The organism is Streptomyces sp. NPDC041124, from assembly GCF_055592385.1.
Window position 1 is genome coordinate 356,862 of record NZ_JBVIYR010000001.1, and the last position, 54,902, is coordinate 411,763.

Below are 54,902 nucleotides of genomic sequence, written 5' to 3' on the forward strand. Positions count from 1 at the left end.
GTCAGCGAGGTGGTGACGAACGCGGTGCGGTACGCCACGCGGCCGGTGACGCTGCGGCTGCTGCGCACGGACGTGCTGCGCTGCGAGGTCGGCGACGACGTGCCGCAGCTGCCGCGGCTGCGGCAGGCGCGGGCCACGGACGAGGGCGGGCGCGGGCTGTACCTGGTGAACCGGCTGGCCCGGCGCTGGGGGGCGACCCGGCTGAGCACGGGCAAGGTGGTGTGGTTCGAGCTGAACCACGGCTGAGCCGTCGCGTGCGGCGTGCGCACGGCACGAGGGGCGCCCGGTGACCGCACCGGGCGCCCCTCGTGTTCCTCGTCCACCGGGTTCACCGGGTTCACCGGGTCCACCGGTCTACTGATCCCCGCCGAACTGCGGGTCGTCCGGGTCGCCCGGGATGCCGAAGGTCGGCGACCCCGAGGGGGGCGTCTTCGTCGGCGGAGTGGAGGTCGGCGGCTCGGACGTCGGCGGCTCGGACGTCGGCGGCGCGGACGAGGTCTCGGCCGGGGCCTCGGTGGTGGGCTCCTGGGTCGTCGGCTCCTGGCTCGGAGTGGCCGGGGCCGACGTGGTGGCCGACGGCGTGCGGGTCGGCCGGACGGCGGCGCCCTGGTCGGTGTCCAGGTCGAACCTGCTGACCTCGTCCATGACGCCGAAGGTGTACGCGGCCCAGATCTCGGCGGGGAAGCCACCGCCGTTGACGCGGTAGTCGACGCCGCCCGCCTTGTACATCGGCACCTGCGGGTGCGGCTCCTTGTCGTCCTCGCCGAACAGGCCGACCGAGGTGACCAGGTCGGGGGTGAAGCCGGTGAACCAGGCCGACTTGTTGTTGTCGGACGTACCCGTCTTGCCGGCGACCTGCTGGCCGCCCCGCAGCGGGTTCTCCCGCACGGACCGCCTGGCCGTACCGTCGTCGACCACACCGGTGAGTACGGAGGTCACCGTGTCGGCGGCGACACGGCTGATGGCCTGGTCGCCGACCGGGTCGGCGAACTCGACGCTGCGGCTGTTGTGCTCGACCGACTTCACCACGGCGGGGGTGACCTTCTTGCCGTGGTTGGCGAGGGTGGCGTAGACGCCCGCCATCTCCAGCGGGCTTGCGCCCATGCTGCCGAGGGTCTGCGCGGGGACGGCCTCCATGCCCTCGGTGTCCATGCCGAGGTCGCCCGCGACCTTCACGACGTCGGTCATGCCGACGTCGATGCCCATCTGCGCGAAGACCGAGTTGACGGACTTGTTCATCGCCTCCTGGACGGTGACGTCGCCGTAGTCGACGTCGTCCTCGTTGGGGGGCGCGAAGCCGACCTTGCGGTCGCCGTCCCTCACGGGCCGCTTGCTGGTGCCGTCGTAGATCGTGTCGGCCCTGATCGGCACGCCGCCCTGGGTCTCGGCGCCCTGGTCCACGGCCGCGGCGAGGATGACCGGCTTGAAGGTGGAGGCCGGCTGGTAGTCGTCGCGGGTGGCGTTGTTGGTGAAGTGCTTGACGTAGTCCACGCCGCCGTACATCGCCACGACCGCGCCCGTCTTGGGGTCCACGGAGACGGCGCCGGCCTGGACGTCGGCGTCGACGTCGCGCTTCTCCGGGTCGAGCCTGCTGGTCAGCTTGGCCTTGACCGCCTTCTCCAGCGCGGTCTGCTTCTTCTTGTCGATGTTGACCGTGATGGTGTAGCCGCCGAGGTCGAGCAGGGCGTCGGCCTGCTTCATGTCCTCGGCGATGCCCTGCTCGACGAACTGCCGCTTGACCGCGTTGTTGGCCGCCTCGACCACGTAGCCGGTCTGGCCCTCCATCCCGGGGGCCGCCTTCGGCTCCTTGGGGACGGGGAACTCCATGCCCCGGCGGTCGCCCGCGCCCAGCCACTTCTGCTCGACCATGTTGTCCAGGACGTAGTTCCAGCGTTGCTGGACGAGTTTCTTGCCGGTCTCGCCCGCGACCGCCCAGTCGTACTGGCTCGGCGCCTGGAGCAGCGCGGCGAGGTAGGCGCCCTGCTCGACCGTCAGGTCCTCGGCGTCGACGCGGTAGTAGGCCTGTGCGGCGGCCTGGATGCCGTAGGCGCCGCGGCCGTAGTAGCTGGTGTTGATGTAGCCGGCGAGGATGTAGTCCTTGGACTTCTCCCGGTCCAGCTTCAGGGAGATGACCACTTCCTTCATCTTGCGCGTGACGGTCTGTTCCTGCGACAGGTAGTAGTTCTTGACGTACTGCTGGGTGATCGTCGAACCGCCCTGGGCGCCCTTGCCGGAGAGCGTGTTGAACACACCGCGCGCGGTGCCCTTGATGTCGACGCCGGAGTCCTTGTAGAAGGTCTTGTTCTCGGCGGCGACGAAGGCCCGCTGCACGTCCTTGGGGACCCGGGCGAGGTCGACGATCTCCCGGTTGAAGCCGCTGCGGGCCATGACCGAGCCGTCGCTGTACTTGTAGACGTTGCCCTGGGACTCCGCCTCGGCGTTGCCCTCGGGGATGTCGATCATCATGTACAGCACGATGAAGGCGCCCATGCCGAGCAGGCAGAGGCCGAAGAAGGTGCCGACGATCTTCTTCCAGGTGAAGAGCCGGCGTATGCCGGTGCGGCCGGTCGCGCCGGACGAGCTGCGGCCCCTGGGGGCCGCACGGCGCCCGCCGCGCTGTCGTGCGCGTCTTTCTTCCGCTCGTCCCATACGCCCGTTCCGCTCCGCTTCGTTCATGTGTGCTCGACCGCCACACAGGTTCGCCGCTCAGGTCAGCTCAGAAAACTAACACCGGGAGCTATGACAAAGGGCTGCTGATCCGGTCGTTACGGACGTGACAATCAGCACCCGCCTCAAAGGAACCGACGTCCGAGAGGCGCCCGAGGTTGCCGCGATGAGGTAAAGTGATATCACTTAGATAAATCGGCGCTAGCCGCGGGACGTCCGCACGCGGGCGCCCGGAGAAACGGGGGATCACCCATGTCCACTCACGACCCGCAGGTCACGGCCGATGTGCCGGAGATGCCGGCCCCGCGCGTGCGGGAGGTCCCGGCGCACAGCATCGGCGGCGGACTCGCACTGGTCCTCGGACTGGTCGGGCTGCTCATCGGCACGGCGCTGATCGTCACCGCCACGGCGGTCGCCGCGACCGGCGCCAAGGCCGTCCTGATCACCGGCGGCGTCCTGATAGCGATCGCCGCGTTCCTCGCGATGTGCGGACTGAACATGGTGGCGCCGGGCGAGGCCCGGGTGGTGCAGCTCTTCGGCCGCTACCGGGGCACGATCCGCGAGGACGGCCTGCGCTGGGTGAACCCCTTCACCACGCGCACCAAGATCTCCACGCGGGTGCGCAACCACGAGACCGCCGTACTGAAGGTGAACGACGCCTACGGCAACCCCATCGAACTGGCCGCGGTCGTGGTGTGGCGGGTCGAGGACACCGCGCAGGCCACCTTCGAGGTCGACGACTACGTCGAGTTCGTCTCCACGCAGACCGAGGCGGCCGTGCGGCACATCGCCATCGAGTACCCCTACGACGCCCACGAGGAGGACGGCCTGTCGCTGCGCGGCAACGCCGAGGAGATCACCGAGAAGCTCGCCGTCGAACTGCGCGCCCGGGTGGACGCGGCCGGCGTGCAGATCATCGAGTCCCGCTTCACCCACCTCGCCTACGCGCCGGAGATCGCCTCGGCGATGCTCCAGCGGCAGCAGGCCGGTGCGGTCGTGGCGGCCCGGCAGCAGATCGTGGAGGGCGCCGTGGGCATGGTCGAGTCGGCCCTGGCCCGGATCCAGGAGCAGGGCATCGTGGAGCTCGATCCGGAGCGGAAGGCGGCGATGGTGTCCAACCTGATGGTGGTGCTGTGCGGCGACCGCTCGGCGCAGCCGGTCCTCAACGCCGGGACGCTCTACCAGTGACGGCCCCGTCCGGGGGCCCGGCCCCCCAGGGCCGGCCGCAGCGCAAGCAGGTGCTGCTGCGGCTGGACCCGTCGGTGTACGAGGCGCTGGCGCGCTGGGCGAACGACGAGCTGCGCTCGGCCAACGCGCAGATCGAGTTCCTGCTGCGGCGGGCCCTCGCCGAGGCGGGTCGGCTGCCCGGCGAGGCCGGGCCCCTGCCCCGCCGCGGGCGTCCCCCCGGGGGATCCGCCTCCGGACCCCCGTCGGCCTGAACGGCCGCACCGGCCCCGGTGGCAGAACCGTGACAATCGGCCCCCACCTGGGGGATCGCACACCCCGCAGCGCTCTGCACACTCGGTGTATACACCGTGCGTATACACACTGTGTAGAGTGCTCGGCATGTCCATCGGTCACACCCTCCTGGGACTCCTGGAGTCCGGCCCGCGTCACGGTTACGACCTGAAGCGGGCCTTCGACGAGAAGTTCGGTCACGACCGGCCGCTGCACTACGGCCAGGTCTACTCGACGATGTCCCGCCTGCTGAAGAACGGGCTCGTCGAAGTCGACGGCATCGAGGCCGGCGGCGGCCCCGAGCGCAAGCGGTACGCGATCACCGAAGCCGGCATCACCGATGTCGAGCGCTGGCTCGCCACTCCGGAGAAGCCGGAGCCGTACCTCCAGTCGACCCTCTACACCAAGGTCGTCCTGGCGCTGCTCACCAGCCGCGACGCCGCCGACGTCCTCGACACGCAGCGCTCGGAGCATCTGCGCAGCATGCGCATCCTCACCGACCGCAAGCGCAGGGGCGACCTCGCCGACCAGCTCATCTGCGACCACGCCCTCTTCCACCTCGAGGCCGACCTGCGCTGGCTGGAGCTGACCGCGGCGCGTCTCGACAAGCTCAGTGAGGCGGTGGCCCGATGACCACGACCCCTCCCCCCGGTTCCCTGCTCGTCGCCCGGGACCTGCGCAAGGTCTACGGCCCGACGACCGCGCTCGACGGCGCCGGCTTCTCCATCCACCCCGGCGAGGTCGTCGCCGTGATGGGCCCCTCCGGTTCGGGCAAGTCGACGCTGCTGCACTGCCTCGCCGGGATCGTCACCCCCGACTCCGGCTCGATCACCTACGACGGGCGTGAGCTGACCGCCATGAGCGACTCCGAGCGCAGCGCGCTCCGGCGCTCGGAGTTCGGCTTCGTCTTCCAGTTCGGGCAACTCGTGCCGGAGCTCACCTGCGTGGAGAACGTCGCCCTGCCGATGCGGCTGAACGGCACGCCCCGCAAGGAGGCCGAGCGGGCCGCGCTGACCTGGATGGAGCGCCTGGAGGTCGACGACGTCCGCACGAAGCGGCCCGGCGAGGTGTCCGGCGGTCAGGGGCAGCGGGTCGCCGTGGCGCGGGCCCTGGTCACCGGCCCGCGGCTGCTGTTCGCCGACGAGCCGACCGGAGCGCTGGACTCCCTCAACGGCGAGCGGGTGATGGAGCTGCTCACCGACGCCGCCCGGTCAGCGAACGCCGCCGTCGTCCTCGTCACGCACGAGGCGCGGGTGGCCGCGTACTCCGACCGCGAGATCGTCGTGCGCGACGGCAAGTCCCGGGACATGGAGCGCGTCGTATGAGTGCCGCTCAGTGGGCGCGGGACCTCGGCATGGGGCTGCGCTTCGCCTTCGCCGGGGGACGCGAGGGCTGGACCCGGGCCCTGCTCACCGCGGTCGGTGTCGGACTGGGCGTGGCGCTGCTGCTGCTCACCACCGCCCTGCCCGCCGCGCTGGCGGAGCGGGACCGGCGGGAGGACGCCCGCCTCAACTACACCTACGGCGAGCAGATCCAGCGGGCCGACGACACCCTGATGACCGCGGACACCGACACGGAGTTCGACGGCCGGGACATCCGCGGCCGGCTGCTGGAGCCGGAGGGCGACAAGGCCCCGCTGCCGCCCGGCCTGCGGGAGTTCCCCGCCCCGGGCGACATGCTGGTCTCGCCCGCGCTGAAGGAACTCCTCGACTCCGGCGACGGCGCGCTGCTGCGGGAACGGCTGCCGTACGACATCGTGGGGACGATCGGCGAGCAGGGACTGATCGGCTCGCAGGAACTCGCCTACTACGCGGGCGCCCAGGGCCTCGCGGACCGGGCCGGCGACGGGCTGGTGGGCCGCATCGACTCCTTCGGGGACCCCAACCCCACCGAGGAGGAGATGGACCCGGTCCTCATGCTGTTGATCCTGGTCGTCTTCGTGGTGCTGCTGATGCCGGTCGCCGTGTTCGTCGCCGCGGCCGTGCGCTTCGGCGGCGAGCGGCGCGACCGCAGGCTGGCCGCGCTGCGGCTGGTGGGCTCCGACGGCGGCATGACCCGGCGGATCGCCGCGGGCGAGGCGCTCGGCGGGGCTCTGCTGGGGCTGGTGTTCGGCACCGGGTTCTTCCTGGCGGGGCGTGAGTTCGCGGCATCCGTCGAGGTGTTCCGGATCAGCGTCTTCCCGAGCTACCTGAACCCCTCGCCGCTGCTGGCGCTGCTGGTCGCGGTGGCCGTCCCGGCGGCCGCGGTGCTGGTGACCCTGCTGGCGCTGCGCGGGGTGGTCATCGAGCCGCTGGGCGTGGTGCGCACCGCGCGGCCGGCCCGCCGCCGGCTGTGGTGGCGGCTGCTGTTCCCGCTGGCCGGCGTCATCATGCTCGTCCCCATGCTCGGCCAGGGCAAGGAGAACGGGGAGTTCAACGGATACCTGGTCACCGGCGGTGTCATCTGCCTGCTCGTCGGCGTCACCGCGCTGCTGCCGTGGTTCGTGGAGACGGTCGTCGCCCGGCTCGGCTCGGGCAGCGTGTCCTGGCAGCTGGCCGTGCGCCGGCTCCAGCTGAGCAGCGGCACGGCGGCCCGCATGGTCAACGGCATCGCCGTGGCCGTCGCCGGCGCGATCGCCCTGCAGATGCTGTTCGCCGGGGTGGAGGCCGACTACACCAAGGAGACCGGCTACGACGTGTCGCTGGCGCAGATGCAGGTCCGGGTGCCGGAGGGCACCGAGATCGCCGCGGCCACGACGAAGCTGGAGGAGACCGAGGGCGTCCGCAAGGTCTACCCGCTGTCCGAGGGGTACTTCGCCGACCGCCCGTACACCGAGGAACCGCAGCGCAGTGCCCAGCTGACCGTAGGCGACTGCGCGACCCTGCGCGAGGTGGCGAAGCTGCCCTCGTGCGCGGACGGCGACGTGTTCGCGGTGCGGGGCGGCGAGCACGACACCGACACGCCGTCGCTGAGCAGGCCGGGCCAGAAGCTGTACGCGGAGGTGACGTCCTCCGGCGAGGAGATGAAGGAGGTCGCGTGGACCGTCCCCGGGGCGCTGAAGCAGGCCGACTCCGTCGAGGACCCGACCGGGACGAAGCGCGGCGGTTTCCTGCTGACCCGGGGGGCGATGCCCGACGACCTGGCCGAAGCGGTCAGCGGCCAGCTGTACCTGGCGATCGACGACTCGGTGCCGCACGCCCGTGAGCACGTGCGCAACACGGCGGCCGCGATCGACCCGCTGTCCGATCCGATGACGTGGTCCGCGACCGAGCGGACCGAGCGCTTCGACTCCATCCGCACGGGCCTGTTCGTCGGCGCCGCCGCCGTCCTGGCGCTGATCGGGGCGAGCCTGCTGGTCTCCCAGCTGGAGCAGTTGCGCGAACGCCGCAAGCTGCTGGCCGCGCTGGTCGCCTTCGGCACCCGGCGGCGCACGCTGAGCCTGTCGGTGCTGTGGCAGACGGCCGTCCCGATCGGTCTGGGACTGCTGCTGGCCGCGGTCGTGGGCATCACCCTGGGCGCGGTGCTGCTGCGGATGACCGCCACACCGGTCGGTGTGGACTGGCCGAGCGTCCTGCAGATGACCGGCATCGGCGCGGGTGTCGTCCTCGTGGTGACCCTGCTGAGCCTGCCCCCGCTGCTGCGCATGATGCGCCCGGACGGGCTGCGCACGGAGTAGGACCGGTGCGGGCCGCGGCGGTCAGCCCTCCACGGTCCGCACCGGCAGGTCCCGCAAGGCCTCCCGCAGCGCCGCCGCGAGCTGCTCGTACTCCGCCGCCCTCGCCGCGCCCGTGCGCATGGCGAGGGCGATGCGCCGGGCGGGGGCCGGGTCGGTGAAGCAGCCGGTGAGCAGACGGCTGGAGCGGGCGGTCTCGACCTCGACGGCGGTGCGTGGCAGCAGCGTCACCCCGAGGCCGCCCGCCACCAGCTGGACCAGCGTGGACAGTCCGGCGGCCGTGGTGGTCGCCGCGACCCCCGCGCGGCCGGCCTCGCGGCAGATCTCCAGGGCCTGGTCACGCAGGCAGTGCCCCTCGTCCAGCAGGAGCAGGTTCAGCTCGCGCAGCACCTCGCGGGGTATGCCCCGCCGTCCGCCGAGCCAGTGCCCGGGCGGGGTGACCAGCACGAAGTCCTCGTCGAACAGGGGAAGTTCCGTCACTCCCGGTGCGCCGAGGGGCACGGCGAGCAGCAGCAGGTCCAGCCGGCCGCGGGCCAGCCCGTCCAGCAGACTGGCGGTCTGCTCCTCGTGCACCTGGAGGTCGAGCCGCGGGTAGCGGTCGTGCACCAGCCGCAGCACGGTGGGCAGCACGTACGGCGCCACCGTGGGGATCACCCCGAGGCGCAGCACCCCGGTGAAGGGCGCCCGCAGCGCGTCGGCCTCCTCCAGCAACACGCCGACCTCCGCCAGTACGGCCTTGGCGCGGGGGGCGAGCCGCTCACCGGCCGGAGAGAGCAGCACCCTGCGCGTCGTACGCTCGACGAGGGTGACGCCGAGGGTCTCCTCCAGCGCGGCCACGGCGCCCGACAGCGCGGGCTGGCTCGTCCCGGTGGCCGCCGCGGCGTCCCGGAAGTGCAGATGCTCCGCCACCGCGGCGAACGCCCGGAGTTGGGCCAGGCTCGGCTGCCTGCGCCTGTTACCCACAGTCACTGATAGCCTCCTCCGATCGACACGACCGAGTGTAGCTATTTCACGAATCAATCCAGCCTGTGCCAACATCAACAAGGTCCAACCCATGGGAAATGCCCGCGATCCGGGCGTTTCCTCGCTGCAAGGAGGGCCTGTGCTCACTGTCGGTGACAAGTTCCCCGAGTTCGAACTGACCGCCTGCGTCTCGCTGGAGAAGGGCAAGGAGTTCGAGACGATCAACCACAAGACCCATGAGGGCAAGTGGAAGGTCGTGTTCGCGTGGCCCAAGGACTTCACCTTCGTGTGCCCGACCGAGATCGCCGCGTTCGGCAAGCTGAACGAGGAGTTCGCCGACCGGGACGCCCAGGTCCTCGGCTTCTCCGGTGACTCGGAGTTCGTCCACCACGCCTGGCGCAAGGACCACGACGACCTGCGCGACCTGCCGTTCCCCATGATGGCGGACTCCAAGCACGAGCTGATGCGCGACCTCGGCATCGAGGGCGAGGACGGCTTCGCCAAGCGCGCGGTGTTCATCGTGGACCAGAACAACGAGATCCAGTTCTCCATGGTGACCGCCGGCTCCGTGGGCCGGAACCCGAAGGAGGTCCTGCGGGTGCTGGACGCCCTGCAGACCGACGAGCTCTGCCCGTGCAACTGGTCCAAGGGCGAGGAGACCCTGGACCCGGTCGCGCTGCTGGCCGGGGAGTGACCTGACATGTCCCTCGACTCCCTGAAGTCCCGCATACCGGACTACGCCAAGGACCTGAAGCTCAACCTCGGTTCGGTCATCGGCAACTCGGACCTTCCGGCCCAGCAGCTGTGGGGCACGGTGCTGTCGACGGCGATCGCCTCGCGCTCGCCGATCGTGCTGCGCGAACTGGAGCCGGAGGCGAAGGCGAACCTGTCGCCGGAGGCGTACACGGCCGCGAAGGCCGCTGCCGCGGTGATGGCGATGAACAACGTCTTCTACCGCACGCGTCATCTGCTGTCGGACCACGAGTACGGCAACCTGCGTGCCGGTCTGCGGATGAACGTCATCGGCAACCCGGGTGTCGACAAGGTCGACTTCGAGTTCTGGTCCTTCGCGGTGTCCGCGATCAACGGCTGCGGCATGTGCCTCGACTCCCACGAGCAGGTGCTGCGCAAGGCCGGGCTGGAGCGCGAGGCGGTCCAGGAGGCGTTCAAGATCGCGGCGGTGATCCAGGCGGTGGCGGCGACGCTGGACGCGGAAGCGGCCCTGACGGCGCAGTAACCCCCACCCTCCCCGGGCCCGTCCACACCCCAGTGGGCGGGCCCTTCCCCGTCCCCGGACATCCGCGCCCCACTCTCCGCTTGCGCCGACGGCCGCCCAGCCCCGCTGCGGCACTAGGACTCGGGCGGGTCGTCCGGGTGGGGTGCCGGGGGCGGTGACGGTGCGGCAGGCGGCGGGGCGTCCGGCGCGGACATCGCCGTGGCGCCACGCGGCCGGGGCGAGCGCAGCACCGCCGCCTCGTGGGAGAACGCCCGGAGGTAGCCGACGACGGTGTTGGTGACCGCGACCAGCGGCACCGCGACCACCGCGCCCCCGATGCCCGCGATCATGCCACCGGAGGCGACCGCCAGCACCACCGCCAGCGGATGGACCCGCACCGCGCGGCCCAGGATGAACGGCTGGAGGATGTGCCCCTCGATCTGCTGCACCGCCAGCACCACCGCCAGCGTCATCACGCCCGTGAACACGCCCTGGGTGACCAGCGCGACGACCACCGCCAGCGCCCCGGACACCACCGCGCCGACGAGCGGGATGAAGGAGAACAGGAAGATGAAGACGGCGAGGGGCACCGCCATCGGCACATCGAGGAAGTAGATGCCGAGGCCGATGAAGATCGCGTCGATCAGAGCCACTATCACCGTGCCGCGCACGTACGCCGTCAGCGTCCGCCACGCCACCGGCCCGGCACCGGCGACACCCGGACGGGCCGCGGCCGGAACCAGCTTGAGCGACCACTCCCAGATCCGCTTGCCGTCGTAGAGCAGGAACAGCGTCGAGAAGACGGCCAGCAGTATGCCGGTGAGCGCCTCGACGACGACGGTCACGCCCTCCAGGCCGGCCGACGTGATCTGCTCGGTGTTGGCGCCGACCGCCTCCCGCAGGTTCTTGGCGATCTCGTTGATCTGCTTGTCGGTGACGTGGAAGGGGCTGTTGAGCAGCCAGTTGCGCAGTTCGTCGATGCCGTCCTGGATCTGGTCGGAGAGGTGGTCGATGTTCTCCATGACCTGCCAGGTCACGAACCAGCCGATGAGGCCGATGACGACGAACCCGAACAGCGCGGTCAGCGCGGTGGCCGGCCCGCGCGGCACGCCGACCCGGGTCAGCCGTGCCACGGTCGGCTGGAGCAGCGCGGTGATCAGCAGCGAGGCCACGAACGCCAGGACGACGAGCTGTACGGCGCTGATGACCCGCATGAGCACCCAGACGGTGCCGGCCAGCACCAGCAGCCGCCAGCCGGCCTCGGCGGCGACCCGTACCCCCCAGGGAACGGCCTGCGCCGGGTCGGGCCGCACGGCGACGGCCGCGGGGGCGGCGTACTCGGCGGGCGGTGGCGACCGGTCGGGGTCCGGGCCGTCTTCCCGCGGGGTGGGTTCGTCGTCGGGCCGGAGGTCCCGCGCCACCTCGGCACGGCGCTCCTCCAGCCGCTTGCTGACCTCGGTCAGCCGTGCTCCGGCCCGGCCGAGCCATCCTGGCACTCGCGACATGATCCGTCCTCTTCCCCCGTTTCACCCCACCACTCCCCTGGGGGAGTCGTCGGTCAGACCGTACAGGGCGACAGCCCCGCACCGTAGGACGGTGCGGGGCTGTCGCGGGGTCGAGCGGGACGGTGGCGGCCGGCTCGCGGTACTCCTAGTACCAGTGGTTGGCCTGCCAGAAGTTCCAGGCGCCGCAGGGGCTGCCGTAGCGGTCGTTCATGTAGCCGAGTCCCCACTTGATCTGGGTGGCGGGGTTCGTGGCCCAGTCGGCTCCGGCCGAGGCCATCTTGGAACCCGGGAGGGCCTGCACCAGACCGTAGGCGTCGGAGGTGGGGTTGTCGGCCCGGTAGTTCCAGCTCGACTCGCGCTGCACGATGTTGCTGAAGCACTGGAACTGGTCCGCGGGCACGATCTGCCGCGCCATCGACTGCACCTGGGCGACCGTGTAGGACGCCTGGACCGGGAAGCTGGACGCGTCGCGGGTCGCGGAGCGGCTGGCGGCGGCCTTGGCCTCCGCACGCTCCTTGGCCTCCTGCTCCGCCTTCTCGGCCGCTTCCTTCTTCTTCGCGACCGCGGTCTCGGCGGCGGCCTTGCGGGCGGCCTCCTCGGCGTCCTTCTTGGCGCTCGCGTCCGCGGCGATGGCCATCGTTTCGGCCTGCTGCGTCAGGGACGCGGTCTGCACCTGGGCCTGCTGGCCCGCGGGGATGTCCGCGAGCAGCGTGGTGCCGCTTGCCGTCGCCTCCGCGTCGTTGTTCTGCGCGGTACTGCCCGAGGCAACGCCGACGACGCTTCCGACAGCGGTGACCGCCGTGGCCGAAGCCACTGCGAATCCCCGGACCGAGATCCGGCTCACACGGTTTCCTTCCAGCATCGACCGCTTCGGTGACCCTCGCGGACGCAATCGTGCCCCTGGCGCTGGCCTCCCCAACTGCGGGTCACGGGAGGCACGGGCCCGGTGGGCAACTCCTCGCGAGGAGCGCCACGTGGTGCACGGGCGGCATACGACGACGCTATGGAGTTGGAACTGTGGTGCTGCACCTCCCCCACTGCCCAAAGGCGTGGGTGGTACCCCCATGGGGTGCAGGTGTGTCGTATGCGGGGCCTGACAGGAATGAGACTCTGCCGTAACCGGACGGCGCGAGGCAATTCTCCGTTGCGTGTGAAAGCTCACATCCCGTTTGGCCCCGGGGATTCTCGGAAAGCCACGCACACGCCGACGCCGCCCGGCTAGGCTCTTCGCCTTTCCGGGCGGCGCCAACTACCGCGTAACCGACACCTGTTGGAATTCCGGGGTCAGATCGGACCGTCCTCTAGCATTTCGGTCACAAGGGCGGCGATCTGGGACCTCTCGGACCGGGTCAGCGTGACGTGCGCGAACAGCGGATGCCCCTTCAGCTTCTCGACGACGGCGACCACACCGTCGTACCGCCCGACCCGCAGGTTGTCCCGCTGGGCGACATCGTGGGTCAGAACGACCCGCGAATTGGCACCGATCCGGGACAGAACGGTCAGCAGGACGTTCCGTTCCAGTGACTGCGCCTCGTCCACGATGACGAAGGCGTCGTGCAGCGAGCGGCCCCGGATGTGGGTGAGCGGCAGGACTTCGAGCATGCCGCGCGCGGTGACCTCCTCGATGACCTCGCGGCTGGTGACGGCCGACAGCGTGTCGAAGACCGCCTGCGCCCAGGGGCTCATCTTCTCCGCCTCGGTACCGGGCAGGTAGCCGAGTTCCTGTCCGCCGACCGCGTACAGCGGACGGAAGACCATCACCTTCTGGTGCTGCCGGCGCTCCAGGACCGCTTCGAGGCCCGCGCACAGCGCCAGCGCCGACTTGCCGGTGCCGGCCCGGCCGCCCATGGACACGATGCCGACGTCGGGGTCGAGGAGCAGGTCGAGCGCGATGCGCTGCTCGGCGCTGCGGCCCTTGATGCCGAACACGTCCCGGTCGCCGCGCACCAGCCGGACGTCGCCGTCGGCGGTGACGCGTCCCAGTGCCTTGCCGCGCTCGGACTGGATGGTCAGGCCGGTGTGCACGGGAAGGCCGGACGCCTCGGGCACGTACACGTGCCCTTCCTCGAAGAGGATGTCCACCTGCTCGCCGGGCAGGGTCAGTTCGGACATTCCGGTCCAGCCGGAGGAGTCCGTGATGGCGAGTTCCGCACGGTACTCCTCGGCGAGGAGTCCGACGGAGGACGCCTTGATCCTGAGCGGGAGGTCCTTCGACACCACGGTGACGTCGAATCCCTCGGCCTGCAGGTTGCGGGCGACCGCGAGGATGCGGGAGTCGTTGTCCCCCAGGCGGTAGCCGCTGGGCAGCACGCCGGGGTCCGAGTGGTTGAGCTCGACCCGCACGGTCCCGCCGAGGTCCCCGGTCGGAATGGGGGCGTCGAGACGGCCGTACCGGACCCGGTAGTCGTCCAGCAGGCGGAGTGCCTGCCGGGCGAAATAGCCGAGTTCGGGATGGTTCCGCTTGGCCTCGAGTTCCGTCACCACGACGATGGGGAGCACGACCTCGTGCTCGTCGAAGCGGTTCAGGGCGCCTGGGTCGGCCAGCAGGACGCTGGTGTCGAGAACATAGGTGCGCCGGTCGGGCTTGTGGCGCTTTGCGCTGGTCACCACGGAAGGACGTACCCCCTCGGATGAGGTCGGGGAGCGACGGAGCGGAGTTGGACCGGTCTACGGCCCTCCTGCACAGGGGGCCGGTAACCGGCCCTCCGCTGCTTCGTCCGTGCCGTGACCGCACGGTCGGGCTGCTGCAAAAGGGCCTCCCGGGCGGACGGCTCCCGTGCCGCCCGCTGAGATCCGACACCCGTGGTTCGGGCGTCGGCCTGCTTGGCTTATTCCCTCATCCGGGACCAGCCATGCCACGGCATATGACGGCGTGCCGGTGAACAGTGTGTGACCAGCGGGGCGGGGCGGCGCCGCGGGGCCCGCTCAGCCGCCGTAGCGCCGGTGGCGGGCGGCGTAGTCGCGCAGCGCCCGCAGGAAGTCGACCTTGCGGAAGGCCGGCCAGAAGACCTCGCAGAAGTAGTACTCCGAATGCGCGGTCTGCCAGAGCATGAAACCGGACAGCCGCTGCTCGCCGCTGGTGCGGATGACGAGGTCGGGGTCCGGCTGGGCGCGGGTGTAGAGGTGACGCCCGATCATGTCGACGTCGACGGCCTCGGCGAGCTCCTCCAGGGAGGTGCCCTTCTCCTGGGCCTCGACGAGCATGGACCGGACGGCGTCGGCGATCTCCTGGCGACCGCCGTACCCGATGGCGACGTTGACCACTATGCCGCTGACGTGCGCGGTGGCCGCCTCGGCCTCCTTGAGGGTGGTCTGCATCCCGGCGGGCAGCAGATCGGGCGTGCCGACGTGGTGGACCCGCCAGCGGCCGTCGGCGGCGAGGCTGCGCACCACGTCCTCGATGATGCCGAGCAGCGGGACGAGTTCCTCCTCGGGCCGGTCGAAGTTGTCCGTCGACAGCAGCCAGAGGGTGACGACCTCGACGTCCGTCTCGCTGCACCAGCCGAGGAACTCCTCGATCTTGTCGGCGCCGGCCCGGTGGCCGTGGACGGTGCTGGAACCCGCGGCCTTCGCCCACCGGCGGTTGCCGTCCATGATGACGCCGATGTGCCCCGGCACCTGAGCGGTGTCCAGGTGGCCTTCCACCCGGCGTGCGTACAGCCTGACCAGCAGGCCGCGCAGCTTGTCGCGCAGGTTCACGTGATCGTCAGCCCCTCCGTACGGATCGGACAGGCGTGGCACCCCGCCGCGTCGCGCGGCAAGCGGCCCGGTCTCGGCCGCGGGCGGTCCCTGCCCGTATGGCGGTCCCCGAAGGCGAAGCGTACCCCCGCCGGGGCGGGGGTCCCCAAAGTCCGGGGTGGTGCGTTTGTCGGCTCTACGACGCGTACGGCGGTGGTGTGCCGGTCATGTGCCGGCGCCGGAACCACTGCCGGGCGGTTCCCTGGCTGAGCAGCACGATGATCGCGACGGCGGTGCCGAGCGGCACGATCCCCAGCGGGACGCCCTGGGCGGCCGCACTGAGCGCGAACAGGATCTGCACCGAGGCCAGCACGATGGAGGCGACGCGCACGCCGTTGCCCGCCTTGCGGTACTGGAACGCCAGGATGAACAGCACCAGCGCCATCAGGTACGTGCTGAAGAACCGTCCCGCCTCCTCGGGCCCCACGGTGGCGGCCGTCACGACAGTGAGCAGCACGCCGATCCCGAACGTCGCGAAGATCACGATCTGCGCGGCGCGTACGGAGCCGGGCATGGTCACGGGCTGGAACGGGTCGTGGGGGTACGGCGGAGGGCCACCCGCCCAGCCCTGCGGCTGGGCACCGGGGTGCGGGTAGGCGCCGGGCTGGGGGTGGGCACCGGGCTGACCGTAGGGCTGGGGCTGCTGCCCGTACGCCTGGGGCTGCTGCCCGTAGGGCCCGTACCCGGCGGGGGGACCGTACGCGCCGGGCTGCCCGGGGGGCTGCTGCTGCGGTGTCGGCTGCTCGTTCGACATGCCTGGACTCTAGCCAGACGCCCTCGGGGGAGGTCACGCCCGGGGCGGCATGAAAAAACGGGCCGGTCCGTGGGGGGGAGACGGACCGGCCCGAGGGGGGGTTTCCACCATAACCCTTCGTGAGTGATGTCGCGCGCATTGACGGGCCACAACTACTCTCCGGAGCCATCCGGCGACGCCCCAGGGGTCCGGAAGGGGGCCCTCCGCGGGTCCCGGTCGGCCGAAACCCGGCCACATCCTGGGGAAATCCGAGAATTGAGGGGACTGTGTGCAGGTTGTGGCGGCGACACGCCACCCCCGAACCGCTCTTCCGGCCATCCCCCTGACGGGTGACCCCTGAGGGCAGCGTCCGCTTGACCCCCGCGGAGGATTCCAAGCTTGGGAGCGCGGGTGATCGGGCACCGCGCAGCCCCCTCCACCGCGCGGTACCGCACCGCGCAGCTTTGCTTACGCGAATCACCTGGGTCCGAAGGTACGCGAGGGGACGGCCAGGAGGCCAGCCAGGACCGATAACGATGCGGAAACCGGTCCCGTCATGCCCGCGGCTTGCGCAACTCGAAGAGGTGACGGCTGCTGTGGGCCACGAACGGGCCCTCCGTCACGATCCGTTCATGCAGGGCACGCAGCCGGGGCAGATACGCGTCGACGGTGAAGCCGGGAACCATCCAGATCACCTTGCGCAGGAAGTGCACCACGGCGGCGATGTCGTGGAACTCCATCCGCAGCCGCTCGGCCCGCACGTCGACGGTCTCCAGCCCCGCGGCCTCCGCCGCGTGCCGCTCGCGGTCCGGGTGCCGGGCCTCCGACTGTTCCCGGGGCTGCGGGCCCAGGAAGAACTCGACCACTTCACCGCCGCTGCCGGGCCCGACGTGCTGGGCGAAGTACGTGCCGCCGGGGCGCAGCACCCGCGCGATCTCACCCCAGGGGGTGGTGACGGGATGCCTGCTGACGACCAGGTCGAAGGCCTCGTCGGCGAAGGGCAGCGGCGCGTCCTCGGGGGAGGCGACGACGGCGACACCGCGGGGCCGGAGCAGCGCCGTCGCCCTGGCGGCGTTGGGCGGCCAGCCCTCGGTGGCGACGGTGGGCGCGGGGCGCCGGGCGGCGCGGGCGAGGGCGAAGTCCAGGACCTCGCCCCCGCCGGTCTGGATGTCGAGCGCGGAAGCGGCCTCCCCCAGCCGTCCCGCCAGGGCGAGCGCGTACCCCCAGGAGGGCCGGGCCTCGGTGGCCCGCCCCTCGAACCAGGAGAAGTCCCATCCCTCGGTGGGGACGGCGGCGCCTTCGGCGACGAGCTCCGAGAACGTGGGCGTCTGCTGGTCGGACATGAGCCGACGATGCCCGAGGACGCCCCGTCCTGTCGCCCCTTTATTTCCGTCCGTACCGTCGGCCGGCCACCGGACCGCCGCGGCGACGGCCTCCGCGTCCCCGGCCAACCCGAGGTCCGCCGCGGAGCCGCTCGGGGGCGAGCCGGGGACGGAAGAGCGCGCCGACTGTCGTCATGGGCCCTTCCTCTCCGCACGGCCCGCCTGCCGTCACCCGGATTCGACCGGGCGGTCGGTGACCAGGGCCGTGAGGATCAGGGGGGCGTCGCCGTCGGAGTGGTTGAGGGAGACGGCGGCCCAGCGCGGGGCGGGGCCGGGCAGTGGCCCCCAGAGGGCCAGGTCGCCGGTGCAGTCCTTGGCGAGGAGGGTGCGCAAGGGCTCCCCGGACGGACCTGCGGACTCCGGTCCGAGCAGGGGCAGCGTCCGGTGCGGCCCCCAGCGGGAGTCCAGTTCCGTGACCAGGGCGGTCAGGTTCGCCTCCGCCGCCGTCTCCGCGTCGGTCCAGTCACGGTCGTACACCCCGGTGAGGGCTTCGCTCTCCCAGAGGGGGAACAGCAGGAACCCCTCGCCCCCGGTCGACAGCCATTCCCCGGTGACCGGCTCCCCCTCGTCGGCCGTGGGGCCGGGGCCGGGGAGGGGGGCGGCGAGGGCCGACTCGACGGCGGACACCGCTCGCCGGGTGTCGTAGGGCTCGCCGGCGCGGGCTGTCACAGGGCGGGCCGGTTCATCGGGCGGGGCAAGGGCTCCAGCGCGCCGCTCTTGCGGAGCGTCTCGTACGCCCCGACGACGGCCGAGGTGTCCCCGGGGGAGGCGATGGTCAGGAGGAGGCCCCCGGTGGGGAGTTCGGAGCGCTCGGCGCGCAGGTCGGCGGGGACGCGGGCGGCGCGGCCCGCGGACAGGTAGCCGGTCCAGCCGATGGACGGCGTGCCGACCTTGAAGCCGGCCTCGCTCTTCAGGGCGGCGGTGACGGTCCGGTCGCCGACGTCCCCGAAGTCCGGATCCCACGCCTGGGCCACGGCGGTGAGCAGCGCGGCGTCGGGCAGGACCGCCCCGTCGGGGGCGGTGATCGTCGCGACGAGCGACTGGAGGAGACTGTCCGGTGTTCCGCCCGCGAGACCGGCGATCTCGACCTTCCAGCCGGGGGCGGGGTCGCCGGCGAGCAGCCGCAGCGAGGTCCCGTTCGCCGCCGCCCAGGGGTCCGCCTCCCGGGCCGTGCGCAGCGCGCTCAGCAGCGCGGCCTCGTCCGTCCGGAGCGTCCCGGCGGGCCCGGATGCCGGCGCCGTGCGCCACTGCCCCGCCGTCCGTCCCCCCGGCACCGCTTCCGGGAGCAGCGCGGCGAACCGCTCCAGCGTCGTGCTCCACCGTGCGGCGAGCTCCTCCGCCGACTCCTGCCGGGGGCCCCAGAAGCCCCGCACCACGCGTCGCATGTCCCGTTCCTCTTCTCTCGCCGCTCACCCACGTCCGCTGCCGCGACCACCTTAGGACGCAACTCGGGCCGCCACCCGGTGCGTCCGGCGTCCCGTCAGCCGAACGCCTCCGGCTTCCTCCCGCCGGCGATGTCGGCCTGCTGGGTGTGGACGACTTCGATGTCCAGGCCGGCGTCCTCGAAGGCCTCCCGGGCGGCGTCGGCGACCTCCTTGTTGGAGAAGTGCCACTCGATGTCCTTGCCGTTCGCCGCGCTCACCTGCCGGCGCGCCTCGGTCAGCAGCCGTTCGCTGCCGGAGGGGGTGAGTTCCGTGCGGTCGGAGGTGAGGAAGCTGTCGTAGCCGTTCTTGGCCTCCAGGAAGGTCTGCCGGGAGGAGTCCCAGCCGTCGAACTCGACGTCCGGCACGTCGGGGTCCGGGTGCGGGACGACGTACTCGTACCCGCGCTGGGTGCCGGTGACCTGCTCCTGGTAGCGCAGCCACGACTCGTTGGGCCAGGTCGGAGCGGGGTTGCGGTCACGGCTCGCCCAGAAGCCGTCGCCGCCGTCCGCGTCGCCGTAGGTGCGGCTGCTCAGGTCGTCGGCCCAGTCCGGCGGGTTGTAGTTGCGGGGATCCCTGGTGTCGCCGTGCTCGGGGTCGGGGTACTGCTTCTTCCTGGCCTGCGCGTCCTGGGCACGGGCCGGTTCCTCGGCACGCTTGCGTTCCAGGTAGGCCTGGCGTTCCGCGGCGCGGGCCTCCTCGGCCTGCTGCCTGGCCTCCTCGTCGCAGGTGCCCTCCGCCAGGAGGACGTACGGGCGGTCCGCGAGGGGGCCGGCGGCGAGCACGGTGGTGCCGGAGCCGGGTCCGCCGTTCAGGCCGGGGTGCGGGCTGTCGCCGTACGGGATCCGGGGGGCGGGCGCGGCGATGGTGCAGCCGGTGCGGCGGGCCGTGTCCTCCGCCTCGTCGGCCGCGTCGTCGGCGCGGCGGGCGGCGTCCTCCAGCGCGTCGAGGTCGCCCGCCTCGGCCGCTCGCCGGGCGTCCTGGGCGGCCTCGGTGGCGTCGTCGACGACCTTGCTGAGCCGGCCGAGCGAGCCGATCTTCTCGGCGATCTTCGCTTCGCCGTAGCCGGGGATGAAGAGGGAGCCGACGTTCCAGATGACGGTGGTGACGGCGCGGGTCTCGTTGCCGTTGTCCCACTGCTCGACGACGTCGTCGCCGATGAAGGAGTCGAAGAGGACGGTGCCGCCGGTGCCGAGGGAGGCTCCGCCCCAGTCCCAGATCGCGCCGAGGTAGTCGCCGTCGTCCCACTTCCGGCGGGCGTCCGCGGTGTTGTCCATCCACTCGTCGCCCAGGGAACTGCCATAGTCCATCAGGCCGTTCCAGGTGTCGACGGGGTTGGTCACCACGTCCCAGATGCCGGTGAGGTCACCCCAGACGCCGTCGACGAACAGGCCCGTGCCGACCTGCCCCAGCTGGTCCCCGGCGCACCCGAAGAAGGCGCCGAAACCGGAGAAGCAGCCCTCGTCGCCCTCACCCTCGCCCGCGTCCTCGTCGCCGGCGGTCGGGTCCTCGTACGGCGGTTCGTCGATCTCGTCCGCGGCGGCCACCGGGTCGACGACGGAGGGGTCACCGGGCGGGGCGGCGGGGGTGCCGCCGGTCGGGTCGCCGCCGGTGTCCCCCGTGCCGCCGGCCGTACCGTCCTGGCCGCCCTCGCCGCCGTCTCCGCCCTCGCCGCCGTCCTCGGCGGTGACCTGGCCGTCGTCGCCGCCGCCGGCGCCGGGCGCGGGACAGGCCGCTCCGGTGACCCGGCACACCTGTGCCTGGACCTCGGTGAGGATCTGCCCGCCCAGTCCCGTGACGACGAGGGCGGCGATGATCGCCGCGACGACCGCGATCAGACCGGCGTACTCCACGGACGTCTGGCCGTCGTCCCGGCGCCATCGGATCATCCGGGGCAGGGAGAAGGGCCGGTGCTCGCGCCGCTCGAGTTCGGCGAGGCGGTACCAGTCGCGGCTGTCCCGGCGGGTGAGGAGGAACAGGACGAGGAGGGGGATGAGGAGCTGGATGAGCCCGCGGGCCGACCCGTCGGCGATGTTGGACACCGAGCCCAGGACCAGCCACGCCTGTACGGCGATCAGCCCGGCCCGGATCGCGGCCCCGCCCCGCCAGGTGCGCCGGGCCAGCCACCAGCCGAGCATCCCGGGAGCGGCCGCGTAGCCCACCTGGGCCAGCAAGACGCCGTCCACCGCGTCGACCGACGCGGCGGTGAGCAGCAGGCCCGCACCACCGAGCACGGTGAACGCGAACAGCGCGTGCACGAGCAGCAGAGCACGGGACAGGGGCCGGGGCATGTCCCGCCTCCCACCCCCGTGCGCCGGCGGGGCCGCCGCCCCTCCCCCGATCCAGGCCATGCCCGCCCCCTCCACAACTCCCGCTTTTCGAACCGTGTTTGATTCACGGCTCGGCCCGAGGGTAAGGAGGGGCGGATGTCAGGGCATGGGCCCGTGGGCCCAAAGCAGCACCCAAGCTCGTCCGGGCGCCGCCCGGTCCGCCGACGCCCGCCGCGTCGTCGGTGACACGCACCAGGGTCCGTGCGTCGCGAGCCCGGCCGGGACGGCACAGACCCTCGCCGCCCTGGCGGCACACCTGCGAAAGCACTGACGCCCAAGGGCCTGCCGAAGGTACGTTCACCGGGTCGTCTTCGTGTTGGCTGTGGTGCGTGGTGGCGCGGGTGCGCCGTGAGGAGGTCGGTCGCCGATGGGTCGCTGGCGGGACGGGCACGGGGAGTTGACGGTGCGCGGGGAGCCCGACGACGGGCCGCCGGTCGCGCGTGTCCCGCTGGAGATCGCCACCTCCTACCGGGCCCGCACGACCGGACTGCTGGGGCGGGACTCCCTCGACGGAGCGCTGCTCCTCTCCCCCGCCAACAGTGTCCACACCTTCCGCATGCGGATGCCCATCGACGTCGCCTACCTCGACCGGCGGCTCCGGGTCCTCGCCGTACGCACCATGCCGCCGGGACGGCTCGGACGGCCCCGGCTCCGCGCACGGCATGTGCTCGAGGCGGAGGCGGGGGCCATGGAAGGGTGGGGACTGCGGGTGGGGGCGCGGCTGTCGATCGAACGGGAGGATCCGTGAGTCTGGCCATGCACGGGGTCGCCCTGTACGCGCGGCTCAGGATGAGGCCACGCTCGTCGAGCGTCGCCCGGGCCAGGCGGCGGCTGCGCCAGGCGAAGGCGCCCGCCCGCCCGCCGGCCGCTCTGCTCAGACGTCACGACGTCTCCACCCGGGAGGTGGCGGGGTTCGTGTGCCGGACCGTCGCACCGCGCGGACGGAAGACCTCCCGCGCCGCCGTCCACCTGCACGGCGGGGCCTACGTCAGCGAGATCGCCACACAGCACTGGGCTCTCATCGGCGCGCTCGCCGACGCCGGCGTCCGCGTCGACGTCCCTCTCTACGGCCTCGCTCCCCAGCACACGTACCGGGAGGCGTATCCCTTCGTCACCGAGGTGTACCGGCAGTTGCTGACCGAGACGTCCGCGACCGGGATCACCCTCGTCGGGGACTCCGCCGGAGGCGGCCTGGCCCTGGGCTTCGCCCAGACGCTGCACGCCCTGGGGCTGCCCCAGCCGGCCCGGCTGGTGCTGATAGCCCCGTGGCTGGACCTGACCCTCGGCAACCCGGAGATACCGGCCGTCGCCCGCCACGACCCCTGGCTGTCCCCGGTCGGCCTGGTCGAGCTGGGCCGGGCCTGGGCGGGCGGCGACGACCCGGCCGACCCGCGCCTGAGCCCGGTCAACGGCCCGCTCACCGGCCTCGCGCCCACGCACGTGTACATCGGAACCCGTGACCTGGCCCTTCCCGACGTGCGCCTGCTGGAGCGCCGCGCGACCGCGGAAGGCGCCCGGGTGACGACGACCGTCTGCGAGGGAGCGGTACACGTGTACCCGCTCACGCCCACACCCGAGGGCCGCGCCGCAGCCTCCGGGATCATCGAAGAGATAGCCGGAGGCAGCACATGACCCCGCGTGAACAGCCCGTCGACGAAGAGCTCGTACGGGCCGCGGCCCACGTCGCACGGACCCGCTGTCGGGGCGACAACCACACCATGGCGGCCGCGGCGCGGGCCAAGGACGGGCGTGTCATCACCGCGGTGAACGCCTACCACTTCACGGGCGGCCCCTGCGCCGAACTCGTCCTCATCGGCGCGGCGGCCGCCCAGGGCGTGTACGAGTGGGAGACCGTGGTGGCCGTCGGCGACCGCGACCGCGGGGTGGTGCCACCCTGCGGCCGGTGTCGCCAGGTACTCCTCGACTACTTCCCGGAGGTGCGGGTCATCGTCGGTGACGGTGACGACCTCCGGGCCGTGCCCGTCACCGACCTGCTGCCCGCGACCTACGTCTGGGCCGATCACCAGCTCGACGCCGGGTGATCAGCCCTCCGAGCGCGGGAAGGAGATCTCCACCCGCCGGTTCTTCTTGCGGCCGGCCTCCGTGGAGTTGTCGGCGATCGGGTACTGCTCGCCGTAACCACGCACCTCGTACGTGACGTCGGAGTCGCTCAGCTCCTTCACGAGGACGCCGTGCACGGCATCGGCCCGCTTACGGGACAGGACGTCGCCGTGGGCGGACGACCCCAGGTTGTCCGTGAAGCCGAACACGCGGATCCTCGTCGCGTTCTGCGTCTTGATCTCGTCCGCGATGGCGGCGATGCGGGACTTCGCCTCCCCGCCGAGCTTGGCGCTGTCCTTGCCGAACAGCACCTCGGCCTGCAGGGCGAACTTGACGTCGGAGTTGGTGTCCTCGCGGCGTTCGTCGCCGCTCTGGTCCTCGACGACCTGCTTGATGTCCAGGACCTTCGGCTCGGCGAGAGTGGCGCCGTCCGGGAGCTTGAGGTCGGGGTCGTTGGGGTCGAGCTCGACGGGAGCCGAGGGGGTGGCCTCGGTACCGGGAGGGACGCTGGGGCCGTCGTCGGCATGGGCCACGCCCGGGCTCACGGCCAGGAGAGTGGCGACGGTCGCGATGAGGAGCAGGCGGTTATGAGTCATCCTCTGCCTCACCCAGAGATCTGGATGGTGCCGCTGGCGAAGGTCGGCAGCTGGAAGGTGACTTCGGAGGCCTCCGTGGGCGGGGCGGGGAACTGCATGAAAACGGACAGGCTCTCTCCTGCCTTGACTGTCGAGAACCCCGTAGTGGTCAACGGGCGGCCGTCCGTGTCTCGCAGTACGTAGTACCGCTTCTTTCCCTTCGAATCGACTAGCGTGGCCCCTCCCAGCGACCGTCCGTTCCGAATGATCTCCGTTTCATTTCCGCTCAGGGCAGCCGGGACTACGGTGCTCTTAGCTCCGTCGTTCTTCAACGTGGCATTGACCGTGACGAACCCCCCGGCATCGCGTTGTGCAGACGTAATCTGGAGAAGAAGTCCGTTCGAACCCCTCAGTTCAGCGAGAAGTTCGTCTGCTTGTCCCTCCTGCGCACTGGGGTCGGAACCACGGTCCTTGGTCGCGGACGCCGAGGTTTCCGGCCTCTTGTCGTCATCTCCCCCACCACCGCAGCCAGCCACTCCGAGGGCCAGTCCGGCCGCCATAGTCAGCGCGACCACCCCCCTGCGGGCCTTCGTCGTGAACCGCATACTCATGCCTTCCGCTTCCTTCGTCACTCGTCGTTCGCTGTCAGTCGGCCAGGTGGACGTCGAACAGATCTTCGGGTTTCGGGAGCAGTTCCGCAGGCGCCTTCGGGTCCAACTCCCACTCCTTGCCCTCACAAGTGAGCAGGCCCAGGACACCGGCTGTCGGTAGCTCGAAGTCGCAGCGAGGCTCGATCACCGCAGTGGCCTCTGCACGGGACCTCTTGTTCTCAGTGCCCGGGACGATAGATTCTCCGACTGTCCCGATCGTCACAGCCTGCACCGTGAACGACAAAGGCCCACTGGGCGTGCAGAAAGCGGTCGCGTCGTTCTGCGCGGCAAGCTGATAGGCACGCCAGCACGAGGGACTGATCCCCGGCGCGTAGCCAGCAAAAATCTCCGCCCACACCGTGGGATCGTTGATGTTCTTCGTCAACGCGTCAGCGAGCTTTTCCCGCCTGTCCTGGGCTGCTGCGAGCGCCGCCGCGTCAGCTGCTGTCTGGGCGTCGTTACGGTTTGCCGCGGCCTGGCCGACTGCAAAGTATGCGAACGCGAGGAAGAGCAGGCCCCCCACCACCGTGATGTAAATGGGGAAAGCCTGCCCTGCGTCGCCGTAATTACGGAACAGCCGGATCAGCCGGTGACCTCGGCAATCTGCTCCGTGATCGCGTCGTAGATCGACTGCCCGATGTCCGTCCCCGTGATCGCCAGCACGATGGCCACGACCACCGCGATGATGCCGAGGTACTCCACCGCGGTCTGGCCCTTGTCGTCGCGGGCTGCGCGGGACTGGAGGTAACTGACGGTGGTGTTGATCCAGTTGCTCATGGTGGTCCCCTCCGGCTGACGCGGTGGCGGCCTCGTTGGTGGGGCCGCTTTCGACAGGAGAAACGTACGTCCGGGCGCCCCGTCCGCCAGAGGGTCCCAGGGCCCATTCCCGGGCCCAATCGCGGACCCACCGCTTCCTTGCCCTCGTTGTCACCGGAGTCCCCCCACTCCTCGACCCGAACCCGGTGCCGTGCCGAGCCACTTCGCCGCGGCCTCGGAACGGCTGGTGCTGTGGAGCTTGGCGAAGATGCGGTTGATGTGGTTCTTGACCGTCTTCTCGCTGATGAAGCAGGTGGCGGCGATCTGCTGGTTGTTCATGCCGGATGCGATGAGGTCCATGATCTCCGCCTCCCTCGTGCTGAGTTGAAACCCGGACCTGTCCGGAGCGGCCGGCCGGCCACCTGTCCGTCCAGACGTCGACTGTGCCACATCTGGTTGCAGTCGCGAAAGGTTTTCCGCAGAAGTAGGTGGGTTCGGGATGCGGGGCAGGCCGATCCCGTTGCGCTCATGGGGGGTTGCGTGCGTCGCACCCAGCCCTTCCGGCAGGGGTTGAGCGGGGCCGGGGCCCTGCCGGAGTTGCGAGAGCAACGCACCTGCCGCCGTGGGGGTGAAGTGCGGCCGGCCCTCCTTGATGTCGCGCACCGCCGACACCAGCTGGTCCGCCGTGAACTCGCCGTGCACCAGGTAGCCGCCCGCTCCCCTGCGCAGGGCCTCCTGGACGATCTCTGATTCCCTGCTGTAGGTCAGCATCACGACCGGGGCGATCCCCACCAGGTAGGGGAGCGCGGCGATGCCGTCCACGCCGGGCATGCGGACGTCCAGGAGGACCACGTCGGGGCGGTGGGTGCGGGCGGCCTCGTAGGCTTCCCTGCCGTCCGCCGCCTCCGCGACGACCGTGATGTCCTCGCGGCCGGTGAGGAGGGCGGTCAGGCCGGCGCGGACCACCGGGTTGTCGTCCGCCACGACCACGCGCAGCGAGGCCGGCGGGGGGACGTCCTCGAACGGGTTCGGCGGTGGTGTCGTCATGGCGTGCCCTCCGTCGGAGTTGTCGGCGTCACCGCCGCGAGCGGGAGTTCCAGGCGGACCTCCGTGCCCTGGGCGAGGGTGCCCCGGCCTATGCGGATGCGGGCTCCCACCGAGGCGGCCCGCTCGACCATGCCCACCAGGCCGAAGTGGCCCGCCCTGCGCAGGTTCTCGAGGTTCGTGCCCGGGGGGAGGCCGGAGCCGTCGTCGTAGACGCTGATGCGGAGGAGGTCTCCGTGGACGCCCGCGCGGACGTCGACGCGGGTCGGTCTCGCGTGCCGGTGGGCGTTCTCCAGGGCCTCCTGGGCGATGGTGAGGAGTTGGCGGGCCACCGCCGGGGGGACCGGGGGGACGGTGTCCTCGCCGGTCGGGGCGTACGACGCCGGCAGGCCGGTGCGCTTGCTGAAGTCGCGCGTGCGGGCTGCGAGTTCGACCAGGACGTCGGTGCCCTGGTCCGGGTCCGACTCGCGTCGGAGGTCGGCGAGGAGTTCGCGCGATTCCGCGGCGGCTCGGCGGGCCGAGCGGGCCACCAGCTCCGCCTGTTGCTTCACCAGGCCGGGGGTCATGCTCGGGGCGCCCGCCGTGGCGGCCAGGCCGTCGGCCGCCAGGGCCACTCCGTGGAGGGTCTTGGCGACCGAGTCGTGCATCTCCCGGGCGAGGCGGGCCCGTTCCGCGCTGACCGCCTCCGTCACCGCCAGGCGGGCCTGGATCGTCGTGAGGGCCTGGGTCGCCTGGCCCAGGCGGAGCATCAGCTTGCGGAGGCTGGATCCGACGGCTCCCGCGACCACGCAGAGGCCGGGGAGGAGCAGGGTCTGGGCCAGGTCGGTGTGCGGGTCCTCCAGGGTCGCGTAGACCAGCAGGAGGATCAGGCCCTGGAGGCTGGCGAAGACGGCGGCGCCTCGCCAGCCGTAGACCAGGCCCGCGAGGAGGGGGGTGCAGACGCTGACGTAGGCGAGGGTGGTGTCCGGGCCGGCGGAGACCAGGAGCAGGGCCCCGAAGAGGGTGTCCACGGCCAGGAGGGTGGGGTGGCGCAGGAGGAGGGGGCCGAAGCGTTCCCAGTCGCGGAAGAGGATGTAGGACGCCATGAAGGTGACGACCACGGCGGTCGCGACGAGGCGGGTGCCCCAGCCGGGACCGGCGTTGAGCAGGGCGGCGGGGGCGGCCACGGCGATCATCGCCAGGCGGAAGCCGAACACCTGCCGGCACAGGGCCTGGAGGGCGTTGGCCTGGATCTGCGCGTCGGGCGCGGGGTGCGGCGGGCGCGTCCTGCCTTCGGCCGGGCGGGAGTCCCCGCCCGCATCCCCCGTGCGGGGTCCGCCGTCGGGTACGGGTGGCCCCTGTGGAAGCTCGGTGCCGCCGGCTGCCGCGGGTCCGCGCACCGGCTCCCAGCCCGGTGGCAGCATCGGCGTCACCGACGTCACCGGGACGTCCGGGGCGCCGGTTCGCGCGTAGGGCGGGAGGACCGTGCCCGCCGGCGGGGTGGTGATCTCCGACGGTTCGGCGGGACGGCGGCGCAGCCGCGTGCGTTCTCTCGTCGTGGTCATGGTGAGCCTTGCCTCCGCCCTACTCGCCCGTGAGGGAACCGAAGTCGGTGCCGGAGCCGAGGATCAGGCCGGCGCCGAGGAGGATCATCGTGGCCGGGACCATGAAGGTGGTGATCATCATGGTGGCCTTGGGGACCGCGCGGGCCGCCTTCCTGCGGGCGTTCTGCGCGTCCGTGCGGCGCATGTCCTTGGCCAGCGACACCAGCGTGTCGACGATCGGCGCGCCCAGCTCCTCCCCCTGCTGCAGCGCGGTCACGAACATCGCCACCTGCTCGGAGTCGTTGCGGCGGCGCAGTTCCGCGAACGCCTGCCGGCGGCTCATGCCCAGGTCCATCTGCCGGAGTGTGATGCGCAGTTCGTCAGCCCACGGACCCTCGTACTTCGACGACACCCGGTCCAGTGCCTGCCGGAAGCCCAGGCCCGCGCTGACCACGACCGCCAGGACGTCCAGGAAGTCCGGCAGTGTCCGCTCGATGACGTCCTTGCGGATGCGGATCGCGGACCAGATGCCGACCTCCGTCCAGAACGCGCCGAACGCGAGCAGCAGCAGCGCCACGAAGAGCTGGCCGCGCATGAGGAACACCAGGAAGCCGACGCCGCCCAGGGCGCCGTAGACCGCGCGGCGGGCGGCGTAGCGGTCGATGGTGAGGCCGCCGGGGTTGCCCGCCAGGTCGATCTTGCGGCGGTACTTGGCGACCCGTGCCGGGCCCATGACGCGCAGTACGGCGGGGGCGTAGCGCATGCCCATGCGGTCGACGAGGGAGTCGACGGCGCCGGTGCGGGTGGAGCCGACCTCCAGGGCCAGCATCAGGTCGCCGGGGAGTTTCGCCTCGGCCCGGTACATGCGGATGCCGGCGAAGACGCCCCACACTCCGAGGCCCATCAGCAGGGCGAGCAGAAGTCCCATGTCGGTCAGCCTCCTCTCCGGTCAGACGTCGATGCGGGACAGTCGGCGGATGAGGACGAAGCCGACGGCGTACAGCCCGAAGGCGATGATCACCGCGGCCTGGCCGGCCGGGGAGCCGGTCATGCGCTCGAGGGCGCCGTCCTTCACCCCGTTCATCAGGAACAACGAGCCGACGCCGAGGACAGGAACGGCGTACGACGTCATGCTCACCTGGGAGAGCTGGGTGCGGACCTCGCGCCTGGTCTCCTTGCGTTCCTCCAGGGTCTCGGTCAGGTTCCGGAGGGCGCTCACCACCTGGCCGCCCGCCCGGTTGGACAGCACCAGGGTGGTGACCAGGACGACCAGTTCGCGGGAGGGGAGGCGGTCGGCGAGTTCGCCGAGGGCGTCGTCCATGGACGCGCCGACCGCGAGCTGGTTGGCGACCTTCGCCAGTTCCTCGCCCGCCGGGGCCTCCAGTTCCTCCGCGGCCATGCCGATGGCCGTGCGGAGCGCCAGGCCGGCCTGGGTCGCGTTGGCCAGGATGCGGGCCAGCTCGGGGAGTTGGTTGATGAACTTCTCGATGCGTTTCTGGCGCTGCCAGTTGAGGAACTGCCATGCCACCCAGATGCCGAGCAGTCCGGCGATCGGGCCGAAGAACGGGGCGAGGGTGGCCTGGCCGATCAGCCACAGCCCGGCGACGGTGGCGAGCATGGCGGCGAAGAACTCGCCGGGGGTGATGTCCAGGCCGGTGGCCAGCAGGCGCAGCTCCAGCTTCCTGCCCAGCTTGGTGCGGCGCAGCCGGCGGTCCAGGGTGGGGAAGTGGCGCCGGCGGCCGACGACCGGGATCTGACCCGTGGCCGAGAGGCGGTCCACCAGCGCCTGGCGCTGCGCCCTGCCGGAGGCGTAGGAATGCACCCCGACGACCGCGAGCACACAGGTCAGCAGGGCGATGCCGGTGGTCAGCCTGATCAGGTTCTGCAGATCCATGGGGATGGTTCCTACCTGGCTTCTCGGGTGGCGAGCTGGTCGGCGGAGTGGGCGACGCCGAACGCCTGCGGGACGGGCTGGCTCGCCATGAAGAGGCGGTCGGCGGTGCGGCGGGGCAGGGGGTAGTGCTCGAAGGCGCCGTGGACGCGGCCGTCGGCGGTCATCGGCTGCGCGTGGAAGCGGGCGACCGTGGCCAGCCGGTACGGCTCCGAGCCGTGGCTCTCCAGCAGGGCGATCTCGGTGATGCGGCGGGCGCCGTCGGCGAAGCGGGTGAGCTGGACGATCACGTCGAGGGCGCTGTTGATCTGGTCGTGCAGCGCCACGAAGGGGATCTCCACGTCGGACATGGAGGCGAGGGTCTGCAGGCGCATCAGCGCGTCCTCGGCGCTGTTGGCGTGGACGGTGGCGAGGGAGCCGTCATGGCCGGTGGACATGGCCTGGAGCATGTCGAGCGACTCGCCGCCGCGGACCTCGCCGACGACGATGCGGTCGGGCCGCATGCGCAGGGAGTTGCGGACGAGGTCGCGGATGGTGACCTTGCCCTTGCCCTCGACGTTCGGGGGGCGGGACTCCAGGCGGATGACGTGGGGCTGCTGGAGCTGGAGTTCGGCGGAGTCCTCGATGGTGATGATGCGTTCGCCCTCGGGGATCAGGCCGGAGAGGGCGTTGAGGAGGGTCGTCTTCCCGGTGCCGGTGGCGCCCGACACGATGACGTTGAAGCGGGCCTGCACCAGTCCCGCGAGCAGGTACAGCATCTGCTCGTCGAGCGAGCCGAGGCCGATGAGTTCCTGGAGGGTGAAGGAGCGCGGGAAGCGGCGGATGGTGAGCGTGGCGCCGGTCAGGGACAGCGGCGGGATGATGACGTTGACGCGCTCGCCGGAGGGGAGGCGGGCGTCGACCATGGGGTTGGCCTCGTCGACGCGGCGGTTCACCGTGGAGACGATGCGTTCGATCGTCTGCATGAGCTGGTCGTTGGAGGCGAACCGCAGGGGCAGTTGCTCGACCCGGCCGCCGCGCTCGACGAAGATGGCGTCGGGGCCGTTCACCATGATCTCGGTGATCGACGCGTCCTCCAGCAGCGGTTCCAGGATGCCGAGGCCGAGTGCCTCGTCGACGACGCGGCGGATCAGCTGGGAGCGTTCGACGGTCGACAGGACCGGGCCCTCGCGGCTGATGATGTGGCCCAGGACGCGTTCCAGCCGGGCCCGGCGTTCGGCCGCGGCCAGCGAGCTCATCTCCGCGAGGTCGATCTCCTCCAGGAGCTTGGCCCGGTAGGAGGCGACCAGGTGGCCGTCCTCGCCCCGTCCGCCCGGCTCCTCGGGGGAGTTGATGCGTGCCCGCAGGCTCATGAGTCGCTTGCTCCTCGTTCCGGTGGCTCGTCTTCTGCCGCTCGTCCTGGTCGGTGTTCGTCCTGGTCGGTGTTCGTCCCGGTCGGTGTTCGTCCCGGTCGGTGTTCGTCCTGGTGGTCCGTTCGTCCTGGTCGGTCCGTCCGGTCCTCGCGGCTCCTCGGTCAGCGGTCCTTCGGCATCGTGGCGGTCTTGCGGGCCGGGCCGAAGTCCCAGCCGGGGACGATCGAGGGGATGTCGACCGTGGCGATCACGGTGACCTCCTCGCCGAGCCCCACCGGCACGCAGGCGGTGCCGTCCGCCAGCCAGGAGCTGACGGCTGCCGTGCACGCCCCCTGGGCGCCCCGGTCCAGGGAGGCGCTGCGCGCGCCCGCCCGTGCCGCGGTGCCCGCCTGCTGGGCGGTGTAGGCGATCAGGCCGAGCTGCACAACGGCCATGCCCACGATGAGGAGGATGGGGAGGAAGCCCAGGTACTCCAGTGCCGCCTGCCCGCGGTCGCGGCCGCGGTCCGGCCGGTGGTGGTGGCTCCGTCGGTACGGCATCTCAGTCCTCCTCCTCCTCGACGGCGCCGGCGTGGCCCGTCACGTCGAAGGGGAAGGAGACCGTGCCCGGGAAGAGGAGGGGGACGTCCAGCTTCACGTCGGCGGTGACGAAGCCGCCTCCGGTCGCACAGGTCACGTCCGCTCCCCCCGCCCACGCTCCCGACAGCTTGTCGAGGCCGGCGTTCCGGCAGGCTCCCTGACGAGCCCCGGGGTCGGCCGCCGTCGCCGCCCGTACCGCCTCGTCCGCAGCATTCCCCGCGAGCGTGAAGGTGTATCCCACGAGCACCAGCTGCCACAGCACCACCAGTGTCACCAGGATCGTCGGCGTCATGCCGAGGAACTCGATGGTGACCTGGCCCCGGTCGCGTGCGCGGAGTTGCCGGAGAGTCGTCGTCCGCATGGATCTCATCCCCCGTCGTCCTTCTTCCGCCGGAAGCTCACCGACCCCCGGTCGCCACGCAGCCGGTTGCCCTTCTGGGCGCCCTCGGCGGCCTTGACCAGCCCGAGTTCGCCGGCCAGGCCCCACAGGGCCTGCTTCACCGTGCTCTTGTTCTCCAGTTCGTGGACGCGGCCGGCGTCCACCACCTGCTGGAGTTCCTTGAAGTGGGCGGGGACCGTGGTGGCCGCCACCGTCGTGCCGGTGATCTTCTGGATCAGCGGGGGCTGGATCTCCGTGGCCCGGGTGTGCCGGTTGACGACGATCGTGGTCTCCTCCGCCTTGCGGATCTGCAGCCGGTCCCACATCCGCACCGTCCGCTTCGCGCCCCGTACGGCGATCACGTCGGGCGTGGTGACCAGCAGGGCCCGGTCGGCCATCTCCACGGCCGCCGCGCCGGCCCCGCCGAGCTGGGCGCCGCAGTCGATGACGACGACCTCGTAGCGGGAGCGCAGGGCGCTGATGATCTGGCGGGTGGAGCGGTCGCTGACGTCCTCGCCGCGTTCGCCCTCGGCGGGGGCGAGCAGCAGGGCGAGGCCGGTGTCGTGGCGGAAGACGGCGTCGGCCAGGACGCGCGGGGAGATGTCGCCGACGGCGGCCAGGTCGACGACGGACCGGCGGAACTGGACGTCGAGGTAGGAGGCGACGTCGCCGGTCTGGAGGTCCATGTCGACCAGGGCGGTGGGGCGGCCGGACGCCTGGGCGGCGAGGGCGAGCTGGACGGCGGTGAGGGTGGCGCCCACGCCGCCCTTGGAGCCGCTGACGGTGACGACGGTGCCGCCGACACCGGTGAACACGTCGACACCGACGCCCAGATGGCGGCGGACGCCGACCGACCACTGGGCGACGGCCTGGACGCGGCTGGCGAGTTCCTCGTAGCTGAGCGGGAGGGCGACCAGTCCGCGGGCGCCGTAGTCCATGGCCGCCTGGAAGAGGCCGGGGCTCGCGTCGGAGGTGACGAGGATGACGCCGACGGAGGGGAAGCGCAGGGCGACCTCGCGGATCAGCTCCAGTGCGGGGACCGGGCCGATCCGCTCGTGCACGACCACGACCTCGGGCAGTTCGTCGACGGACTCGGCGGCCAGGCGCGCGAGGGTGTCGACGAGCTGGGTGGAGTCGGCCACCGGAGCCACCGGCTCGGCGTCCGGGAGCTGGCTGAGCAGGGTGGTGATGGACCGGACCGCGTCCGCGTCGCCGACTGCCGGGAGGATCCTGGTGGGCATGCGGCTCTCACTTGTCCTTGGCGAGTTCGTACGTCCGGTCCTGCTCCGGGACGGTGGTGCCGCCTCCGGGAGCGACCAGCGCGAGCCGGACCCGCTGGGCGAACGACTCGGCGTAGGTGATGCGCTGGGCGTCGATGGCGGACAGCGCGAAGGTGATCGGGACGGCGTCGGTGGGCTGTCCGCCCCGGTCGTTCTCGTCCGGCTGGAGCGCGGTGATCCGGCCCACGTCGAGGACCTTGGCGTTGGTCACGATGATCTTCGACTGGGCGGGGGCGCCCTCGCGTTCGCCCTCGAAGGTGGCGTAGACGTTGACCGACGCGCCCGGTGTGATCTTGCCGGCGACGCCGGTGGCCGCGTCGATCATGATGGCGACCTCCTGCTGCCCCGGCTGGAGTTCGGGCTGGTTCACGACCATGTCGCTCTGCAGCAGTGAGCCCTCGCGCAGGGTGGTCACGGCGATCTTGCCGCGGATGTCGGCGAGGTCGGTGACGGCGTTCTCCGACAGCCAGCGCTCGGGCATCGAGATCTTCTCGAACTGGTCCGTGCCGAGCGCGGTGTAGGGCGCGATGTCGGACTTCAGCCGGTAGGCGGTGACCTCGGGGCCGACCTTTGATTTCACGTCACTGATGACGGAGAGCACGCCGGCGAACGCGCCGAGGGCGCACAGGACCGACAGGAGCAGGAGTATCACGCCTCGGCGCTGACGGGAGTTCATGAACCGTACAACCTCATCGGGATCATCGGGCCGGCTGGTGCGGTGGACGAACGGTCAGGTGCGGTGGGTGAGGGCGGGTGTGCCCTCGGGGGCGGGCGGCACGGCGGAACAGAACACGCACCGGTCGCCGATGACGTCGATGCCGCACCAGTGGCAGGTGCCGCGCCGTACGGAGGTGACCAGCTGGTACAGGACGGACAGGTCGGGCAGGTAGGTGCAGAACTCGACGACCTTGCCCGTCCCCCACCAGCCCGGGGACTCGGCGGGCAGCGGGGTCTCGCGCAGCCCCTGCACCTGCCAGGCGGGGGCCAGGGTCGCGGTGACCCAGTCGGACTGGAGCTGGCCCTTGGCGACGAGCATCCAGGTGCCGAACTCGGGGCCGTCGAGCTTGGTGTCGGGACCGAGGCGGACGAGCTGGGGCTGCGGGTGGGCGAGTACGGCGAACTGGCTGCCGGGCATCCAGGATTTAGCGTGCTGCTTGAGGTTCACGGGCACGCGGTCGAGCCGGGCGACGGAGCCGAGCAGCGCCCCGGCGTGGATGTAGTGGATCAGCAGGCGGCCTGCGGAGGCGAGCACGCCGGGGCTGAGGTCGCAGGAGGCGAGCTGGCGCAACTGGCGTGCCAGGACGGCCAGTCCGAGCGGGGGCAGATCGGGGCGGAAGAAGGCGATGCGGTCGCTCTCCAGCAGGGAGCGCAGGGTGTGCAGGCGCCGCTGGACGGACGTGGGGGCGGCCCGGGAGCAGACGACGATGACGTGGCCGTGCTGCTCGACGAGCATCTGCAGTTCGGTCAGCGCCTGTTCCAGGGGGCGGGTGTCGATGTCCCGGAGCACGACGGCGGGCAGGGTCCGTTCGTCCTGGGCCGGCAACGCCATGTCGGCGCCGGTCACGGCAATGGCAGTTGGCATGCGCGGCTCCCCGTTCTCCCCGTACCCGGCAGCCCGCCGGGGTCGTGACTGCGATGCACCCCGGTGACTTCACTGCGTGACTACGTGAGCACTGTAACCGCGGGTCCGTGACCGGAGAACAGCGATTGTGTAGCCGTACAGCAACTCCTGGTGCACAAGGTGCGTCAAACCGGGACAGGTCGATCGTCCCGCCGGCTCGGCGCCGACCCGGCGGCGAGGGTTCCGCGCACCGGTTGGACGCCGGACCCCCACCCCCTGCCTCTCGGCCCACGTTCCCCTCCCGCGAGTGCCCTACTCCCGCCCCGGTGACGGGGTTTCCGGTCTGGACCTATTGACAAGAAGATTGGTCTGGACCACGTTGTCCCTCGAACGGTGGCCACCGTCGCTCCTGACTCCCCGACTTCCCCCACCGGAGGCCCCAGTGCACCGCGTACCAGGAACGCCCGGCCGCAGCAGACGCGTCTGGGCCGGAGCCCTCGTCTCCGCCCTCGCCCTCGCCCTTCCCCTCGCCGGAGCGGGCCAGGCGTCCGCGGCGGACGTCAACAACGCCAGGAACGCCGGCTTCGAGGCGGGCCTGAGCGACTGGACCTGTTCGGCGGACAGCGGCACCACCGTCTCCTCCCCCGTGCACGCGGGCGCGTCCGCCCTCAAGGCCACCCCGGCCGGGCATGACAGCGCCCGCTGCACCCAGACCGTCGCGGTGAAGCCCGACTCCACGTACCGGCTGAGCAGCTGGGTGCGGGGCGGGTACGCCTACCTGGGCGTCACCGGAACCGGCACGACGGACGTGTCCACCTGGAGCCCCGACTCCGGCAGCTGGAAGCAGCTCTCGACGAGCTTCACCACCGGCTCCTCCACCACCTCGGTGACGGTCTACACCCACGGCTGGTACGGCCAGGCGGCCTACTACGCGGACGACGTGTCGGTCTTCGGCCCCGACGGGGGCGGCGGCGGCGGTGATCCGGACCCGACGGTCCCGGGCACCCCGGCCGGTCTCACCGTCTCGGGCACGACGTCCTCCTCGGTGTCCCTGGCCTGGAACGCGGTGTCGGGCGCGACCGGCTATACCGTCTACCGCGACGGCACCAGGGTGACGGCGGTCTCCGGGACGTCGGCCACGGTGACCGGCCTCGCCGCCTCGACGTCGTACGGCTTCCAGGTGGCGGCGACCAACGCGGCGGGCGAGTCGCCGAAGTCGACGGCGGTGACCGCGCGCACGCGGGAGAGCGGCGGCGGGGGCGGTGACCTGCCCAGGCACGCGGTGACCGGCTACTGGCAGAACTTCGACAACGGCGCCGCCGTCCAGCGGATCTCGGACGTCTCCTCCCAGTACGACATCATCGCGGTCGCGTTCGCCGACGCCACCGGCACACCGGGCGCCGTCGCCTTCAACCTCGACTCGGCGGGCCTGGACGGCTACACCGTCGACCAGTTCAAGGCGGACGTCCGCGCCAAGCAGTCGGCCGGCAAGAAGGTGATCATCTCCGTCGGCGGCGAGAAGGGCACCGTCGCGGTCAACGACTCCGCCTCCGCGACGAACTTCGCCAACTCGGTGTACGCGGTGATGCAGGAGTACGGCTTCGACGGCGTCGACATCGACCTGGAGAACGGCCTGAATGCCACCTACATGACCCAGGCGCTGCGTGCCCTGTCGGCGAAGGCCGGCCCGTCGATGATCCTGACCATGGCCCCGCAGACCATCGATATGCAGTCGACGTCCAACGCCTACTTCCGCACCGCGCTGAACGTGAAGGACATCCTCACGGTCGTCAACATGCAGTACTACAACAGCGGTTCGATGCTGGGCTGTGACGGCAAGGTCTACAGCCAGGGCTCGGTGGACTTCCTCACCGCGCTCGCCTGCATCCAGCTGGAGAACGGCCTCGACCCGTCCCAGGTGGGCCTCGGCCTGCCGGCCTCGACCCGCGGCGCGGGCAGCGGCTACGTCTCCCCGTCCGTGGTGAACGCCGCCCTGGACTGCCTGACCAGGGGCACCGGCTGCGGCTCCTTCAAGCCGTCGAGGACCTATCCGTCCCTGCGGGGCGCGATGACCTGGTCCACCAACTGGGACGCCACGGCGGACCACGCCTGGTCGAACGCGGTGGGCCCGCACGTCCACGCCCTGCCGTAGGGGCGGCCGGTCCCGGTCACCCGTCGGCCCCGCCCGCAGCACGGTGGGCGGGGCCTTCCCCCGCACGCGGAGCGTCGGGGAAGTCCGTGAGGCATTTCCCCGACCCACCGTGTCATCGAGGGACGGCGGTCAGAAGAACTGCGACCACGGCTGGTCCCAGACCTGCTTCGCGCACAGCACGAGGAACAGCAGGCCCGCGACGGCGAGCATCGTGTTGCTGAGCGGGCCGTTGCGCCATTCCCGCGGTGTCCGCGAGGAGTTGAGGAGCCACATCAGGGTGAGGGCGAGGAACGGCATGAAGGCGGCGCCCAGCACGCCGTAGATGATGATCAGGCGGAACGGCTCGTCCTGGAAGAGCAGGATCATGGGCGGGAAGGTGAGCCAGAGCAGGTAGGCGCGGAAGGCCCAGGAGCGTTCGCGGCGGCCGGAGGCCAGCACCTCTCCCCTCGCCTCCCGCTCACCGCGCTGCCGGGCCAGGAAGTCGGCGAACATCAGGCTCACGCCGTGCCAGACCCCGATCAGTGAGGTGAAGGAGGTGGCGAAGAAGCCGATCAGGAAGAGCTTGCCGGTGGCCGTGCCGTACTGCTCCTCCAGGATGCCGCCGAGCTGCATCAGCCCCTTGTCGCCGCTCGCGATGGCGATGTTCGCCGAGTGCAGCAGCTCGGCGCCGACCAGCAGCATCGCGACGACGAAGATGCCGGTGGTGGCGTAGGCGACCCGGTTGTCCAGCCGCATGACCTTCATCCAGCCGCTGTTGGTCCAGCCCTTGGCGTTGACCCAGTAGCCGTAGGCGGCCAGCGTGATGGTGCCGCCGACGCCGCCGATCAGGCCGAGGGTGTTGAGGACCGAGTCCTTCTCGTCCGGGAGGACGGGCAGGAGGCCGGCGAAGGCGTCGCCGAGGTGGGGGGTGACCCGGACCGCCAGGTAGACGGTCACCACGAACATGACGCCCACCAGGACCGTCATGACCTTCTCGAAGACGTCGTACTTGTTGAACCAGACGAAGACCAGGCCCACCAGACCGCAGGCGATGCCCCACCATTGGAGGTCCATCACGTCCGGGAAGAGGGCCTGCAGCGGCAGGGCGCTGGACGACATCGCCGCCGCGCCGTAGACGAAGCCCCAGATCACCGCGTAGACGGCGAAGAACCAGGTGGTCCAGCGGCCGAGGCTCGCCCAGCCGTCGAAGAGGGTGCGGCCGGTGGCCAGGTGCCAGCGGCCGCACGCCTCCGCGAGGGAGATCTTCACCAGACAGCCGACGACCGCCGCCCACAGCAGGGTGTAGCCGAAGTTGCTGCCGGCGATGAGCGTGGCCACCAGGTCTCCGGCGCCCACGCCGGTCGCGGCGACGACGATGCCGGGGCCGATGTAGCGCCAGCCGGTCCTGCGCGGTCGGGGTCCGGGCGCGGTCGCCGCCCCGGTGTCCTGGGTGTTTCCCGTGGTGTCCGCCATGGGGTCAAGAAAGCGGACGGCTGCCGGTCGGACAAGAGGGCGTGCGGGGATCTTCACGGGATGCGTCCGGTCGACCGTCGACCGCCCCCCACACTTGACCTGATCATGTCATCAGTTGAGGATGACCGCACCGCACCACGCACGTCGCCATGAACAACCCCCACCTCCCACAAGGAGACTTCATGCGACTCCGCATCCGCGGCAGACGCTCCGCCGCCCTCGCCGGACTGCTCGCCCTCGCCCTCGCCGCGCCCCTCTCGCTGACGGCCACCGAGGCCGGCGCCGACAGCGCCGACCGGCCGGCGCCCACGGCCGACGACATCCGCCAGTACGAGATCCACCGCCACACGACTCCCCTGACCCGCACGGCCATCCAGCGCTCCGGGGTCACCGTCGACGAGGCGGACGAGGAGACCGTGGTCGTCTCCGGACGCGCGGACCAGATCCGCACGCTCCGACAGCAGGGCTACGAGGTCACGCCCTTGGGCGCGGCCCCGGACCGCTCGTCGGCCGCCGACGGGCTGCGCCTGTACGACTTCCCCTCGGCCGACTCCCGCTACCACAACTACGCCGAGATGAACGCGGAGATCAACCAGCGGCTGGCCGCCCACCCGTCCATCATGAGCAAGCGGGTGATCGGCACGTCGTACCAGGGCCGCGACATCGTCGCCATCAAGATCAGCGACAACGTGGCCACGGACGAGAACGAGCCGGAGATCCTCTTCACCCACCACCAGCACGCCCGCGAGCACCTCACCGTGGAGATGGCCCTGTACCTGCTGCGCGAACTCGGCGCGGGATACGGCAGCGACTCCCGGATCACGAACGCGGTCAACGGGCGCGAGATCTGGATCGTCCCCGACCTCAATCCGGACGGCGGCGAGTACGACATCGCCACCGGCTCGTACCGCTCCTGGCGCAAGAACCGCCAGCCCAACTCCGGTTCGTCGTACGTCGGCACCGACCTCAACCGCAACTGGGACTACCGCTGGGGCTGCTGCGGCGGCTCCTCCGGGTCCAAGTCCTCCGACACCTACCGGGGTGCGGCGCCGGAGTCCGCGCCCGAGGTGAAGGTCGTGGCCGACTTCGTGCGCAGCCGTGTCGTGGGCGGGAAGCAGCAGATCACGGCCGGCATCGACTTCCACACGTACAGCGAACTGGTGCTGTGGCCGTTCGGCTACACCTACTCCGACACCACGACCGGCATGACGGCCGACGACCACGCCGCCTTCAAGGCCGTCGGCCAGAAGATGGCCGCGAGCAACGGGTACACGCCCCAGCAGTCCAGCGACCTGTACATCACGGACGGGTCGATCGACGACTACCTCTGGGGCACGCACAAGATCTTCGGCTACACCTTCGAGATGTACCCGAGGTCGTCCTCGGGCGGCGGCTTCTACCCGCCCGACGAGGTCATCGAGCGGGAGACGTCCCGCAACCGGGACGCCGTGCTCCAGCTCCTGGAGAACGCGGACTGCATGTACCGCTCCATCGGGAAGGAGGGGCAGTACTGCGGCTAGCGCCCGCTCACCGCTCCCGCTCGGCGCCGTCGTCCCCGGAGCCCTCGGAGTCCCCGGAGCCCCCGGAGCCCCCGGAAGTCTCCTCGGACTCCGGGGACTTCTCCGCGTCCTCGTCGAAGTAGGCGTCCAGGACCGTGTCCAGCGCGGTGTCCCACTCGGCGAAACGACTGCGGGAGTCGGCCTCGATCTCGAGGGGGTACCAGCGGCGGTCGGGGGTGTGGACGGTGACCGTGTACCGCTTGCCGAAGCGTCCGGTCTCCGTCTCCACCGCGCCGATCTCGTCCCAGCGGAAGTCGCACTCCTGGTCGTCCAGCCGCAGCCGGACACCGCTGTGGTCGGCGACGATCCTGGCGCGGCGGTCGGACGCCTCGAACACGGGCCCGTCGGGGGCGGGTTCCGGGTCCGCCCCGACGGCCGCGTCGGAGGACCCGGCCGGTTCCCCGGCCTCCGCCCCGGACGCCGTGTCGTCCTCCGGCTCCTCCGGCGTCGCCTTCCCGTCCTCCTCCCGCGCGGACACGGGCGAGGTGAGCCCGGGGATGAATGCCGGGTCGAACCCGGCGCCTTCCAGGGGCTGGCTGCTCGAACCTATACGCTGCTCCACACCGCAGGAGTATGGTCGACGAACCCGTGCCGGGCACAGTCGGCCCCGACTTCGTTATCGGACGCCTACACGGGCGTCACGGTTCACACGGCCAGGCTGAGCGCCGCGGCGACCGCGAAGCCGGCCACGGACAGCACGCTCTCCAGCACGGTCCACGTCTTGAGCGTGTCCCGCTCGCTGATGCCGAAGTACTTGGCGACCATCCAGAAGCCGCCGTCGTTGACGTGCGAGGCGAAGATCGAGCCCGCCGAGATGGCCATGATGACGAGCGCCACGAACGCCTGCGAGTGGTCGCCCTCGGCCAGCAGCGGGGCCACGATGCCGGCCGTCGTCACGATCGCCACCGTCGCCGAGCCCTGCGCGACCCGCAGCACCACGGAGATCAGGTACGACAGGACGATCACCGGGAGGCCGACGCCGTTGAAGGTGTCGGACAGCGCCTGGGCGACACCGCTGGCCTTGAGGACGGCGCCGAAGACGCCGCCCGCGCCGACCACCAGCAGGATGTTGCCGACCGGCTTCAGCCAGGACGTGGAGACGGTCTCCAGGGACTTGCGGGACCAGCCGCGCCGGATGCCCAGCAGGTAGTAGGCGAGGAACAGGGCGAGGGTGAGCGCCACGAAGGGGTGACCGAAGAACTCGATGACCGAGCGGAGGGTGGAGGGGTCCAGGGCGATGGAGGAGAAGGTCGACGCGAGGATGAGCAGCAGCGGCGTACCGATGATGCCGAGGACGGTGCCGAGCGGCACCGGCGCCTCCCGCGGCTCCACACCCGAGGCGCGCTGCTCGGCGACGACGGCGTCCTTGGCCTCCTGAGCGGCCTCGACCATGTCCTGCGGTACGGCGACGAAGATCCGCTTGCCGATCCAGGCCGAGTAGACCCAGGCGGCGACGACGGCCGGCAGACCGCAGACGACGCCCATCAGGATGACCCAGCCCAGGTCGACGTCGAGCAGTCCGGCGGCGGCCACCGGGCCCGGGTGCGGGGGCAGGAACGCGTGGGTGACGGACAGGCCGGCGAGCAGCGGGAGGCAGTACAGCAGGATCGACTTGCCGGAGCGCTTGGCGGCCGCGTACACGATCGGCGCGAGGACGAAGATGCCGACGTCGAAGAAGACCGGGATGCCGAAGATGAGACCGGTCAGGCCCATGGCCAGCGGGGCGCGCTTCTCGCCGAACAGGCCGAGCAGCCGGCCGGCCAGCACCTCGGCGCCGCCGCTGACCTCGAGGATCGCGCCGAGCATGGTGCCCAGGCCGATGATGATCGCGACATGGCCGAGGATGCCGCCCATGCCGGACTCGATGGTGGACACCGCGTCCGAACGCTGGACCGTGCCGAAGAGTTCGGTGACCGACAGGCCCGCCATCAGGCCGACGGCTATGGAGACGGCGAGCAGGGCGACGAAGGGCTGCAGCCGCACCTTGATGATCAGGAACAGCAGGAGGGCGATCCCGAGGGCGGCGACGGTCAGCAGACCCGCGGTGCCCTCGAGGAAGAGGAGGAGTCCTCCGGTGTGCGGGGGTGTCTCCGCCGGTGCGGAGGCGGCGAGCGGGAGGGACGGATGGGACATGCGGGGGTCCTCTGGGTAACGGCATGGGGCTTTCGGGCAGGGGGGATCGCGGCACGGCGTCCCGGCGAGTGCGGGAGACCGTGCCGTGACGACGTACGGCAGTGGGGGTGAGGGGGAGGAAGGGCGCGCGTCAGCCGAGGACGGCGAGCGCGTCGATCTCGATGAGGAGGCCGGCGGGCAGACCGACGTACACGGTCGTGCGGGCGGCGGGCGGCTGGGTGAGGCCCTGCTCCTCGAAGTAGGCGTCGTAGATCTCGTTCATCTCCGCGAAGTGGTCCACGTCGGTGAGGTAGACGCGGATCATCATCACGTCGTCCCAGCTCGCGCCGCCCTCTTCGAGGATCGCCTTGACGTTGGCGAAGGTCTGGAGCGTCTGCTCGCGCAGGGTCGGGCCGGCGGGGGTGGGGGCCTTGCCCTCCTCGTGGGGGAGGAAGCCCACCTGTCCCGCGACCTGGAGGATGTTGCCCTTGCGGACGCCGTGCGAGAACGTCGCGGGCGGGGTGGTGTGGGTGCTGGGGGTGAGCGCGGTCTTCTCGGTCATGCGGGGGTGTCCTTCACTGGGGTTCTGCCGGAGTACTCGCCGCTGATCGCGTCCGCCGTACGGCGCACCAGCGGGAGCAGGGTGAGGAGTTCGTCGGCGGTGACGACGACGTTCGGCGCGGACACCGACATCGCGGCGACCACCCGGCCGTCGGCGCCGCGGATCGGCGCGGCGACGCAGTTGATGGACTCCTCGTGGCCGCCGAGGTCGGTGGCCCAGCCCTGTTCGCGCACCTTGGCCAGTTCCTGGAGGAACGCGCCGGCGTGGGGTGTCGAACGGGACGTGTACAGGGGGTAGTCGAGCTTCTCCGCGAGGGCGCGGCGCTCGTGCTCGGGCAGGTCGGCGAGGAGGAGCTTGGCGACGGCCGCGACGGTGATCGCCACCGGCTTGCCGATCCGGGAGTACATGCGCACCGGGTAGCGGCTCTCCACCTTGTCGATGTAGAGGACCTCGTTCTCCTCGTACACGGCGAGGTGGACGGTGTGCCCGCAGCTCTCGTTGAGGCGTACGAGGTGGGGGTGGGCGATCTCCCGCACGTCGAGGTTCTCCATCGCCTCCTGCGCGAGGGCGAAGAGGCGGGCGCCGAGGCGGTAGCGCTGGTCGGACTGGCGGTAGACCATGCCGTGTTCGTGGAGGGTGCGCAGGAGGCGCAGGGCGGTGGACTTGTGCACGCCGAGGCGGCCGGCGACCTGGCCGAGGTCGGCGGGGCCCTCCGCGAGCAGCGGGAGGATGCTCAGGGCGCGGTCTACGGTCTGGCTCATGGGGTGCGTGCCTCCTTCTCGGTCCCCGGGTGTCCTTCGGCTCGTGTCCAGCCGGGGCCGAGTCGCAGTCTCCCCCACGCGGCGTCGTCGAGGGCGGCGAGGCGGTCGGCACGGTCGCGGGCGGGGGGTGCGGCGAGGTCGCCGGGGGCGGTGAGGGCGGCCGCCGCCGTGAGGTGGCCGTGGCGGAGGCGGTCGCGTACGGGCAGGCCCCTCAGGGTCGCCGAGAGGAAGCCGGCGGCGAAGGCGTCACCGGCGCCGACGGCGGCGACGACGTCGACGTGCGGGGCGCGCACGAAGGTCGCGGTGCCGTCCGCGTCCTCGCACTCCAGGCCGTCGGTGTCCTTGCCGAAGGCCACAGCTCCGCCCTTGCCCAGCTTGACGACCACCATCTCCGGTTCGGGCAGCGCCTCCCGGACCGCGAGGGCGCCGTGCAGCCCCCACGCCTCGCGTGCCTCGTCGTCGCCGACGAAGACGATGTCCGCCCCGCGCGCCAGTTCCAGCAGGATGTCCGGGCCGTGCCCGTCGTGCCACAGGCCCGGGCGGTGGTTGACGTCGAAGGAGACAAGGGGGCGGGCGGGGCGGGGGGCGGTCAGCTCCCGCACCAGGTCCAGGCAGCCTGCGGAGAGCGCCGCCGTGATGCCGGACAGGTGCAGGACGCGTCCGGCGCGCACGGCGTCCAGGTCCACGCCGGCCGGTGACATCGCGGACGCCGCCGAGCCCGCCCGGTAGTAGGCGACCTCGTGGGCGTCGGTCGACCGGTCGCCGGCCGTGCGGAAGTAGATGCCGGTCGGGCGGGCCGGGTCGCGGCGGACGTGCGACACGTCCACCCCGTAGCCGCCGATCGTCTCGACGAGGTGGTCGCCGAAGCCGTCGGCGCCGACGGCGCTGATCCACCGTGTGGGGTGTCCCGCCGCCGCGAGCACGCACGCCACGTTGGACTCCGCGCCGCCGATGCCGCGCTCGAAGGAGGGCACGTCGGCGAGGCGGCCCGGCCGGGAGGGCAGGAACGTCACCATGGACTCGCCGAGCGCGACGACATCCACGACGTCGGGGGCGTTGCCGGCTGCGGTGGCGGTCACGATGGCGGGGCTCCTCGTCTGCTGCGGGGTGGGGCGGTGTCCGTTGACCTCGCGTTGGCCGAGATGTTAGACAGCGGTAAGCGATATACGCAACGAGCGTTGCAGTGAACGCAACGCCACTGATCAGGGAGGCTCCGATGGTCCTCGACGCTCTCACCCACCTCGCCGAGGAACGGGTGGACCACCGCTTCAAGGGCCTCCCGCCGGACGCCGAGGGCCTGACCGTCGGCGAGCTGGCCGCCCAGCGCCGGAACCTCTTCACCGGCGGCTTCACCACCCCCGTGCTCGCGCTCTCCGCGGAGCGCCTGGAGCACAACCTGAAGCTGATGGAGACCTACGCCGCCCGGCACGGGCTCGCCTTCGCCCCGCACGGCAAGACCTCCATGGCCCCGCAGCTCTTCCACCGCCAGATCGCGTACGGGGCCTGGGGCATCACCCTCGCGGTGCCGCACCAGGTGCGGGTGGCCCGGGCGTTCGGCATCCAGCGGGTCTTCCTCGCCAACGAGCTGGTGGACCCGGCGGCCCTGCGGTGGATCGCCGCCGAGCTGGACGCCGACCCCGGGTTCCGGTTCCTCTGCTACGTCGACTCCGTGCGCGGGGTCGAGCTGATGGACAGCGCCCTCTCCGGCGCCTCGCGCCCCCTGGACGTCGTCGTCGAGCTGGCCGCCGGCGAGGGCGCCCGCACCGGTGTGCGCACGGAGGCCGAGTGCGCCGCCGTCGCCGACGCCGTGGCCGGCGCCCGGTCACTGCGGCTGGCCGGGGTCGCCGGGTACGAGGGCGAGGTACCGCGGGCGGACCCGGAGCGGGTGCGCGACTGGCTGCGGCGGCTGGTGTCGCTCGCCGTGGACTTCGACGAGGCGGGGCGTTTCACGGGCCTCGACGAGATCGTGGTGAGCGCGGGCGGCAGCGCCTGGTTCGACGCCGTCGCGGACGTCTTCGCCGGCATCCCGGAACTCTCCCTGCCCGTAGTGAAGTTGCTGCGCTCGGGGGCGTACGTCTCGCACGACGACGGCCACTACCGCGAACTGACGCCCTTCAACCGGGTCCCGGAGGAGGGCGCACTGGAGCCGGCGTTCCGGCTGTGGACGCAGGTGGTGTCCCGCCCCTCCGCCGAGCAGGCGTTCACCAACGCGGGCAAGCGGGACGCGGCCCACGACCTCGACCTGCCGTCCGCCCAGGTGGTCCGCCGGGACGGGGTCGAACGCCCCGCGGAGGGGGTCTCGGTGACCGGACTGTCCGACCAGCACGCCTGGCTGCGGACCACCGCGGAGGCCGGTCTGGAGGTGGGAGACTGGGTGGGACTCGGGCTGTCGCACCCCTGCACGTCGTTCGACAAGTGGGTGCTCATCCCCGTGGCCGAGGCGGACGGCACGGTGGTCGACTACATCCGCACGTTCTTCTAGGAGGCCGGACCGTGGAAGAGCTCGTCATCCGGGACGCGGACGTGGTCGACGGCTCCGGCGACCACTCCTACCGCGCGGACGTGGTGGTGGACGGCGGCCGCATCGTCTCCCTCGTGAAGGAGGCGGCGGCCGCGGGCTGTCAGCGCCCGAAGGCCCGCCGTGAACTGGACGCCGAGGGGCTGGTGCTGGCCCCCGGATTCATCGACATGCACGCCCACAGCGACCTGGCGCTGCTGCGCGACCCCGACCACAGCGCCAAGGCCGCCCAGGGCGTCACCCTCGAGGTCCTCGGCCAGGACGGGCTGTCGTACGCCCCGGTCGACGACCGCACGCTCGGCGAGGTACGCCGGGCGATCGCCGGCTGGAACGGTCCGGGTGACGACGTCGACTTCGACTGGCGCTCGGTCGGCGAGTACCTGGACCGGCTCGATGGGGGCGTCGCGGTCAACGCCGCCTACCTGATCCCGCAGGGCACGGTCCGGGCGCTCGTCGTCGGCTGGGAGGACCGTGCGGCCACGCCCGAAGAGCTGGACCGCATGCGGCGGCTGGTCGCCGAGGGCATGGAGCAGGGCGCGGTCGGCATGTCGTCGGGGCTGACGTACACGCCCGGCATGTACGCCCGGGGTGCCGAACTCGCCGAGCTGTGCCGGGTGGTGGCGTCGTACGGCGGCTACTACTGCCCGCACCACCGCTCCTACGGCGCGGGCGCGCTGGAGGCGTACGAGGAGATGGTGGCGCTGGCGCGGGAGGCGGACTGCCCGCTGCACCTCGCGCACGCCACGATGAACTTCGGCGTGAACAAGGGCCGCGCGCCCGAGCTGCTGTCGCTGCTGGACGACGCCCTGGACGCGGGCGCCGACATCAGCCTCGACACCTATCCCTACACCCCCGGCTGCACCACCCTGGTGGCGCTGCTGCCGAGCTGGGCGAGCGAGGGCGGCCCGGAGGAGACCCTGCGGCGCCTCGCGGACGAGGAGACCGCCGAACGCGTCCGGCACCATCTGGAGGTCACCGGCTCCGACGGCTGCCACGGCGTGCCCGTGGAGTGGGAGACCATCGAGATCTCGGGAGTCGGCGACCCCGCGCTCGGCGGGTACGTGGGCCGAACGGTCCTGGAGTCGGCGCGGGAGCGCGGCGAGTCGCCGTGGACGGTCGCACGGGAGCTGCTGCTGAAGGACAGGCTGGCCCCGACGATCCTCCAGCACGTCGGCCACGAGGAGAACGTCCGGGCGATCATGCGGCACCGGGTGCACACCGGCGGCTCGGACGGCATCCTCCAGGGCGCCAAGCCGCACCCGCGCGCGTACGGCACCTTCCCGCACTACCTCGGCCACTACGTGCGCGAGTTGGGGGTGCTGTCGCTGGAGGAGTGCGTCGCGCACCTGACCGCGCGTCCGGCTGCGCGACTGCGGCTGCCGGACCGGGGGCTGGTGCGCGAGGGGTACAAGGCGGACCTGGTGCTGTTCGACCCGGCGACGGTGGCCGCGGGATCGACCTTCGCCGAGCCGCGGACGCTGCCGACGGGCATCCCGTACGTGCTGGTCGACGGGCGGTTCGTGATCGAGGACGGACGGCGCACCGACGCGCTGGCGGGCCGGGCGGTCCGCGGGACTCCCCGCTGACCGCCCGCCCCTGCGCTCCTGTCTACGGTTTGGGGACCGCGCAGCCGCTCGCGTTCAGGGCGAGCCGGTTGTCCGGGCCGAAGCAGGCGGGGAACAGGTAGGTCTGCTGGGCGTAGTTGATGCCCTCGCGGACCGTGACGGTGCCCTTCTCGTCGACCTCGCACGGGTTGTTGACCGTGCAGCGCTCGCCGTCCTCGTTGCCGGTGTTGTTGACCGCGACCACCCGGCCGGTGGCGTGGTCGACGACCGGTGAGCCGGAGGTGCCGCCGATGGTGTCGCAGGCGGAGGTGTAGCGGACCGAGTCCTTCCAGGTCCAGTCCCCCTCCTTCATGCGGTACGCGAACCCGTCGACGGAGCAGGTGTAGATCCGTTTCCAGTAGCCGGAGACCACGCTGATGGCCGTACCGGCCGCCGGGCGGGTTCCGCTCAGCGTCAGCGCGTCGATGCCGTAGGCGCTCTTGATCTGCGCGTACGTGGTGCCGAGCCGGTAGATCGCGGCGTCCGTGTCCGTCATGGTCGCGTAGAGGAGCCGGTTGGCGCGCAGGGTGGCGACCTTGGTGCCGGAGGAGTTCAGCAGGCCGAAGCTGCGGCTGGAGGCGCGGTCGACGAGGACCTGGCCCGGCGCGGGGAATCCGCTCTCCAGGCAGTGGCCGTTGGTGAGCACGAGCGCGGGGTCGTCGGCCTCCGAGCCGGGCATCCGGACGACGGAGCCGGAGCAGTTGCTGAGCGAGACGGTGCCGGCGAAGTCGACCGCGGCGGCCTTCGGCGCGACGAGTCCGGACAGGGCGTCCGCCGCGGCCCCGGCCGTGTCATTGACGACATCCGTCAACGACACGGCCGGAACCGCGTCCGTGACCGTATCCGCGCCCGTGGGGGAAGGCGCGGAGGCGGCCGCGGGGGTCGCGCCCGCCCCGGCGAGTGCCAGGGCACAGAGCGCGACGACGAGAGGTTTTCTCATGGGGGTCCCCTCAATGCGGCGTCGGGTGGCCGGACGTCCGCCGGCCACCCACAAAGTTGTCATGCGCATTGTCATCACGGGGGTGGCGAGGGGGCAAGGTGGTGTTTCCGGACGCCGCCTCTGCCGCGCCTAACGGGACCACTTCGGCCCCTGGCCCCGGCCGCCCGGCCGGCCCTCGAAGTCGCCCGGACCAGGGTTGCCCGGCGCGGTGGAGACGGTGGGGGTCGCCGTGGGGAGGCCCGGTGCGGAGGTGGTGGAGGTACCGGAGGCGGGCGCGGACGGCGCCCCGCCGGAACTCCGGTCCTCGCCGGTGCCGCTCGCGCCCGCGGAGGCGGGTCCGGTCGACGGACCGCCGCTCACGTCCGGCTCCCCGGCCGGCGCGGACGCCTCCGCCCCCGTGGACGGCGCCTCGGACCGCCCGGTGGTCACCCCCTCGCGGTCCCCCCGCTCCCCCACCCCCTTGGAGGGCGAGCCGGAGAAGGCGAAGCCGGCGATCAGCGCCGCCACGGACACGGCACCCACCGCCGACACGGCCGCCACCCCGCGACGGGCGCGCGGGGGCGCGGGGGCCCTGCGGCGGCCCCGTCCGCCGGATCCGGGGCGCGGGCGGCCACCGCCGGATCCGCCCGGAGCACCGCCGCCGGAGTGCGGCTCCCCGGCCGTCCACGGCGTGTCGCCCGCGTCGGGTGCGGCCACGGCACCGCCGGGCGGACCCGGCTCACCGGCCGCGACGGGCGGCAGTTCGCGCGTCTCGTCGTACGCGTTCTGCCAGCCGTGAGCGGCCGCCGGGTCGGCGTAGGCGTCGTACGCCGGGGGCGGGGCGGACTGCGGGAGGTACACGCTCGGCGGACCCTGGGGAACCGGCGCGCCGTTCCCTCCATCGGCGTACCGGGATGCGCTGGACATGAGCGCGCATTGTAGGGAGTTGGGGGCCTTGGAGGACAGCGGGCGGGACATAACCGCGGAAACCGCCGCGTCCCGCGTGGCGGAAAACACGGCCCGAAGGTCCATACCGGGCCGTAAGCTCCCACCATGCAGGTGATCCAGTCGACCAAGCTCGCCAACGTCTGTTACGAGATCCGGGGCCCGGTGCTCGAGGAGGCGATGCGGCTCGAAGCGGCCGGTCACCGCATCCTCAAGCTGAACACCGGCAACCCGGCGGCGTTCGGCTTCGAGTGTCCGCCCGAGATCCTGGAGGACATCCTCCGCAACGTGTCGACGGCCCACGGCTACGGCGACGCGAAGGGGCTGCTGGCGGCGCGCCGGGCGGTCGTCATGCACAACCAGACCCTCGGCATCGAGACCGACGTCGAGCACGTCTTCATCGGCAACGGCGTGTCCGAGCTGATCGTGATGGCGATGCAGGGCCTGCTGGACGACGGCGACGAGGTGCTCGTCCCCGCCCCCGACTACCCCCTGTGGACGGCGGCCGTCTCGCTCTCCGGCGGCACCGCGGTGCACTACCGCTGCGACGAGCAGTCCGACTGGATGCCGGACCTCGCCGACGTGGAGCGCAAGGTCACCGACCGCACCAAGGCGATCGTCATCATCAACCCGAACAACCCGACCGGCGCGGTCTACGACGAGGCGGTCATCAAGGGTCTGACCGACATCGCCCGCCGCCACAACCTGCTGGTCTGCTCGGACGAGATCTACGACAAGATCCTCTACGACGACGCCGTGCACATCCCGACCGCCTCCGTCGCGCCCGACCTGCTCACCCTCACCTTCAACGGCATGTCGAAGGCGTACCGGGTGGCCGGCTACCGGGTGGGCTGGATGTCGATCTCGGGCCCGCGCGCCCACGCCGACTCCTACATCGAGGGCCTGACGGTCCTGGCGAACATGCGCCTGTGCGCGAACATGCCGGGCCAGCACGGCGTGGTCGCGGCGCTCAGCGGCCGCCAGACGATCGACGACCTGGTCCTGCCGGGCGGACGGCTGCGCGAGCAGCGGGACACGGCGTACGAGCTGCTGACCCAGATCCCGGGCGTGAGCTGCGTCAAGCCGAGGGGGGCGCTGTACCTCTTCCCCCGTCTCGACCCCGGCGTCTTCAAGATCAAGGACGACCGCCGCATGGTCCTGGACCTGCTGCGCCGCGAGAAGATCATGGTCGTCCAGGGCACCGGCTTCAACTGGCCGGAGCCGGACCACTTCCGGATCGTCACCCTGCCCTCGGCCACCGACCTGCGGGACGCGATGGGCCGTATCGGCCGCTTCCTGGACGGTTACGGCCAGCACTGACAACCGGTGACATCCGTCTGATCTTGTGGATGACTCAACTTTAGACTGAATCTAAGCTAGGATGGCTTCCTGTCAGCACCCAGGAGGCCATCCATGTACGAGCCGATACGTGACAAGTCGGTCCACAGCACGGTGGCCGGCACCCCCCACGACTTCCCCCACCGTTCCCGCGAGGAAGAGCTGGACATCCAGCTCGCGGGTCATCTCGCCGCGCTGCTCGCCGTCACCGACGAGCTGCGCACGGTGGCACCCTCGGCCGCCGTGGACACCGCCGCCGAGCGGCTCACCGAGCAGGTGTCCCGCCTGCGGGGAGGACGTACGCCGGCCCGCGCGCCGGCGAGGACCAGGGGCCGCGAGCCGAACGCGGCGGCCCTGCACCGGCGCGCCCACGCCCTCGCGGGCCGCGCCCTGGTCGTCGCCGCGTCCCGCGCCGACACGGCGGTGGCGATCCTCGCCGCCGAACAGATGGACGTCCACGCGGCGGCCCTCCAGCCGCGCGCCCTCGCGTCCCACTGAGCCCTCCGGGCTCCCACCGACGGCCCCGGTCCGCGCGCAACCGCAGCGACGCGCGGACCGGGCGCCACCTACCTACCCAGTCCCCCGTCAGCCGGGCAGGACCGTGAGGATGACGAAGAGGGGGCGTCGACGGCGCCCGCGGGAAGGGCGATCAGCGCCAGTCGCCGATGAGCCAGGCGACCAGCCGGGGACGCCCCGTCCACGACTCGCACGGCACGACCGCTTCGACGGAGACGAAGTCGGTGGTGAAGACCGACTCGAGCTGCCCGATCGACCGCCGCACGTCGTCGGAGACGTCACCGGGCTCCCCGAGCCCCGACGCATCGTAGGTGGGCGCTTCCTCGTAGGTGGAGCAGCCGACGTAGGGCAGGGGCTGGCCGAGGTACCAGCCGCCGAGAAAGACGGCGTACAGCACCGCAACAGCGCCCAGGCGGCGCGGAGTCATCCAAGTGGGCACGGACGCAGTCTTCCAGACCGCGTGGTGCGGCCCGGCTCCCGGGGCGCCGGACGACGGGCCCCGTCACGGGCCGGGGCGCGGTGTCAGTGCCATCCGCTTGCATGCCGCCATGGACGTGGTGGAGGAACTGCCGGCGACCATGCACCGGCTGACCGCCCAGCGGGCGGACGAACCGGTGAGCGGTCCGCACGGCCAGGCACCGGGGCACGTGTGCCTGGTGCCGCCGCCGGACAGCGGTCTCCCGGAGCACCTCGCCTGAGGTCCCGGCACGGTCCGCGCGGCCCCGCGAGCCGGTTCCGGTGCCGGAACGGCCGAGCGCTCCGGTCGACGGTGGGCGTCGGCCGGAGCGCTCGGTCGTCCCCCGGCACGTTCGTGAGCCCTCTGGGTGGGCCGTGCCGGAGGGGCGGGGGTGGGTCTGCCGTCGCCGGGTTCCGTCGGGGCGGACGGAGGGGGCGGTGGCCGGCCCGGTACCCCGTACGCCGTTGTACGGGGCCCGCCGGTGTGTTCCGCGGCCGGTCGTGGCGTGACGATCGCTGGTCAGGGCATCCTCAAACCGAGAACCGACCGGCCGCGGGGTCTGTGCGGGCGTCAGCCCAGGCGCTGCACCAGCGCCTCGTACTGGTCCCACAGTTCCTTCGGCGTGTGGTCACCGAAGGTGTTGAGGTGCTCGGGAACCAGGGCGGCCTCCTCGCGCCACACGTCCTTGTCGACGGTGAGCAGGAAGTCCAGGTCGGCGTCGGAGAGGTCCAGTCCTTCGGTGTCCAGGGCGGCCTTGGCCGGGAGCACCCCGATGGGGGTCTCGACGCCCTCCGCCTTGCCCTCCAGGCGCTCCACGATCCACTTCAGGACGCGGGAGTTCTCGCCGAAGCCGGGCCAGACGAACCTGCCGTCGTCGTCCTTGCGGAACCAGTTGACGTAGTAGATCTTCGGCAGCTTGGACTGGTCCTTGTCCTTGGCCACATCGATCCAGTGGGCCATGTAGTCGCCCATGTTGTAGCCGCAGAACGGCAGCATGGCGAAGGGGTCGCGGCGCAGCTCGCCGACCTTGCCCTCGGCGGCGGCGGTCTTCTCGGAGGCCACGTTGGCGCCAAGGAAGACGCCGTGGTTCCAGTCGAAGGACTCGGTCACCAGCGGTACGGCGCTGGCGCGGCGGCCGCCGAAGAGGATCGCCGAGATCGGCACGCCCTTGGGGTCCTCCCACTCCGGCGCGATGATCGGGCACTGCGCGGCGGGGGTGGTGAAGCGGGCGTTGGGGTGGGCGGCGGGGACGCCGGACTCGGGGGTCCAGTCGTTGCCCTTCCAGTCGGTGAGGTGGGCCGGGGTCTCCTCCGTCATGCCCTCCCACCACACGTCGCCGTCGTCGGTGAGGGCGACGTTGGTGAAGACGGAGTTGCCCCAGAGGGTCTTCATCGCGTTGGCGTTGGTGTGCTCCCCGGTGCCGGGGGCGACGCCGAAGAAGCCGGCCTCGGGGTTGATGGCGTACAGACGGCCGTCCTCGCCGAAGCGCATCCAGGCGATGTCGTCGCCGATCGTCTCGACCGTCCAGCCGGAGATGGTGGGCTCCAGCATGGCGAGGTTGGTCTTGCCGCAGGCGGAGGGGAAGGCGGCGGCCACGTACGCGGACTCGCCCTGCGGCGGGGTGAGCTTCAGGATGAGCATGTGCTCGGCCAGCCAGCCCTCGTCGCGGGCCATGACGGAGGCGATGCGCAGCGCGTAGCACTTCTTGCCGAGCAGGGCGTTGCCGCCGTAGCCGGAGCCGTAGGACCAGATCTCGCGGTCCTCGGGGAAGTGGGAGATGTACTTGGTCTGGTTGCAGGGCCAGGGGACGTCCTCCTGGCCGGGCTCCAGCGGGGCGCCGACCGAGTGCACGGCCTTGACGAAGAAGCCGTCGGAGCCGAGCTCGTCCAGGACCGGGCGGCCCATGCGGGTCATGGTGCGCATGGAGACGGCGACGTAGGCGGAGTCGGTGATCTCGACGCCGATGGCGGACAGCGGCGAGCCGAGGGGGCCCATGCAGAAGGGCACGACGTACAGGGTGCGGCCCTTCATGGAGCCGCGGAAGACGCCCTTGTCGCCCTGGAAGATCTCCCGCATCTCGGCGGGGGCCTTCCAGTGGTTGGTCGGGCCGGCGTCCTCCTCCTTCTCGGAGCAGATGAACGTCCGGTCCTCGACGCGGGCGACGTCGGTGGGGTCGGAGGCCGCGTAGTAGGAGTTGGGGCGCTTGATCGGGTCGAGTTTCCTGAAGGTGCCCTTGGCCACGAGCTCCTCGCACAGGCGCTCGTACTCGGCCTCGGATCCGTCGCACCAGACCACGTTGTCCGGCTGGGTGAGCTCTGCGATCTCGTCGACCCAGGAGATCAGTCCCTGGTGGGTGGTGGGGACGCCGGGTTCCGCGATGTCGCGCGCCACGTTTGCTCCTAAATGAGGGGTTTTTTGTTGGAGGCCCCGTGGGGGCTGCGACCCGGATGCTGCACGGTGGTGCGCTGCGCGCTCATCCGGTGTCGACCGCACTCATTTGATCATCCGATGCGAGCGCCCATCTGTCCAGAGGGCCGCACAGGTGAGCAACGTGACGCTGACCACGGCGTTTCGTGGGGCTTTACCTCCACGTTGAGCAGAACTGAATATTTCTTTGCGTGACCCGCCGCCCGGACGGGGTGAGATGATGGCCACTACGCCCTGCCGACGCGTGATCGCGATCCGCTACCTACGGTCCCGTAGGTACGATGCGTGACATGACTGCGTTCGCCCCCGACGCCCCCGACGCCCCTGCGGATCCGCCGGCCGACGGCCCCGGACCGGTGGCGACCTCTCTGCCGCACCCCGTCAAACCCAGGCTCCGTGGCTGGCTGCACCTCGGCATGTTCCCCGCCGCCCTGGTGGCCGGGCTGCTGCTCACCGCCTTCGCCGACTCACCCCGCGGCCGCCTCGCCTGCGGGGTCTACGCGCTGACCGCCTGCCTCCTGTTCGGCGTGAGCGCGCTGTACCACCGGGGCGACTGGAGCCCCCGCATGGACGGCGTGCTGCGCCGCCTGGACCACGCCAACATCTTCCTGATCATCGCGGGCACCTACACCCCGCTGACCATCCTGCTGCTGCCCGAGTCCAAGGGACGACTGCTGCTGTGGGGGATCTGGGCGGCGGCCGTCGCCGGGATACTCTTCCGGGTCTTCTGGGTCGGCGCCCCCCGCTGGCTCTACACGCCCTGCTACATCGCGATGGGCTGGGCGGCGGTCTTCTTCCTCCCGGACTTCATGCGCGCCGGCGGCGTCGCCGTGCTCGTCCTGGTGGTCGTGGGCGGCCTGCTCTA

54 protein-coding genes (2 of these 54 cut by a window edge) are annotated in these 54,902 nt (G+C 71.5%); 19 read left to right on the plus strand and 35 right to left on the minus strand.

What is annotated here, in order from left to right:
• Positions 1–246, plus strand: partial view of a SpoIIE family protein phosphatase gene (locus ACZ6A9_RS01690; protein WP_468976359.1) — the 3' end only. The gene continues 1,884 nt to the left of window position 1, outside the view; only the last 246 of its 2,130 coding nucleotides appear in the window; the start codon falls outside the window, past its left edge; its stop codon occupies positions 244–246.
• A gap of 108 nt (positions 247–354) precedes the next feature.
• Here ACZ6A9_RS01690 and ACZ6A9_RS01695 read toward each other — a convergent pair whose 3' ends face one another.
• A complete protein-coding gene (locus ACZ6A9_RS01695; RefSeq protein WP_468976362.1) occupies positions 355–2,649 on the minus strand; it encodes a transglycosylase domain-containing protein in 2,295 nt (764 codons plus the stop codon).
• 270 nt (positions 2,650–2,919) lie between these two features.
• Here ACZ6A9_RS01695 and ACZ6A9_RS01700 point away from each other — a divergent pair, with 270 nt between their 5' ends.
• From ACZ6A9_RS01700 to ACZ6A9_RS01720, 5 genes are all read left to right on the plus strand, one after another.
• Complete coding sequence (locus ACZ6A9_RS01700; protein WP_468976364.1) at positions 2,920–3,855, plus strand: SPFH domain-containing protein; 936 nt, start codon at positions 2,920–2,922, stop codon at positions 3,853–3,855.
• A complete protein-coding gene (locus tag ACZ6A9_RS01705; protein WP_228967885.1) occupies positions 3,852–4,106 on the plus strand; it encodes a hypothetical protein in 255 nt (84 codons plus the stop codon). The genes ACZ6A9_RS01700 and ACZ6A9_RS01705 overlap by 4 nt, the downstream gene beginning before the upstream one ends.
• Positions 4,107–4,233: 127 nt before the next feature.
• A complete protein-coding gene (locus ACZ6A9_RS01710; RefSeq protein WP_468976367.1) occupies positions 4,234–4,758 on the plus strand; it encodes a PadR family transcriptional regulator in 525 nt (174 codons plus the stop codon).
• Entirely contained in the window at positions 4,755–5,450 is a 696-nt protein-coding gene (locus tag ACZ6A9_RS01715; RefSeq protein WP_468976369.1) for an ABC transporter ATP-binding protein, read from the plus strand. Before ACZ6A9_RS01710 ends, ACZ6A9_RS01715 begins: the two co-directional genes overlap by 4 nt.
• On the plus strand, positions 5,447–7,780 hold the full coding sequence (locus ACZ6A9_RS01720) for an ABC transporter permease (protein ID WP_468976372.1): 2,334 nt from the start codon (positions 5,447–5,449) through the stop codon (positions 7,778–7,780). The genes ACZ6A9_RS01715 and ACZ6A9_RS01720 overlap by 4 nt, the downstream gene beginning before the upstream one ends.
• Positions 7,781–7,801: 21 nt before the next feature.
• Here the strand turns inward: ACZ6A9_RS01720 and ACZ6A9_RS01725 are convergent, their stop codons facing one another.
• Positions 7,802–8,746, minus strand: coding sequence for a LysR substrate-binding domain-containing protein (locus ACZ6A9_RS01725; RefSeq protein WP_468976374.1), 945 nt, complete (start codon positions 8,744–8,746; stop codon positions 7,802–7,804).
• A 133-nt stretch (positions 8,747–8,879) separates the two neighbouring features.
• Between ACZ6A9_RS01725 and ACZ6A9_RS01730 the strand changes: the two genes are divergently transcribed.
• Positions 8,880–9,434 (plus strand): peroxiredoxin, encoded by a 555-nt coding sequence (locus ACZ6A9_RS01730; protein WP_468976377.1) that lies wholly within the window; start codon positions 8,880–8,882, stop codon positions 9,432–9,434.
• A 6-nt stretch (positions 9,435–9,440) separates the two neighbouring features.
• Positions 9,441–9,977, plus strand: coding sequence for an alkyl hydroperoxide reductase (locus ACZ6A9_RS01735; protein ID WP_189558183.1), 537 nt, complete (start codon positions 9,441–9,443; stop codon positions 9,975–9,977).
• A gap of 113 nt (positions 9,978–10,090) precedes the next feature.
• Here the strand turns inward: ACZ6A9_RS01735 and ACZ6A9_RS01740 are convergent, their stop codons facing one another.
• The 9 genes from ACZ6A9_RS01740 to ACZ6A9_RS01780 all read right to left on the minus strand — a co-directional run bounded on the left by ACZ6A9_RS01740 (position 10,091) and on the right by ACZ6A9_RS01780 (position 21,026).
• Positions 10,091–11,461 (minus strand): AI-2E family transporter, encoded by a 1,371-nt coding sequence (locus tag ACZ6A9_RS01740; protein ID WP_468976381.1) that lies wholly within the window; start codon positions 11,459–11,461, stop codon positions 10,091–10,093.
• 145 nt (positions 11,462–11,606) lie between these two features.
• Positions 11,607–12,305, minus strand: coding sequence for an aggregation-promoting factor C-terminal-like domain-containing protein (locus ACZ6A9_RS01745; RefSeq protein WP_468976384.1), 699 nt, complete (start codon positions 12,303–12,305; stop codon positions 11,607–11,609).
• Positions 12,306–12,745: 440 nt separating this feature from the next.
• Positions 12,746–14,071: a PhoH family protein gene (locus ACZ6A9_RS01750; protein WP_468976388.1), complete on the minus strand. Its 1,326-nt coding sequence runs from the start codon at positions 14,069–14,071 to the stop codon at positions 12,746–12,748.
• A gap of 315 nt (positions 14,072–14,386) precedes the next feature.
• On the minus strand, positions 14,387–15,160 hold the full coding sequence (locus ACZ6A9_RS01755) for an isoprenyl transferase (RefSeq protein WP_468976391.1): 774 nt from the start codon (positions 15,158–15,160) through the stop codon (positions 14,387–14,389).
• 175 nt (positions 15,161–15,335) lie between these two features.
• Positions 15,336–15,953, minus strand: a complete 618-nt coding sequence (locus tag ACZ6A9_RS01760; RefSeq protein ID WP_468976394.1) for a hypothetical protein — start codon at positions 15,951–15,953, stop codon at positions 15,336–15,338.
• A gap of 533 nt (positions 15,954–16,486) precedes the next feature.
• Positions 16,487–17,275 (minus strand): methyltransferase domain-containing protein, encoded by a 789-nt coding sequence (locus tag ACZ6A9_RS01765; protein ID WP_468976396.1) that lies wholly within the window; start codon positions 17,273–17,275, stop codon positions 16,487–16,489.
• A 207-nt stretch (positions 17,276–17,482) separates the two neighbouring features.
• Positions 17,483–17,983, minus strand: a complete 501-nt coding sequence (locus tag ACZ6A9_RS01770) for a hypothetical protein (protein WP_468976399.1) — start codon at positions 17,981–17,983, stop codon at positions 17,483–17,485.
• Positions 17,980–18,699 (minus strand): Imm52 family immunity protein, encoded by a 720-nt coding sequence (locus ACZ6A9_RS01775; protein WP_468976401.1) that lies wholly within the window; start codon positions 18,697–18,699, stop codon positions 17,980–17,982. Before ACZ6A9_RS01775 ends, ACZ6A9_RS01770 begins: the two co-directional genes overlap by 4 nt.
• A 95-nt stretch (positions 18,700–18,794) precedes the next feature.
• Positions 18,795–21,026, minus strand: coding sequence for a Tox-REase-5 domain-containing protein (locus tag ACZ6A9_RS01780; RefSeq protein ID WP_468976404.1), 2,232 nt, complete (start codon positions 21,024–21,026; stop codon positions 18,795–18,797).
• Positions 21,027–21,432: 406 nt separating this feature from the next.
• Here ACZ6A9_RS01780 and ACZ6A9_RS01785 point away from each other — a divergent pair, with 406 nt between their 5' ends.
• From ACZ6A9_RS01785 to ACZ6A9_RS01795, 3 genes are read left to right on the plus strand one after another with little or no spacing between them, the layout of a single operon-like run.
• Complete coding sequence (locus ACZ6A9_RS01785; protein ID WP_468976407.1) at positions 21,433–21,813, plus strand: DUF192 domain-containing protein; 381 nt, start codon at positions 21,433–21,435, stop codon at positions 21,811–21,813.
• Positions 21,810–22,697 carry an alpha/beta hydrolase fold domain-containing protein gene (locus ACZ6A9_RS01790; protein WP_468976410.1) on the plus strand — a complete coding sequence of 296 codons (888 nt, stop codon included), beginning with the start codon at positions 21,810–21,812 and terminating at the stop codon, positions 22,695–22,697. The genes ACZ6A9_RS01785 and ACZ6A9_RS01790 overlap by 4 nt, the downstream gene beginning before the upstream one ends.
• Entirely contained in the window at positions 22,694–23,107 is a 414-nt protein-coding gene (locus tag ACZ6A9_RS01795) for a cytidine deaminase family protein (protein WP_468976413.1), read from the plus strand. The genes ACZ6A9_RS01790 and ACZ6A9_RS01795 overlap by 4 nt, the downstream gene beginning before the upstream one ends.
• Here ACZ6A9_RS01795 and ACZ6A9_RS01800 read toward each other — a convergent pair whose 3' ends face one another.
• From ACZ6A9_RS01800 to ACZ6A9_RS01865, 14 genes are all read right to left on the minus strand, one after another.
• Complete coding sequence (locus tag ACZ6A9_RS01800) at positions 23,108–23,722, minus strand: OmpA family protein (RefSeq protein WP_468976416.1); 615 nt, start codon at positions 23,720–23,722, stop codon at positions 23,108–23,110.
• A gap of 8 nt (positions 23,723–23,730) precedes the next feature.
• Positions 23,731–24,312, minus strand: a complete 582-nt coding sequence (locus ACZ6A9_RS01805; RefSeq protein ID WP_468976419.1) for a hypothetical protein — start codon at positions 24,310–24,312, stop codon at positions 23,731–23,733.
• A gap of 34 nt (positions 24,313–24,346) precedes the next feature.
• The gene (locus ACZ6A9_RS01810; protein WP_468976422.1) at positions 24,347–24,874 is read right to left on the minus strand and encodes a pilus assembly protein TadG-related protein; all 528 of its coding nucleotides are present in this window, start codon (positions 24,872–24,874) and stop codon (positions 24,347–24,349) included.
• 59 nt (positions 24,875–24,933) lie between these two features.
• Entirely contained in the window at positions 24,934–25,128 is a 195-nt protein-coding gene (locus tag ACZ6A9_RS01815) for a Flp family type IVb pilin (RefSeq protein WP_468976425.1), read from the minus strand.
• 150 nt (positions 25,129–25,278) lie between these two features.
• Complete coding sequence (locus tag ACZ6A9_RS01820) at positions 25,279–26,154, minus strand: response regulator (protein WP_468976428.1); 876 nt, start codon at positions 26,152–26,154, stop codon at positions 25,279–25,281.
• Positions 26,151–27,695 carry a sensor histidine kinase gene (locus tag ACZ6A9_RS01825; RefSeq protein ID WP_468976431.1) on the minus strand — a complete coding sequence of 515 codons (1,545 nt, stop codon included), beginning with the start codon at positions 27,693–27,695 and terminating at the stop codon, positions 26,151–26,153. Before ACZ6A9_RS01825 ends, ACZ6A9_RS01820 begins: the two co-directional genes overlap by 4 nt.
• Before the next feature lie 19 nt (positions 27,696–27,714).
• On the minus strand, positions 27,715–28,602 hold the full coding sequence (locus ACZ6A9_RS01830; protein ID WP_468976433.1) for a DUF5936 domain-containing protein: 888 nt from the start codon (positions 28,600–28,602) through the stop codon (positions 27,715–27,717).
• A 21-nt stretch (positions 28,603–28,623) separates the two neighbouring features.
• Positions 28,624–29,568 (minus strand): type II secretion system F family protein, encoded by a 945-nt coding sequence (locus ACZ6A9_RS01835; protein WP_468976435.1) that lies wholly within the window; start codon positions 29,566–29,568, stop codon positions 28,624–28,626.
• An 11-nt stretch (positions 29,569–29,579) separates the two neighbouring features.
• Complete coding sequence (locus ACZ6A9_RS01840) at positions 29,580–30,917, minus strand: CpaF family protein (protein WP_468976437.1); 1,338 nt, start codon at positions 30,915–30,917, stop codon at positions 29,580–29,582.
• A 161-nt stretch (positions 30,918–31,078) separates the two neighbouring features.
• Positions 31,079–31,456, minus strand: coding sequence for a TadE/TadG family type IV pilus assembly protein (locus ACZ6A9_RS01845; protein ID WP_468976439.1), 378 nt, complete (start codon positions 31,454–31,456; stop codon positions 31,079–31,081).
• Position 31,457: 1 nt separating this feature from the next.
• On the minus strand, positions 31,458–31,856 hold the full coding sequence (locus tag ACZ6A9_RS01850) for a pilus assembly protein (protein ID WP_468976441.1): 399 nt from the start codon (positions 31,854–31,856) through the stop codon (positions 31,458–31,460).
• Between the two features lie 5 nt (positions 31,857–31,861).
• A complete protein-coding gene (locus ACZ6A9_RS01855) occupies positions 31,862–33,115 on the minus strand; it encodes an AAA family ATPase (RefSeq protein ID WP_468976445.1) in 1,254 nt (417 codons plus the stop codon).
• 7 nt (positions 33,116–33,122) lie between these two features.
• Complete coding sequence (gene cpaB, locus ACZ6A9_RS01860) at positions 33,123–33,830, minus strand: Flp pilus assembly protein CpaB (protein ID WP_468976449.1); 708 nt, start codon at positions 33,828–33,830, stop codon at positions 33,123–33,125.
• Positions 33,831–33,884: 54 nt separating this feature from the next.
• On the minus strand, positions 33,885–34,736 hold the full coding sequence (locus ACZ6A9_RS01865; RefSeq protein ID WP_468976451.1) for a hypothetical protein: 852 nt from the start codon (positions 34,734–34,736) through the stop codon (positions 33,885–33,887).
• Positions 34,737–35,157: 421 nt separating this feature from the next.
• Here ACZ6A9_RS01865 and ACZ6A9_RS01870 point away from each other — a divergent pair, with 421 nt between their 5' ends.
• Positions 35,158–36,867, plus strand: coding sequence for a chitinase (locus ACZ6A9_RS01870; RefSeq protein WP_468976453.1), 1,710 nt, complete (start codon positions 35,158–35,160; stop codon positions 36,865–36,867).
• 129 nt (positions 36,868–36,996) lie between these two features.
• On the opposite strand, the gene ACZ6A9_RS01875 is transcribed toward ACZ6A9_RS01870, so the two are convergent.
• The gene (locus ACZ6A9_RS01875; protein WP_468976455.1) at positions 36,997–38,319 is read right to left on the minus strand and encodes an Nramp family divalent metal transporter; all 1,323 of its coding nucleotides are present in this window, start codon (positions 38,317–38,319) and stop codon (positions 36,997–36,999) included.
• A gap of 182 nt (positions 38,320–38,501) precedes the next feature.
• On the opposite strand from ACZ6A9_RS01875, the gene ACZ6A9_RS01880 reads away from it, so the two are divergent.
• On the plus strand, positions 38,502–39,839 hold the full coding sequence (locus ACZ6A9_RS01880) for a M14 family metallopeptidase (RefSeq protein WP_468976457.1): 1,338 nt from the start codon (positions 38,502–38,504) through the stop codon (positions 39,837–39,839).
• Positions 39,840–39,846: 7 nt separating this feature from the next.
• Here the strand turns inward: ACZ6A9_RS01880 and ACZ6A9_RS01885 are convergent, their stop codons facing one another.
• The 5 genes from ACZ6A9_RS01885 to ACZ6A9_RS01905 form a co-directional block, all read right to left on the minus strand.
• A complete protein-coding gene (locus ACZ6A9_RS01885) occupies positions 39,847–40,440 on the minus strand; it encodes a hypothetical protein (protein WP_468976460.1) in 594 nt (197 codons plus the stop codon).
• An 83-nt stretch (positions 40,441–40,523) separates the two neighbouring features.
• A complete protein-coding gene (locus tag ACZ6A9_RS01890; protein WP_468976462.1) occupies positions 40,524–42,011 on the minus strand; it encodes a GntP family permease in 1,488 nt (495 codons plus the stop codon).
• A 130-nt stretch (positions 42,012–42,141) separates the two neighbouring features.
• The gene (locus tag ACZ6A9_RS01895; RefSeq protein WP_468976464.1) at positions 42,142–42,552 is read right to left on the minus strand and encodes a RidA family protein; all 411 of its coding nucleotides are present in this window, start codon (positions 42,550–42,552) and stop codon (positions 42,142–42,144) included.
• Positions 42,549–43,313, minus strand: coding sequence for an IclR family transcriptional regulator (locus tag ACZ6A9_RS01900; RefSeq protein WP_468976468.1), 765 nt, complete (start codon positions 43,311–43,313; stop codon positions 42,549–42,551). Before ACZ6A9_RS01900 ends, ACZ6A9_RS01895 begins: the two co-directional genes overlap by 4 nt.
• On the minus strand, positions 43,310–44,392 hold the full coding sequence (locus ACZ6A9_RS01905) for a sugar kinase (protein WP_468976471.1): 1,083 nt from the start codon (positions 44,390–44,392) through the stop codon (positions 43,310–43,312). The genes ACZ6A9_RS01900 and ACZ6A9_RS01905 overlap by 4 nt, the downstream gene beginning before the upstream one ends.
• 137 nt (positions 44,393–44,529) lie before the next feature.
• Between ACZ6A9_RS01905 and ACZ6A9_RS01910 the strand changes: the two genes are divergently transcribed.
• Complete coding sequence (locus ACZ6A9_RS01910) at positions 44,530–45,795, plus strand: amino acid deaminase (RefSeq protein WP_468976475.1); 1,266 nt, start codon at positions 44,530–44,532, stop codon at positions 45,793–45,795.
• An 11-nt stretch (positions 45,796–45,806) separates the two neighbouring features.
• Positions 45,807–47,417 carry an N-acyl-D-amino-acid deacylase family protein gene (locus ACZ6A9_RS01915; protein ID WP_468976479.1) on the plus strand — a complete coding sequence of 537 codons (1,611 nt, stop codon included), beginning with the start codon at positions 45,807–45,809 and terminating at the stop codon, positions 47,415–47,417.
• A gap of 22 nt (positions 47,418–47,439) precedes the next feature.
• Here the strand turns inward: ACZ6A9_RS01915 and ACZ6A9_RS01920 are convergent, their stop codons facing one another.
• Together ACZ6A9_RS01920 and ACZ6A9_RS01925 are read right to left on the minus strand one after the other, a co-directional pair.
• On the minus strand, positions 47,440–48,375 hold the full coding sequence (locus ACZ6A9_RS01920; protein WP_468976481.1) for a S1 family peptidase: 936 nt from the start codon (positions 48,373–48,375) through the stop codon (positions 47,440–47,442).
• Between the two features lie 129 nt (positions 48,376–48,504).
• The gene (locus tag ACZ6A9_RS01925; RefSeq protein WP_468976484.1) at positions 48,505–49,281 is read right to left on the minus strand and encodes a hypothetical protein; all 777 of its coding nucleotides are present in this window, start codon (positions 49,279–49,281) and stop codon (positions 48,505–48,507) included.
• A 126-nt stretch (positions 49,282–49,407) separates the two neighbouring features.
• Between ACZ6A9_RS01925 and ACZ6A9_RS01930 the strand changes: the two genes are divergently transcribed.
• Positions 49,408–50,619, plus strand: coding sequence for a pyridoxal phosphate-dependent aminotransferase (locus ACZ6A9_RS01930; protein WP_468976486.1), 1,212 nt, complete (start codon positions 49,408–49,410; stop codon positions 50,617–50,619).
• A gap of 93 nt (positions 50,620–50,712) precedes the next feature.
• Entirely contained in the window at positions 50,713–51,135 is a 423-nt protein-coding gene (locus ACZ6A9_RS01935) for an SCO4983 family protein (protein WP_468976489.1), read from the plus strand.
• Positions 51,136–51,286: 151 nt separating this feature from the next.
• Here ACZ6A9_RS01935 and ACZ6A9_RS01940 read toward each other — a convergent pair whose 3' ends face one another.
• Positions 51,287–51,592, minus strand: a complete 306-nt coding sequence (locus ACZ6A9_RS01940) for a hypothetical protein (RefSeq protein WP_468976492.1) — start codon at positions 51,590–51,592, stop codon at positions 51,287–51,289.
• A gap of 109 nt (positions 51,593–51,701) precedes the next feature.
• Here ACZ6A9_RS01940 and ACZ6A9_RS01945 point away from each other — a divergent pair, with 109 nt between their 5' ends.
• Positions 51,702–51,851, plus strand: coding sequence for a hypothetical protein (locus ACZ6A9_RS01945; RefSeq protein WP_468976494.1), 150 nt, complete (start codon positions 51,702–51,704; stop codon positions 51,849–51,851).
• Between the two features lie 329 nt (positions 51,852–52,180).
• Here ACZ6A9_RS01945 and ACZ6A9_RS01950 read toward each other — a convergent pair whose 3' ends face one another.
• Positions 52,181–54,001 carry a phosphoenolpyruvate carboxykinase (GTP) gene (locus tag ACZ6A9_RS01950; protein WP_468976497.1) on the minus strand — a complete coding sequence of 607 codons (1,821 nt, stop codon included), beginning with the start codon at positions 53,999–54,001 and terminating at the stop codon, positions 52,181–52,183.
• 326 nt (positions 54,002–54,327) lie between these two features.
• Between ACZ6A9_RS01950 and trhA the strand changes: the two genes are divergently transcribed.
• Positions 54,328–54,902 carry the 5' portion of a PAQR family membrane homeostasis protein TrhA gene (gene trhA, locus ACZ6A9_RS01955; protein WP_468976500.1) on the plus strand. The gene runs 139 nt beyond the window's last position, so the window shows 575 of its 714 coding nt (coding positions 1–575); it begins with the start codon at positions 54,328–54,330; the stop codon falls past the right edge of the window.

Excerpts from the sequence above, each read along its gene's own strand:
- ACZ6A9_RS01695 (WP_468976362.1), bottom strand. The coding sequence starts at position 2,649 with ATGGGACGAGCGGAAGAAAGACGCGCACGACAGCGCGGCGGGCGCCGT.
- ACZ6A9_RS01700 (WP_468976364.1), top strand. The coding sequence starts at position 2,920 with ATGTCCACTCACGACCCGCAGGTCACGGCCGATGTGCCGGAGATGCCG.
- ACZ6A9_RS01710 (WP_468976367.1), top strand. The coding sequence starts at position 4,234 with ATGTCCATCGGTCACACCCTCCTGGGACTCCTGGAGTCCGGCCCGCGT.
- ACZ6A9_RS01715 (WP_468976369.1), top strand. The coding sequence starts at position 4,755 with ATGACCACGACCCCTCCCCCCGGTTCCCTGCTCGTCGCCCGGGACCTG.
- ACZ6A9_RS01720 (WP_468976372.1), top strand. The coding sequence starts at position 5,447 with ATGAGTGCCGCTCAGTGGGCGCGGGACCTCGGCATGGGGCTGCGCTTC.
- ACZ6A9_RS01735 (WP_189558183.1), top strand. The coding sequence starts at position 9,441 with ATGTCCCTCGACTCCCTGAAGTCCCGCATACCGGACTACGCCAAGGAC.
- ACZ6A9_RS01740 (WP_468976381.1), bottom strand. The coding sequence starts at position 11,461 with ATGTCGCGAGTGCCAGGATGGCTCGGCCGGGCCGGAGCACGGCTGACC.
- ACZ6A9_RS01760 (WP_468976394.1), bottom strand. The coding sequence starts at position 15,953 with ATGTCGAACGAGCAGCCGACACCGCAGCAGCAGCCCCCCGGGCAGCCC.
- ACZ6A9_RS01765 (WP_468976396.1), bottom strand. The coding sequence starts at position 17,275 with ATGTCCGACCAGCAGACGCCCACGTTCTCGGAGCTCGTCGCCGAAGGC.
- ACZ6A9_RS01775 (WP_468976401.1), bottom strand. The coding sequence starts at position 18,699 with ATGCGACGCGTGGTGCGGGGCTTCTGGGGCCCCCGGCAGGAGTCGGCG.
- ACZ6A9_RS01780 (WP_468976404.1), bottom strand. The coding sequence starts at position 21,026 with ATGCCCCGGCCCCTGTCCCGTGCTCTGCTGCTCGTGCACGCGCTGTTC.
- ACZ6A9_RS01785 (WP_468976407.1), top strand. The coding sequence starts at position 21,433 with ATGGGTCGCTGGCGGGACGGGCACGGGGAGTTGACGGTGCGCGGGGAG.
- ACZ6A9_RS01795 (WP_468976413.1), top strand. The coding sequence starts at position 22,694 with ATGACCCCGCGTGAACAGCCCGTCGACGAAGAGCTCGTACGGGCCGCG.
- ACZ6A9_RS01800 (WP_468976416.1), bottom strand. The coding sequence starts at position 23,722 with ATGACTCATAACCGCCTGCTCCTCATCGCGACCGTCGCCACTCTCCTG.
- ACZ6A9_RS01805 (WP_468976419.1), bottom strand. The coding sequence starts at position 24,312 with ATGAGTATGCGGTTCACGACGAAGGCCCGCAGGGGGGTGGTCGCGCTG.
- ACZ6A9_RS01815 (WP_468976425.1), bottom strand. The coding sequence starts at position 25,128 with ATGAGCAACTGGATCAACACCACCGTCAGTTACCTCCAGTCCCGCGCA.
- ACZ6A9_RS01820 (WP_468976428.1), bottom strand. The coding sequence starts at position 26,154 with ATGACGACACCACCGCCGAACCCGTTCGAGGACGTCCCCCCGCCGGCC.
- ACZ6A9_RS01825 (WP_468976431.1), bottom strand. The coding sequence starts at position 27,695 with ATGACCACGACGAGAGAACGCACGCGGCTGCGCCGCCGTCCCGCCGAA.
- ACZ6A9_RS01830 (WP_468976433.1), bottom strand. The coding sequence starts at position 28,602 with ATGGGACTTCTGCTCGCCCTGCTGATGGGCCTCGGAGTGTGGGGCGTC.
- ACZ6A9_RS01835 (WP_468976435.1), bottom strand. The coding sequence starts at position 29,568 with ATGGATCTGCAGAACCTGATCAGGCTGACCACCGGCATCGCCCTGCTG.
- ACZ6A9_RS01840 (WP_468976437.1), bottom strand. The coding sequence starts at position 30,917 with ATGAGCCTGCGGGCACGCATCAACTCCCCCGAGGAGCCGGGCGGACGG.
- ACZ6A9_RS01845 (WP_468976439.1), bottom strand. The coding sequence starts at position 31,456 with ATGCCGTACCGACGGAGCCACCACCACCGGCCGGACCGCGGCCGCGAC.
- ACZ6A9_RS01850 (WP_468976441.1), bottom strand. The coding sequence starts at position 31,856 with ATGCGGACGACGACTCTCCGGCAACTCCGCGCACGCGACCGGGGCCAG.
- ACZ6A9_RS01855 (WP_468976445.1), bottom strand. The coding sequence starts at position 33,115 with ATGCCCACCAGGATCCTCCCGGCAGTCGGCGACGCGGACGCGGTCCGG.
- cpaB (WP_468976449.1), bottom strand. The coding sequence starts at position 33,830 with ATGAACTCCCGTCAGCGCCGAGGCGTGATACTCCTGCTCCTGTCGGTC.
- ACZ6A9_RS01865 (WP_468976451.1), bottom strand. The coding sequence starts at position 34,736 with ATGCCAACTGCCATTGCCGTGACCGGCGCCGACATGGCGTTGCCGGCC.
- ACZ6A9_RS01875 (WP_468976455.1), bottom strand. The coding sequence starts at position 38,319 with ATGGCGGACACCACGGGAAACACCCAGGACACCGGGGCGGCGACCGCG.
- ACZ6A9_RS01880 (WP_468976457.1), top strand. The coding sequence starts at position 38,502 with ATGCGACTCCGCATCCGCGGCAGACGCTCCGCCGCCCTCGCCGGACTG.
- ACZ6A9_RS01890 (WP_468976462.1), bottom strand. The coding sequence starts at position 42,011 with ATGTCCCATCCGTCCCTCCCGCTCGCCGCCTCCGCACCGGCGGAGACA.
- ACZ6A9_RS01895 (WP_468976464.1), bottom strand. The coding sequence starts at position 42,552 with ATGACCGAGAAGACCGCGCTCACCCCCAGCACCCACACCACCCCGCCC.
- ACZ6A9_RS01900 (WP_468976468.1), bottom strand. The coding sequence starts at position 43,313 with ATGAGCCAGACCGTAGACCGCGCCCTGAGCATCCTCCCGCTGCTCGCG.
- ACZ6A9_RS01910 (WP_468976475.1), top strand. The coding sequence starts at position 44,530 with ATGGTCCTCGACGCTCTCACCCACCTCGCCGAGGAACGGGTGGACCAC.
- ACZ6A9_RS01920 (WP_468976481.1), bottom strand. The coding sequence starts at position 48,375 with ATGAGAAAACCTCTCGTCGTCGCGCTCTGTGCCCTGGCACTCGCCGGG.
- ACZ6A9_RS01925 (WP_468976484.1), bottom strand. The coding sequence starts at position 49,281 with ATGTCCAGCGCATCCCGGTACGCCGATGGAGGGAACGGCGCGCCGGTT.
- ACZ6A9_RS01930 (WP_468976486.1), top strand. The coding sequence starts at position 49,408 with ATGCAGGTGATCCAGTCGACCAAGCTCGCCAACGTCTGTTACGAGATC.
- ACZ6A9_RS01935 (WP_468976489.1), top strand. The coding sequence starts at position 50,713 with ATGTACGAGCCGATACGTGACAAGTCGGTCCACAGCACGGTGGCCGGC.
- ACZ6A9_RS01945 (WP_468976494.1), top strand. The coding sequence starts at position 51,702 with ATGGACGTGGTGGAGGAACTGCCGGCGACCATGCACCGGCTGACCGCC.